The sequence below is a fragment of the Mesorhizobium sp. M0016 genome (genome assembly GCF_040324035.1).
Lineage (GTDB): Bacteria > Pseudomonadota > Alphaproteobacteria > Rhizobiales > Rhizobiaceae > Mesorhizobium.
On sequence record NZ_JAMYVM010000002.1, the window covers coordinates 113,732 to 168,408 of the forward strand.

Here is a 54,677-nt window from a genome sequence, read left to right on the forward strand (position 1 = left end):
GTGGTGTCGCAGATCGCCGTGCGCGAGCTGACCTATGAGGCCGACATGCTGCAAGCCCGCACCTTCCGGTCCTTCGAAACCTATTTCGTCGTGACCCTGGTCTACCTCGTCCTGTCCATGGCCTTGCGCCGGCTGCTGGTCACAGGCGGGCGCCGCGTGTTGGGGGCAGGTGTCACATGATCGAATTCACCTTCTGGGACATCGTTCGCAATCTGCTGCTCGCCGCCCGCTGGACGGTGCTGTTGTCACTGGCCGCCTTCGTCGGCGGGGCGCTGGTCGGGCTGATCGTGCTGTTCTTCAGGATCGCAGAGAATAAATGGAGCCAGCGGGTCGCTTCCGGCTACATCGCCCTGTTCCAGGGAACGCCGCTGTTGATGCAGCTGTTCCTGATGTTCTTCGGCCTGCCGATGCTCGGCCTGCGCATCGAGCCATGGACGGCAGCGGTGCTCGGCCTGACCTTCTTCGCCAGCGCCTATCTGGCCGAGATCTGGCGCAGCGGCGTCGATGCGCTGCCGCGCGGGCAGTGGGACGCCGGCGCCAGCCTTGGCCTGCACCGTCTGCAGGAGCTCAGGCTGATCATCCTGCCGCAGGCGTTCTCGATCACAAGGGCGCCGATCGTCGGCTTCCTGGTGCAGTTGATCAAATCGACGGCGCTGACCTCGATCATCGGCTTCGAGGAGCTGGTCAGAACCTCCAACGCCATCAACAACGCCACCTTCGAACCGTTCAAGGTCTACGGGCTGGTGGCGCTGATCTTCTTCGTCATGTGCTTTCCACTGACGCAATACGCCCGTACGCTCGAACAACGAGCGGCGGCCCACTGACGCCAGGCGGCGACAGTGCGGCAAGGGAACCTGCCGGAATAGAACGGCATCAACTGAGGAGAAACCAGATGAACAGACTGATTGGAAAATCCCTGACACGGCGCGGCGTGCTTGGTGCGGGCCTCGCTACAGCCGGCGTGCTCGCCATGCCGTCGATCCTGCGCGCGCAGGACAAGTCGCTGAAGGTCGGCGTCTATGGCGGCTATTTCAAGAAATCCTTTGACGAGCACGTCTTCCCAGATTTCACCAAGGCCACCGGCATTGCAGTGGAATCGGTCGCCGAGCCGACCGGCGAAGCCTGGCTGGTGCAGCTCGAACAGGCGTCCAAGGCAGGCCAGGCGCCGGCCGACCTTTCGATGATGTCGCAGACCTCGACGCTGAAGGGCCAGTCGACCGAATTGTGGACGCCGCTCGATACGTCGAAGTTCAAGCACTACAATGACCTCTTGCCGCGCTTCGTCAACAAATATCCGGATGGCCGTGTTGCTGGCATCGGCGCCGTCGCCTGGTGGATCACGCTGGTCTCCAACACCGACGTCTACAAGGATGCGCCGACCTCATGGGAGACGCTGTGGGACAAGGCCAATGAGGACAAGCTCGGCCTGCTGGCGCTTGCCTCGAACTCGTTCCTGCTCGAAGTGACGGCCAAGACCTTCATGGGCGGCACCAATGCGCTCGACACCGAGGACGGACTGAACAAGGCGTTCGAAAAGCTCGCCGAGCTCAAGCCGAATGTCCGGCTGTGGTATCGCGACGAGGCGCAGTTCGAGCAGGCGCTGAAGTCGGGCGAGATCCCGATGGGCCAGTATTATCACGACGTCACCGGCCTCGCGGTCGCCGACGGCTTCCATGTCCGCTCGACCTTCCCGAAGGAAGGCGGCATCCAGGACTCCGGCAATTGGGTGCTGTCGCGCGCCTCGACCAAGGTCGACGAGGCACATGCATTCATCGACTATATGAGCCAGCCGTCAATGCAGGGCCTGATGTCGCGCAAGGTCGGCACCACGCCGACGCTGAAGAAGGAGGTGCTTGATCTCAAGCCGGAAGAGTTCGCCGCGGTGTCGTCGGATATCGATCCGATCATCCCGCGCTATGACCTCTATACGTCGAAGGCCGACTGGATCAACCAGAAGTGGACCGAGCTCATCGTCGGCTGAGCCGTTCGATCCGCTTAAAAACTGATCGGCCGCCGGACCTCTTCCGGCGGCCATTTCCTGGAATTGCTCCAGCGCACAGCCTGAGAGGGATGAGCATGTCCGGACTAGATATCAACGCCGTCACCAAAAAATTCGGCAACTTCGCCGCCGTCGACAATGTCCAGCTCAACGTGCCGCATGGCATGTTCGTGTGTCTGCTCGGCCCATCGGGCTGCGGCAAGACCACGCTGCTGCGCATGATTGCCGGACTGGAGGAGCCGACCAGCGGCGCCATCGTCCTCGACGGCGAGGACATCACGCCTTTGCCGACGCACAAGCGCAATCTCGGCATGGTGTTCCAGTCGCTGGCCCTGTTTCCGCATCTCTCTGTTGGCGACAACATTGCCTATGCGCTGCGCATTCGCGGCGCCTCGAAGGAGGAGCAGAAGAAGCGCGTCGACGAGTTGCTGGGCCTCACCCATCTGACCGGCTTTGCCGACCGCCCGGTGGCCAAACTGTCGGGCGGTCAGCGCCAGCGCGTGGCAATTGCACGGGCCTTGGCGCTGTCGCCGAAACTGTTCCTGCTCGACGAGCCGCTGTCGGCGCTCGACGCCAAACTGCGCGAGGCCATGCAGGTGGAACTGCGCCAGTTGCAGCAGCGGTTGGGCATCACCACCATCGTCGTCACCCACGACCAGCGCGAAGCCATGACCATGGCCGACCTCGTCGTCGTCATGGGCCACGGCAGGATCCTGCAGGCGGCGCCGCCGATCGAGATCTACCGCAAGCCGGCCGACGCCTTCGTCGCCGACTTCATCGGCATCACCAATCTGCTGCCGGCCGAGATCGACAGCACCGGGCGCACCACCATTCTGGGCACAGCCATTCCAGGTCTTGCCATGCCGGCGGGTCAGACTAAAGCGTCTGTATCGGTCCGCCCCGAGGATGTGCATCTCGGCAGCCCCGGCGGCTCGGCCATCACCGGCGAGGTGAGTTTCGTGCGCGATCTCGGCGGCACCATCGAGACCTTCGTCGACGTCGGCGGCACCAGCATCATTGCGGTGACGACGCCGCGCGAGCGGCATGACGTGCCGGTCGGCGCCAAGGTCGGCGTCACACTGCCGCCGGCAAGCTGCGTGGTGCTCGGCGCATGAGACGCGAAGCGCCGAAGTCGATAGCCGACTACACGCCGCTGTTCTTTCCGGCGCTGATGCTGATCGTCTTCTTCGTCGTGCCGTTCTCGACGATGATCGCGGTGAGCTTCTTCAAGCGCAACCCGTCCGGTTTCTACACGCCGGATTTCGTGTTCGACAATTACGCCCGCTTCCTGTCGGTGTTCTTCGGCGGCGTGCTCGGCTTTTCGCTGCTGCTGGCGGTGCTGGTCGCCGTCTGCTGCGTGGCCATCGCCTTTCCCTTCACCTACCTTTTGACCCGTCGGCCGCGCCGTGTGCAGACGCTGTGGCTGGTCGGCCTGCTGTCGGTGCTGTCGCTGTCGGAAGTCATCATCGGCTTTGCCTGGTCGACGCTGTTTTCGCGCACCGCCGGCATCACCAATCTGTTCGTGGCGATCGGGCTGATGGACAAGCCGGTGGCGCTGCTGCCGACCTTTGGCGCGGTGCTGACCGGCATGGTCTACCAGGCGCTGCCCTATACGATCCTGGTGCTGTACCCCGCCCTCGTGCGCCTCGACCCGACATTGCTCGAGGCAGCGCGCACGCTCGGCGCCTCGCCGATCCGCGCCTTCTTCAACGTCGTCGCGCCGGCATTGCGCAACACCATTGTGGCGACACTGATCATGGTCTTCGTGTTCGCCCTCGGCTCGTATCTTTTGCCGCAGATTCTGGGACGGCCGCAACACTGGACGCTGTCGGTGCTGATCACCGACCAGGCGATCTACCAGTCCAACATGCCGTTCGCGGCCGCAATGGCGGTGTTCCTGGTGCTGATCTCGCTGGCGCTGGTCGGATTGACACTGCTCGTCGGAAGAAGGGAGAACGCCCTATGACCGCGACCTTGCTGCGCCGTGTCTATTTCACCATCGTCGCTTTGTTCCTGGCGGCGCCGCTGATCGTCGTCGCCGGCGTGTCGGTGAATTCGCGGCAGGAGCTCAGCTTCCCGCCGGTCGGCTTCTCGCTCGCCTGGTACGCCCAGATCTTCACCGATCCGGAATGGCGGCTGGCGCTGATCCATTCTGTGACGCTCGCCGTCTGTTCGGCGGCGATTGCCGTTGCGGTGGCGCTGCCGCTGGCCTGGTTCCTGTGGCGGCGCATCGCGCCCTGGGCAAATATCTTTCAGCTGCTGGGGCTTGCCCCCTTCATCCTGCCGCCGGTCATCACAGCGCTCGGCTTCCTCTCCTTCTGGGCGACGGTCGGGCTGTTCGGCCAGTTCTTCACCGCCATCATCAGCCACGCCATCTTCTTCGTGACGCTGCCGCTGGTGACGCTGTCGCTGGGCTTTGCCTCGATCGACCGCTCGCTGGTAGAGGCCGCCGCCACCATGGGCGCCGACGACCGCACAGTGCTGAAAACCGTGGTGCTGCCGTTGATCCTGCCCTACCTCGTCTCGGGCTACGCCTTCGCCTTCGTCTTGTCGCTCAACGAATACATCGTCGCCTACATGACGATCGGCTTCACCACCGAGACGCTGCCGATCAAGATCTTCAACGCGCTGCGCTATGGCTACACGCCGACCATGGCTTCGGTGTCGGTGTTCTTCGTCGCGGTGGCGGCACTGGTGTTCGGCTCGATCGCCAGGTTCGGCGATATTCGCAGATTGCTCGGCGCGATGTCGTCCGACGGGAGCTGAGCGCAATCATTCTAAGTAACAGCACCAGTACAGCACCCCTCGATCGCTGCTCAGACCACCAATGCCATGAAGGTGTTGAGTGCACCCTATGCACTCGCGCAGGCGGCAGCTTCGCGCCTCATCTCGGACTCAGGGGTGAACCTAAGTGCTCCTCGAAAGCGGACAACTGACTTCTTCGCCCGACTATTCGCCAGGGTCGAACTCACCTTTGAACAAGACCGTCTCCACCGGCCCGAGGGGATTGACGATCCGGCTCTCCAGGACTTCGACAAGTTTGCGTCCGACACCCGCTATGTCCACGAAATGAACGCCGATCTTCGCAGGCAAGAAACGTGACAGCCGCGTGCTGTCCCGAGTGACAATGTGGATGTCACTCCCTGGCGCGAGACCTCTTCTGCCAAGAGCGTGTAGTGCCCCCAAAAGGCCCAGTTCGTTGGCGCAAGCCAAGCCCGTCGGCGGATCTGACCAGGCCAGCATGCGATCGAACCAGGCTGCGCTCGATTCCATGGTGAACATTCCATGACCGATCAGCGACTGGTCGATCGGAATACCAGCCTCGGCCATTGCCCTTCCATACCCGGAAAGACGCATGGCACTCGCCTGGTCGCCCGGAACGAGAAGTTGCAGCGCAATGCGTCGGCAGCCCTTGTCCACGAGCCGCCGGGTCGCCTCGTAGGCAATCTGTTCATTGTCGATGTCGACATAAGGATATGCTGTATCCAGGTCAGTTCTTCCAAACGCGACGAATGGCATGCCTCTATCCAGCAATAGCTTAACGCGTGGATCACCCGAGACCATGCGCGTGATAATCAGTCCGTCTGTGCTGCCCGCCTGAAGCTGTCGCTGCACACTCTCGATGGGGTCATCATCGGGCGTGGTGGAGTAGATGGATAGACTATAACCCGCTTGCCGCGCCGCCAGCGTCATGCCTTCGATTAACGGAAGCTTCAACAGATCGGACAGATGATCTTGTGTTTCCATCGGGTAGATTGCTGTCATCGTCAGCGTGCGGCCAGTTTTGAGCGCGAAGCCATGATGATTTGGCACATAGCCGACCCGCTGCGCCACTTCCTTGACGCGAGCGATGGTGGCGGGATGAACCTCCGGCCCATCCTTCAGCGCGCGGGATACCGTGGTCACCGAAAGGGAAAGTTCCGCCGCGATCTGTTTCAGGTTGGTCATGTCGCCCGACCTCATTTGCGAAAGCGCCGGCTGATTTGCTGACTTCCACTACGTGACCGAATTCCACCTCACGGTCAATCCAAGCTCTCGCTAAAGCAGCTTGACTCTCCTGCAATTGAATGCAATCGTAACGTTACGATTGGCAAAAATTGGCCATTTTTAGCGCGTCTCAACAAATTCTAGGGAGGAGAACCTATGTCTTGGTTACGCATTTCCTTGGCGGCATTCGCATTCTCGGCCGCCGTGCCGGTCTATGCCCAATCAGTCACCATCACGACCGCGGGCGGCGATTATGGCAACGCCATGAAGGAAGCCATGTGGGGCCCCGCTGCAAAAGAGCTTGGCTATGATGTCGGCGAGGAGACCCTCAGCGACGGCTTGGCCGCCCTGAAGATGCAGGTTACCTCGGGCGCGGTCACAACCGACGTCATTCACCTGGGCTCACCGGAGGGCGCGCAGGCCGCCGCACAGTCGCTGCTGGAGCCGCTCGACTACACGATCATCGACCCAAAGGCCGTGCCGGACGGCGCAAAGTCCGACTACTGCTATCCATTCGACTCCTATGGCACCGTCTTGTCGTGGAACACCAAGACCTATGGCGAAAACCCGCCGAAGACATGGGCGGAGTTCTGGGACGTTGCCAAATTCCCCGGCCGTCGTGCGCTGCGTGCCAATGCCCAGGACTCGATCGAGATCGCGCTGCTCTCCGATGGCGTAGCACCGGCGGACGTCTATCCCGTTCTCAGCACGCCAGAGGGTCTGGATCGCGCTATCAAGCGGCTCGAAGCACTCAAGCCGAATGTCGCCGTTTGGTGGACCTCGGGAGCGCAGTCGGCGCAGTTGCTGAAAGATGGTGAGGCGGATTTGGTCGTTACCTGGAACGGGCGGGCCCAAACCGTAAAAGCAGATGGCGGCGCGGCCGACTACACGTTCAAGGGTTCCGTCATTGGCACCGACTGTCTTGCGGTGCCGAAAGGGGCGCCGAACAAGGAAGCAGCTATGAAGCTCATCGCAGCGATGACACAGCCCGCGCGCGTGGCGAAGCTGACCGACTTCATAGCCTATGGCCCAGTCAATCCTGCTGGCTATGAGGGTGGCCTTATCCCCGAGGACCGTCTCAAGACGCTGGCGACCGCGCCTGAAAATGCCGGCACTTCGGTGTTTTCGAATTCAGAATGGTGGGTCAGGAATGGCGAGGCTGCCCAAAAAGCCTTCGATGAGATGATGGCCCGCTGAGTCTCAGCTCTAAGGCTTGAGCACATGATGAAGTCGCTCCCGATCACCATCGACAGCGTGCGCAAGACCTATGGATCTTACGTCGCGCTGGACGATGTCTCGCTCGACATTCGGGCTGGCGAATTCCTCACGCTGCTGGGGCCATCGGGATCGGGCAAGACCACGCTGCTCATGGCTCTGGCCGGCTTTGTCCGGCCCGATCGAGGTAAACTCTTGTTGGGCGATCGCGACATTACCCGCCTGGCCCCGAACAGGCGCAACATCGGCATAGTCTTCCAGAACTACGCCCTGTTTCCCCACATGAACGTTCTGGCAAATGTTGAGTATCCGCTGGTGCTGCGCAAGGTACCGAAAGCCGAGGCCCGCCAGCGGGCGCTCGACACTTTGGACCGCGTGAAGCTCGAAGGTTTGGCGGAGCGCAACATTGCCGCATTGTCCGGCGGCCAGCGCCAGCGGGTTGCGTTGGCGCGGGCGATCGTCTTCGAGCCGCGCGTGATGCTGATGGACGAGCCGTTGTCGGCGCTCGACAAGAATTTGCGCGAAACCATGCAGTACGAGATCCGGCGTCTGCACGATGATCTGGGGATCACCACGATTTATGTGACGCATGACCAGCGCGAAGCACTGATCATGTCAGACCGGGTCGCGGTGATGAATTCCGGCCGTATTCAGCAGATCGACACGCCACAGCGGATTTATGATCATCCATCGACCCGCTTTGTCGCGGGGTTCATGGGTGAGGCCAACATTGTGGCCCCGGGCACGGTGCGCAGAATAGACGGCGCCGATGCATCAAGCGAAGCTCTGATGATCCGCGCCGAAAGCTTCCATCTTGATGCGAAGCTCGTCGGGCGAGACGGGGTGGCGCTCGAGGGAACGCTGCGCGCCAAGGCGTTTCGCGGCGAGAACTGGCTTTTGACGCTGGCGCTTGACGGCGGGCAAGAGATTCTTGTCTGCGTTCCGGCGGCGATGGCCAGCGGCTGCGGCGAGCTTGCGACCGGTCAGCGAGTGACCGCATATGCACCGGCAGCGAAAGTTCACGCGATACCGGGAGCAGGAGCGTGACCGTCATCGCCGATCCTGCGCTCGCGGCAGACGCACGACGCGAGCGGCGGTTCTTCCTGTCGCTTTCAGTGCCCGCGCTTTTGATCGTTGGGCTGGCGGCGATCCTGCCCATCGTCTGGATTATCCGGCAATCCTTCCTCACCACAGCGGGTGAATACACCGTCGGCAACTACGAGAAAGTGCTTTCGAGCGGACTGACATGGTCGGCACTCGTCACCACCCTTGAGCTGTCCGTGGGCACGCTGGCGATCTGCATTCTACTCGGTACCCCCTTGGCGCTCGCCCTGGCCAGCACCAGACCAAGGGTGGCCAATTTGCTGATGGCCTTCGTTATGCTGCCGTTGTGGACCTCCATTCTGGTGCGCACCTATGGCTGGCTCGTTCTGTTGCGACGCGATGGCCTGATCAACGCGGCTTTGACCGGTTCAGGCCTGACAGCTGAGCCCTTGCCGCTGGTCTACAACTTAACGGGAACGCTCATCGGCATGGTTCACTACATGCTGCCGCTCTTCCTGCTGCCCGTTTATGCGGCGATGCGCGATATCGATGCAAACCTCGTTCGCGCGTCGGCGAGCATGGGCGCCACGCTCGGACAAACGATCCGCACGGTCATTCTGCCGCTTTCGGCCGGCGGCATCTTCTCGGGTTCGATCATCGTCTTCATTTACACCATAGGGTTCTTCATCACGCCCGCGGTGCTTGGCGGCGGCAAGGTAAACCCTCTTTCCACCCGGATCGAGCGCACGCTATCGACCTTCCAGGATTGGGGCTCGGCGAGCGTCCTGGGCATCCTGCTCCTCGTACTAATGGCGTTGGTGGGGGTGATGTTCCTGGCTGCGCGGCGGCTGATTGCCGGACGCAGCATCGGCACAGCCCATGCTTGAAGCCTATCCAGATAGCAGGCTGGCCCGCATCCTCCTGTGGAGCTTTTGCGCGGTCGTTATGGCGTTCCTGATGCTGCCGACGCTCGTCGTCGTGCCGCTCTCTTTTTCGGCGTCCAATCTTTTGGAGTTCCCGCCGCGCGCATACTCGTTGCGCTGGTACGAGGCTTTCTTCGGTTCGGCGGCATGGATGGCCGCACTCAGGACGAGCCTGATCCTTGGCACATTGACGGCGATGATCGCAGTGCCCCTGGGGCTGCTGGCCTGCATTTCGATAAATCGGCTCGGCGGAAAGGCCGCCATTGCCATTCAGGGTATTCTGCTAACCCCTTCTATCGTGCCGGGAATCCTGCTCGCGATTGGTCTCTTCTTTGTTCTGGCGGCCCAACGTCTGGTCGGAACGCTGTTCGGTGTCCTGGTCGGACATGTGGTGCTGGCCATTCCGGTCGCCTGCATTGTGTTGGTGCCCGCCTTGGCCCGCTTTGACTGGAACCAGGTTCAGGCGGCGCGCAGCCTGGGCGCAAACTGGGCAAGAGCCATTGGCGGAATAATTGTCCCCCAACTTCGGATAAGTCTGTTGTCGGCCACGCTGATGGCCTTCCTGACCTCGCTCGATGAATCCGTCATTTCGATCTTCGTCGCGAGTGGTCAAAACAGCACGCTGCCGAAGCTCATGTTCCTGTCGCTGCGCGATCAGATCGACCCGACCATTGCGGCGATTTCGACCTTGTGGACCGTCATCGTCGTGGTCGTTGTCCTCGTCGTGACCCTTCGCCAAAAATCCTGACCGAGATTGGAAACATGCCCAACAATCATCATGCAGCCGACGATCTGGCGGATCATTCAACGGACATACCCCAGGTGGGGTTGGCGATCATCACCGGCTCGGCGAATTGGGGTCTCGCCTTTCCGGAAGATGTCGAAGTCGATGGCGTCCGCACCTTGCAACGAGACATGAGTTTCGAAACCCCTTTCGGTCCCAGCGACAATTGGAAACTGCTCGAATTCGATGCATCTATTACCGTCGAGGGCAAAACGAAACGTGCCCTGTGCATGTATTCGCACGGCAATCCCCGAGACCATATCGACCATTCCTGTCATCGCCGCGCGTTCTGGGTCTTGATGAAAGCGGGTGTAAGGCAAGTGCTGGCCTGCTCGACCGTTGGCGCCGTCAACAAGGCGATCCAGCCCGGCGACATAGTCGTAAACGCCGATATCATCGAACTGTCGCAGACCCCGTTTTCACTTCTGCCTGGCCGCCAGAGCTTCGACTGCTCGGGCAAGCAGATCGTATGTCCAAGATGTGCGGCGTTGTTGGCCGAGACCGCCCGGCGCCATTGGCCAGCCGAATGCCGCGTCCATGGCATCGAGCAGCAGTTGGTGGCTGCCCACTGCTACGGGCCGCGACTGACAACTCCCGCCGAAGCTCTGGCGTATCGAAACATGGGAGCGGACGTGCTCAACCATTCGATCGCCCCTGAGGCCACCTTATCGCGCGAGATCGGCGCCTGTTTCGTGCCCCTGGCGTTCGTCACGGCCGGCTTCAACGACTATATGGACCGCGAGCGCCAGAAATTGCTGCAGGAGCACGTGCTGCCGAGCCTCTCTATGACAGCCTCGCGGGTTGCGCTGGAGACCGCGGCGCGACTTCCGGCCAATCCGGAATGCTCTTGCCACGGCTTGAAGTCGCCCCAACCGGCAGAGCGTTCTACCCGGTTCTGAAAAGCAGCGAGAGTCTGGGATCGTTCACTCGCAACGATGCTCGCGTCGAACTGAGAGTCCGCTTTTGAAGATCCCACGCCCGAAGCGTTCGGCCGCTTCCGGTCCAAAAGGCGACACCAGACATCTGCTCTGCAGTGACTGCTTCGGGCAGCTGGCGGACCGCTTGGTGCGCCATTAATGGCTGAAGACAAGCGGTGGCGCTATCCGATCCCGCCGCAGCCAGCGCGCCAGGAGCAGCACCGCCACCACGGCCAGACCTGACGCCAGGCCGATCCAGATGCCCACGCCGTGCAGGCCGAAATGGAAGGCGAGCAGCACGCCGAGCGGCAGGCCGATGCCCCAATAGCCGATGGCGGCATAGATCATCGGCACCTTGGTGTCGTGCAGGCCGCGCAGCATGCCGGCGGCAACGGCCTGCGCGCCGTCAAAGATCTGGAACAGCGCGGCAAAGGCCAGGAACGACACGGCCAGCGCGATCATCCTGGCATTGGCCGGAGCGGCCATGTCGATGAAGGCGCTGATCAACAGATGCGGCCACAGCACCATCACCAGCGCCATCAGCGCCATGGACGAGACGCCGATGACGAAGGCGGTCCAGCCGGCGCGCGAAACGCCTGCCGGATTGCCTGCGCCATGGGCCAGCCCGACGCGCACGGTGACGGCCTGGTTGAGGCCGAGCGGCACCATGAAGGAGATCGAGGCGATCTGGATGGCGATGGCGTGCGCGGCCAGCGAATCCGCATCGATCAGGCCCATCAGCAGGGCTGCCGCGTTGAAGATCGTCACCTCGAAGGCGAGGATGCCGGCGATCGGCATGCCGAGCCGCAGCAGACCCTTGAAACGCGGCCAGTCGGAGCGCCAAAAGCGGCCGAACAGGCGGTAGCGGCGGAACTTCTTCTCCAGCATCACCACGGCTGCCAGGCCGCAGAACATCAGCGTGCTCGACAGCGTCGTCGCCAGCCCCGAACCGGCAATGCCCATCGAGGTGACGCCGAGATTGCCGAACATGAACACCCAGTTGAAGAAGGCGTTGCAGGCGACGGCGACGAAGACGATGATCAGCGCCCAGCCCGGCCGCTCCAGCGCCGAGATGAAGGAACGCAGCACGATATAGCCGTAGAAAGGCAGCACCGCCCATTCCAGCCAGCGCAGATAGATGCCGGCCTGGTGGGCGAGCGCCGGCTCCTGGCCCATGGCCAGCAGAATGGCCTCGCCATGCCACAGCACGATCCAGATCGGGATCGAGATCAGGATCGCCAGCCACAGGCCCTGGCGCACGGTACGGCGCAAATCGCGCACCGAATAGCGGCGGCGGCCAAGCTCGGTGGCGATCATCGGCGAGGTCGCCAGCATCAGGCCGAGGCCGAAGATCAGCGGCATGAAATAGAGGTTGGCGCCGAGCGCGCCGCTGGCCAGCGTGTCCGCGCCCAGACGCCCCATCATCATGACGTCGGTGGCGGTCATCGCGGTCTGGCCGAGATTGGTGAGCACCATCGGCCAGGCCAGCGCCAGCGTCGCCCTGATTTCCTGACGCCAAAGATTTTCCGGCGCACGAGCGCCGGCTTCGATCGCAGACATTGTCCTGCTCTTTCCGATTGCGGCGCGTCGGCAACGAGGCCGGAAGCCGCACTTCCAAACGGCAAAACCTTCGGTTTCGCAGCGTTTGCGTCGTTCTATTGGACGAAATGCGGCATGAAGGCAAGGGAGGACGGGCAGCCGGCGATTGAGCCAGAGGCGGGAACCCTCCTATCCGGCTGCCTTTGGATCAACCGATGCTTTCGCCGCCGTCGATCACCAGCGCCTGGCCGGTCATGAAGGATGAGCGGTCCGAGACGAGGAACAGGATCGCTTCGGCGATCTCTTCGGCGCTCGCCCAGCGCCCCATCGGGATCTTGGTGCGGACATAGGTCTCGATCGCCTCGCGGCCGCCCATCTGGGCGATGAACGGTTCGTTGAAGGGGGTGTCGACCCAGCCGGGGCAGAGCGCGTTGACGCGCACATTGTGCCGGGCATAGTCGAGCGACATCTGCCTGGTCATCGCCACCACGGCATGTTTGGACGTGGCATAGGCGATCATCTCGCGGTCGTAGAAGACGCCCGAATTCGAAGCCGTGTTGAGGATGACGCCGCCGCCTTGCGCGACCATTGCCGGCATGACCAGCCGCGCGGCCAGAAACTGCGCCCGTACATTGATGCGCCATGACGCATCCATACCATCGACCTCGACCTCGGTCAGCGTGCCGCCGACCTGGATGCCGGCGTGATTGTGCAGAATGTCGATGCGGCCATACTTGCCGAGAGTGCCTGTGATGAGCTTCTCGACCGCGGCGTCGTCAGAGACGTCGGTGACAATCGCCTCGGCCTGCCCGCCCACTGCCCGGATGTCCGCCGCTGTCGTCTCGCCGCTGGTCTTATCCCGGTCGGCGATGACCACCACAGCGCCTTCGCTGGCCATGATCATGGCGCCGGCGCGGCCGATGCCGGAACCGGCGCCCGTCACCACGGCGATGCGGTCTCTAAGGATCATGAATTTGTCTTTCAGCTGGATGGCTTGTTCAGTTTGACGGCTGGCGCTGGCGCAGCTGCCATTGGGCAAGCACCACCAGAAGAACCGAGGCGACGAGCACGATGGTGGCGATGGCGTTGATTTCCGGCGTCACGCCGCGCCGGATCGAGGCGAAGACATAGATCGGCAGCGTCGTCTGCGCGCCGGCGACGAAGAAGGCGACGATGAAATCGTCGAAGGAGAAGGTGAAGGCGAGCAGGAAACCGGCGACCACAGCCGGCATGATCTGCGGCAGCACGATCGAGCGAAACGTCGTCAGCGGCGTGGCGTAGAGATCGCTCGAGGCCTCGACCAGGTTGCGGTCGAGGCTGGCGAGACGCGTGCCGACGATTATCGTCACCAACGCCATCGAAAACAGGCCGTGGGCGGCGATGATCGATCCATAGCCGAGCGACAGGCGCGGCGGCTGGTCGTTTGGCCAGATCGAGGCGAGGAACGGGTTGAGCACGCCAAACAGCTGGACCAGCGCGACAAGCGTCGAGATGCCGATGACGACGCCGGGAACGACGATCGCGGCACCCATCAGCGCGTCGAAGACGGCGCGGGTTCTGAGCCCGACCCGCGCCAGGCCGAGTGCCGCCGCCGTGCCGCACACCGCCGCCAGAAGGGCGCTGGTGGTGGCGATGAACAGGCTGTTCTTCAACGCCTCGACCAGGAACGGGTTCGACAGCGCCGTGCCGTACCACTGCACCGAAAAGCCGGTGAACTCGCTGGCATGGCGGCCGGCGTTGAAGGAAAACAGCACGACCAGCGCGATCGGCAGATAGAGGAAGGCGAAGACGGCTGTGACGAAGGCGCGCATCAGATCAGATCCACCCTGCGGGCGCCCGACACCCGTGTCGAAATGCGGTTTGCCGCGATCAGCACCACCACCGAAACCGCCACCAGCGTGATGGCGATGGCCGATCCGAACGGCCAGTTGCGCGACTGCAGGAACAGGTCGACCAGCGCATTGCCGATGAAGAACACCTTGCCGCCGCCAAGCAGCGTCGGGATCAGGTATTCTCCGAGCAGCAGGATCATGACCAGCGAGAAGCCGGTCATCACGCCCGGCAGCGACAGCTTCAGCGTCACTCCCAGAAAGGTTGAGAGCGGGGTCGCGCCGAGATCGGCGGAGGCTTCCAGCAGCCTTCGGTCGAGCCGCTCGAGACTGACATAGATCGGCAGGATCATGAGGGGCAAATAGCCATAGACGATACCGAGCAGCACGGCGCCCGGCGTGTTGATCAACCTGACATCCTCGATGCCGACAAAGGCCAGCAGTGCGGGAATGCCGCGTCCGCCCAGAATGTACATCCAGGCATAGGTGCGCATCAAAAGGCTGGTCCAAAAGGGAATGACGACGAGCGCAAGCAGGATCAGTCGCCAGCGTTGCGGCGCCTTCAGGGCGAGGTAGTAGGCAACCGGGTAGGCGACGAGCAGACAGGCAAGCGCGCCCACCGGCGCCAGCATCATCGTGTTCCAGAAAGCAGTCGCCCGCGCCGGAAGATTGGCATACTGCGCCAGCGTGAAGGCGGCCTGATAGCCGCCCTCCGGCGCCCGCTCGCCGACGCTGAACACGGCAATGGCGATGAACGGCAGCACAAGGAACACCACCAGCCACGCCGTGGCCGGTGCGAGCAGCAGCGCCGTCAGAAAATTGTGCCGAAATCTGTTGCCGTGCATTGAACCGCCCCGAGGCCGGCGGACCTAGGCCCGCCGGTTTTCCGTTTGCGTCAGGTCGGCATCAGGCCGACTTGAAGCGCGCCATCAGCTCGGCGCGGCCGGGATCGGTCAGCGTCGCCGCTGCACCGAATTCCAGCGGTGTCAACAGGTCGGCCGCCGGGTAAAGGATCGGATTGTCGAGCACTTCCTTGGGCAGCAGTTTGTTGACCCGCGCGTCGGTCGAGGGCGCGCCATTGGCGAGATGCTCCTTCACAGCAACCTCCGGGGTCATCAGATAATTGAGCAAGGCATAGCCGGCCGGCTTGTTCGGCGCGTCCTTCGGGATGGCGTAGAAATCGGTCCAGATTTCGCCGCCCTCCTTGCCCAGCACATAGGCGATCTCTGGAATATCGCGATGCAGCTGTGCGCCATCATTCGTCCAGCACATGGTCATCCAGGCGTCGCCCGCCCGCATGCCCGGCTGGTAGTCCGAAGAGACCGCGAACAGATGCGGCTTGACCTTGAGCAGCAGTTCCTCGGCCTTGGCGAGTTCGTCCTGCTTCAGCGAGTTGAAGGAATAGCCGTAATATTTCAGCGCGTTGCCGATGGTGGTCAGCTGGTAGTCATGCACCATGGTGCGGCCATCGCCCTCAGCCATGGCGACGTCCCAGAATTCCTTCCAGCTCGTCATCGGCTTGGCCAGCTTCTTGGTGTTGACGGCAAAGCCCGTGGTGCCCCAGTTCTTCGGCACCGCGTAGGTCGTGCCGTCGATCGTGCCTTCCGAGGTGAAGCGCGGGTCCTCCTGGGAGCCGTCGAAATTCGGCAGCTTGGCCATATCGAGCGGATCGATGATGCCGAGCTTCTTGTAGGTCGAGATCGTGTAGTTGGTCGGCACGAACAGGCTCCAGCCCGAGGCGCCGGCCTGCAGCTTGGCCAGCATCTCCTCATTGGAGCCGAACACGTTGACCTCGACGGCGACGCCGGTGTCCTTCTTGAAATTCTCGAAGGTCTGCGGGTCGTGATAGTTCGGCCAGGTGGCGATCGACATGCGGTCGCCGAGGTTTTCGGCGGCGAAGGCCGGCGTCGGCATGATGCCGAGCTCGCGCGCCATCACCGCGGTTGCGATGCCAAGGCCGGTGAGGCCGAGGAAGTCGCGGCGGCCGATCGAGCCGCGCTTCAGGCGCATCAGCTGGTCGACGAAGTTCTCAGGGCTAATCGGCAGTCCGTCACGATATGATTTCGACATTTTTTGCTACCCTCTGGTTGGTCCCGTTGTTCTTGGTCTCCGGAAACGCCAGCGGCGTCCCGGAGGCAAAGCCGATGGCGACGGGTTCACCCGGCTTGAAGAGGTTGCCATGGCCGATCACATGGTCGGCCTTGGCCAGCAGCGTTCCGATGCCCTGCACCTCGATGGCGTATTCCGCCGTTGAGCCCAAGAAGATCCGGTTGCGTACGATGCCCTTGAAAGGGCTGCCTTTGGTGGCGCCGAGGCTTAGCGATTCAGGACGCAGGCTGACAGAAACGGTCTCGCCCTGCTGCAAGGCGGTTCGTTTGCGCGCGGCAATGACGGTTCCGTCCGCCAGCGCCACATTGACAAGATCGCCTGTATGCCCGGCAACCTTGCCGCTCAACAGATTGGTCTTGCCGACGAAGTCGGCGACGAACAGGTCGGCCGGCTCGTCATAGATCTCGCTTGGTTGCCCGAGCTGTACGATGCGGCCGCCGTTCATGACGCAGACGAAGTCGCTCATCGACAGCGCCTCCTCCTGGTCGTGGGTGACCAGCACGAAGGTGATGCCGATCTCGCGCTGCAGGTTCTGCAACTCGATCTGCATGTCGGTGCGCAGTTTCTTGTCGAGGGCCGCCAGCGGCTCGTCGAGCAACAGCACGGCCGGCTTGTTGACCAGTGCGCGCGCCAGCGCGACGCGCTGCTGCTGGCCGCCGGACAGTTCGTGGATCTTGCGGCCGCCATAGCCGGCGAGCCGCACCATTTCGAGCGCCTCGCCGGCGCGACGGCCGATTTCCTGCGACGACAGGCGTGGCCGTGCCTGGCGCAGCCCGTAGGATACATTGGCTTCGACATCGAGGTGCGGAAACAGCGCATATTGCTGGAACACCATGTTGACCGGGCGGCGATAGGGCGGTGTGCCGGCCATGTCTTGGCCGCGGATGAACACCTGGCCTTCGCTCGGCTGCTCGAAGCCGCCGATCATGCGCAGGCATGTGGTCTTGCCGCAGCCGGACGGTCCGAGAAGGGCGACAAAGGCGGAGGGCGGCACAGCCAGATCGATGCCGCTGACAGCGGTCACGGCGCCATAGCGCTTGGTGACGCCGCGAAACTCGATGTCGGGCACTGCGGTCAAAGTGCTGGCTCCAGCAACAGGGCTATTTCAGGACGCTACCAGAGCCGATGGCGGCTAGTATATACCTCGCAGGTGGTATATCTGATCTATTTTCTCGTTTGAGGGGGTATAGGTTGAGTGCGTCCCGCAGCGACGAATACAGCCGGCTCGCAGCCCTTGTCGCGGCAACGCGAGAGACCAGCGGCGAAATGTTCGGCCAGGCAATGGTCGATTGGCTGAGCCAGCATGTCAGCTTCGACCACTGCGTTATCTTCGGCTATCGCGGCGCATCGCGACCGCCGCTGCTGTTCGAAACCTTCTCGCCGGCCGAGAGCCATGTCTTCGTCACGCTCTATCAGGAAGGACCTTATCTGCTCGACCCATTTCATCACGCGGCGGTGGAGCGCAAGGAGGGGTTCTGGCGCATGCGCGAGCTGGCGCCCGACCGCTTCTATGCCAGCGAGTATTTTCGCACCTACTATAGCCAGACAAGGCTGGCCGAGGAGGTCGGCTTCTTCGTGCCGCTGCCCGGCAAGGATGCGCTGGTGCTGTCGCTGATGCGATTGCACGCCTCGGGTCCCTTCGGCACCGCCGATGCCAGGCTGCTGCGCGACATGGCGCCGGCGGTCATCAACTTCGCCCGGTTGCGCTGGCCCGCACTTTCGGCCGAGGAGCAGGACGAAGCGGAGCAGGGCGAGACGATCGCCGCCGTCAACGAGTTCGACCGCGCCCACATTTGGGAAAGCCTGTCGCTGACCCCGCGCGAAAAGCATGTCGTCGATCTGGTGCTGCAGGGGCATTCCACCGAGTCGATCGCGAGAGCCATGCGCATCGTACCGGGAACGGTGAAGGTTCACCGCCGCAACATCCATCGCAAACTCGGCGTCAAATCCCAGGCCGGGCTGTTCGCCCGCTTCATTGAGATCATCGAGAGCCGGCGTTGAAATCGCTGAGGCAGACATCGTTCACTTGCGGGCGACAGACTGCTACGGATTACCCGAAACCAGTCGCTTCCTCATACGCCCCGGAGAGCAGACGATGGCATTCAGGCGCAGAAAGAACACGGCCGCGATCCCTCGCACGGTGCCGGCTTTCGAGCACATCGTCACCGAGGCGAGCGACAGTTTCCTGTGGCGGCTCGACGACTATCCCTGGGAGCGCAATGTCTGGAATTTTCATCCGGAATACGAGATCCATCTCCTGCGGAAGTCTTCCGGGGTCGCGCTGGTCGGCGATCACATCGGCGAATTCGGGCCGGGCTACCTGAGCATCGTCGGCGGCGGGCTGCCGCATGACTGGGTGACATCGGTGCAACCCGGCGAGCTGATCGAAGGACGCGACATCGTGCTGCAATTCGATCCGCAGCGGCTGCGCGGCTCGGCGGGACTGCTGCCGGAGCTGCGCGAACTGGAACCGTTCCTGGAGCGATCGCTGCGCGGCATCGTCTTCCATGGCCGCGCCGCGCTCGACGGCGCTGCGCTGATGGAACGGATGGGCACCGTGCACGGGCTCGCCCGGTTTTGCCTCTTCCTCGAACTGGTCGATCTGCTGGCCAGGACAGACGAATACGAGCTTTTGTCCTCGCCGGATTTCTCACCCGCGCTCGACGCAACCTCGCTGGACATCATCCAGCGCACGCTGACCTATCTCTTCCAGCATTTCGCCGAGGATCTGAAGCTGCCGGAGGCGGCGGAGCTGGCCGGGATGAGCGAAAGCACGTTTTCGCGCTTCTTCCAGAAGAACACCGGCAACAGTTTCAGCGACCACATCGCCAAGCTCCGGCTCTGGCAAGCCTGCAAGCTGCTGGCGGACACCGATATTCCGATCACCGACATCTGCTTCCAGGTCGGCTACATGAACATCTCCAACTTCAACCGCGCCTTCCTGCGCAAGCACCGGATGACGCCGTCATCCTACCGCAAGCTGTCGAAGCAGCGGATGACGATGCGCGCCTGAAAACCGGCCTTCCTCACTCCATCGGTACTCATGTGACAGAGGCCGTGCAGGCGGGCCGGATTTTGCAGCGCACAATGCATAAAAGTACAGGTCTGCTGCAACGGGGCTTCTAGCGCGGCCTTTAGCAACTCCTCATTTTGGCGATGGGTGGCTTGTCGCTCGGGCGATGGCGAGGATCGCGCAACCGAAGACTTCCGCTTCCTGCGACTGTTCCTGGAGGAGAAAATCAATGAAACCAATTCGGCTCGCTGCGAGCATAAGCGCAGCTTTCATGCTTACCACGACCCTCTCGACCATGGCGCTGGCGGCGCCGGTCTGCTCGGCGCCGGTCAAGGTGCTGGCGCAACCGCGTGACGGGCTGACGCTGCTGGAGGCGTCCAAGGACGAGTTCCAGAAACTGGCCGGCGCCAGCTTCCAGATCGACTATCTCAACGAGAACGACCGCCGGGCGAAATCGCGCGCCGATGCGTCCACGGTGGGCAACTACAACGTCTACTATGTCGACGAAGCCAATGTCGCGCTGTTCGCCTCGTCGAAATGGATCGTGCCGCTCACCGACTATTACCCGGCTGACTACGACTACGCCGATTTCGACCCGGGCCGGCAGAAGGTCGCCACCTATGACGGCAAGGTGTGGTTCGCGCCGCTGACCGGCGGCGGCGACCTGATGGTCTACCGCAAGGACATTCTGGAAGCCGCCGGCATCCAGCCGCCGAAGACGCTGGACGAGTTGATCGCCGACGTGCCGAAGCTGACTGATCCCGACAAGGGCATGTACGGCATCGCGCTGCGCGGCGCGCGTGGCTCGGGCGCCAATGTCTGGCGCTGGATGCCGTTCTTCAAGGCCTATGGCGGAAAATGGTTCGACGGTGACAAGCCGGCTTTCAACTCCGAGGCCGCGGTCAAAGCGACCGAGACCTATCTTAAACTGTTCAAGGATTCAGCGCCCGGCACGCAGACCGGCAGCTGGGATGAATCGACCGGCGCCTTCCTGTCGGGCCAGGTTGCCATCTTGGTCGAATCGACGCCGCTGTCGGGCATGGCGGTCGACCCGAAGACCTCGCAAGTGGTCGGCAAGATCGGCTTCCTGCCGCCGCCCTCGCCACTGACCGGCGGCGGCTACGGCCACGGCCTCGCCATCGCCGCCAAGGCCAATGCCGATGACGCCGCGAAGCAATGCGCCGGCCTGTTCATCGCCTGGGCGACGTCGAAGGAGAACGAGAAGCGCCGGCTCGACGCGCACCAGTTCGGCGAGCTCAACCGCACCAGCGTGCTGTCCAGCAAGGAGTTCGCCGACATCTATGGCGCCGATCTCGGCCAGGCGCTTGCCGATACCGGCAAGGTGACGGCGGTGAACTTCTGGCAGGATCCGCGCTGGCCGGATCTCGGCGACCGCTGGGGCATCATCCTGGAAGAGCTGGTCACCGGCACGCGCACCGACGTCAAGGGCGGCCTCGACGAACTCGAGGCCTACGCCAACGAGCTGGTGAAGAAGAAGTAATCCTCCCGCCCGCGGCGCGCGGTCCACGGCATTCGACCGGATGCCGGGACCTGTGCGCCGCGGGTTCTCCCCAAAAAGGCACAGCCCGAGGATAGGCAATGCGCCGACGCTCTTCCCTGCCCGTGACGTTTCTGGTTCCGACGCTCGCCATTCTTCTGGTGCTGTCGATGGTGCCGACGCTGTACGCCATCGTCATTGCGCTGCAGAACCGCGAGCTGAGCTCGTCGGACTATTCCTGGGTCTGGCTGTCGAACTTCATCGACCTGTTCGCCGACCGGCGTTTCCTCAACGCGGTCTGGGTTTCGGTGAAGTGGGAAATCGTCACCGTGGTGGCGACGATGATGGTGGCGATCGGGCTCGGCGTGCTGATGTTCGAAGTAGCGTCGCCGCGGCTGCGCAACATCTACTGCCTGCTGTTCATCATCCCGGTGCTGTTGCCGCGTGTCTCGGCGGCCTTCGTGTGGAAGTTTGCCTATCATCCGCTCTACGGCATCGCCACCTATCCCTACAGACTGATCACCGGCGGGCTGATCTTCGACCCGCTGTCGAAGCCGTCGACGGCCCTGTTTGCCGTCGCCTCGGTCGATGTCTGGCAGTGGGGACTGTTCTTCGCGGTCATCGTGCTGAAGCTTCTGGAGACCTTGCCGCCGCAGCCGATCGAAGCGGCGCGGCTCGACCACGCCAAACGCTGGCAGATCCATGCCTATGTGACCTTGCCTATGCTGAAGGCGCCGCTGATCAGCCTGATGTTCGTCAAGATGATCGAATCGCTGCGCTCCTTCGACCTGATTTATGTGATGACGCGCGGCGGGCCGGGCGTGGCGACCGAGACGCTCGACATGTACGCCTTCTCGCAAGGCTTCATCGAATCCGGCAAGGTGTCCTATGCCTCGGCCATGGCGGTGCTGATGATGATCGCGACTGTCATCACCTTCACCATGCTGTGGAAGCGGGTGCAGGCATGAGGCCGTATCGCATGAGACCGGGCCGCCTCATCGGCAAGATCATCCTAGCCTTCGCCGGCTTCATGGCGGTGTTTCCGCTCGCCTGGACGGCGGTCAATTCGCTGAAGAACAATGTCGACATCATCACCCGCGTGCCGCGCCTGGTGTTTACCCCGACCTTCGACAATATCAGCTACATCATCGGCCGCGACAGCGTCATGACCGGTCTCTATAACTCGGTCATTTCCTGCGGCGTCGCCGTGCTGATCGGCGTCATGCTCGGCCTTCCGGCAGCCTATGCGGTGGCGCGCTATCCCAATCGCTTCGCTGGCGACATCCAGTTCTTCGTGTTGTCGCTGCGCTTCCTGCCCCCGGTGGCGGTCGCCATTCCGCTGATGGTGATCTGGCTGCAGATCGGGCTCTACGACACCTTGCCGGCGCTGATCGTCACCTATTCGCTGCTCACCATCTCGGTGATCATGTGGCTCGCCATTCCCGCCTTCCAGGCCGTGCCGAAGGAAATCGAGGAAGCCGCTTTCGTCGACGGCTACGGCGCTTACTCGGTGTTCTGGCGCATTGCGCTGCCGGTAGCGGCGCGCTCGCTGATCGGCGCCGTCGCCTTCAGCTTCGTGCTGGTGTGGAACGAATTCCTGATCGCGCTGATGCTGTCCAGTTCCTACGCCAAGACATTGCCGATCGTCGCTTCCGAACTTTCACAGCAAGGCATGAACGTGCCGTGGGGAATCCTCAACGCCTCGGTCGTGCTGTTGTCGCTACCGCCGCTGCTGTTCCTCGGCGTGCTCAGCGGCTTCCTGAATTCCGTTTTCCGGCAAAAAAAGACTTGATGCGAGGACTTACCTATGCGGGCACTGGTGCTTGAGAAAAAAGGCGAACTGTCGCTGCGCGAGATCGCGCTGCCGCTCGACGTCGGACCGGGCGATGTCAAGATCGCCATCCACACGGTCGGCGTCTGCGGCAGCGACGTGCACTATTACACCCATGGCGCCATCGGCAGCTATGTCGTGCGGGCCCCGATGGTGCTCGGCCACGAAGCCGCGGGAACGATCGTCGAGATCGGCGCCAATGTCGGCACGCTGAAGGTCGGCGACCGCGTCTGCATGGAGCCGGGCGTGCCGAACCTGTCGTCGCGCGCGACCAGGCTCGGCATCTACAATGTCGACCCTGACGTCTCCTTCTGGGCGACGCCGCCTGTGCATGGCGTGCTGGCGCCCTATGCCGTGCACCCGGCCGCCTTCACCTACAGACTGCCGGACAATGTCACCTTCGCCGAAGGCGCGATGGTCGAACCCTTTGCCATCGGCATGCAGGCGGCGCGCCGCGCCCGCATCGTGCCTGGCGACGTCGCCGTCGTCGTCGGCTGCGGCCCGATCGGCATCATGATCGCGCTGGCGGCGCTGGCCGGCGGCTGCTCGAAGGTGCTGATCTCCGATTTTTCCGCACCCAAGCTCAAGATTGCCGCGCAATATCCCGGCATCGTGCCGGTCAATATAGGTGAGCAATCGCTGGTCGACGCAGTCTCCGCCGCGACCGACAATTGGGGCGCGGATATCGTGTTCGAGGCGAGCGGCAGCCCGAAGGCATTCTCCGACCTGTTCGATGTCGTGCGGCCGGGCGGCGCGGTGGTGCTGGTCGGACTGCCGGTCGAACCGGTCAGCCTCAACGTTCCGGCGGCGATCTCCAAGGAAGTGCGCATCGAGACGGTGTTCCGTTACGCCAACATCTTCGACCGCGCGCTGCAGCTGATCGCCTCGGGGAAGGTCGACCTCAAGCCGCTGATCACCGGCACTTATGATTTCTCGGACAGCATCGAGGCCTTCGAGCGGGCGGCGCAAGGCAAGCCGCAAGACGTCAAGCTGCAAATCCTTCTTACCGGCGAGAAGGGCTGACCATGTCCGCGATCGTTTGCTCCCATGTCGACAAGGCTTACGGCGCCACTACCGTCATCCGAGACCTCAATCTCTCGATCGAGGAGCACGAATTCGTCGTATTCCTCGGCCCGTCCGGCTGCGGCAAGTCGACCTTGCTCAGGATGCTGGCCGGACTGGAGGATATCAGCGGCGGGGAAGTGTCGATCGGCGGCAAAGTGGTCAACGATCTCGAGCCCGGCGAGCGCGGCATTGCCATGGTTTTCCAGAACTATGCGCTCTACCCGCATATGACGATCTTCGACAATATCGCCTTTGGGCTCAAGCGACAGAAAGTGCCCCCGGCCGAGATCCGGAAGCGGGTCGAGGCGGTGGCAACGACGCTCGGCCTCGAACCTTACCTCGCCCGCAAGCCGACCGAACTTTCCGGCGGCCAGCAGCAGCGCGTGGCGATTGCGCGCGCCATGATCAAGACGCCGAAAGTGTTCCTGTTCGACGAGCCGCTGTCGAATCTCGACGCCAAACTTCGCAACCATATGCGGGTCGAAATCGCCCGCCTGCACCAGTCGCTGAAGACCACTACCGTCTATGTCACCCACGACCAGCTCGAAGCGATGACGCTGGCCGACCGGATAGTGCTGCTCAGGGATGGCGTCATCGAACAGATCGGCTCGCCGGCCGAGATCTATCGCCAGCCGGGCAATCTGTTCGTCGCCGGCTTCATCGGTACGCCGAACATGAATTTCATCGACGTGGCCGTCGGGCGGAAGGACGAACGCTGGACGCTGACAGGCGGCGGCTCGACCTTCTTCATAGAAGGCCTGGGCTTCGATCTGCGCGGCGTCCATCGCGCCGTGCTTGGAATCCGACCGCCGGACCTGAAGACCGCCGGTGCTCAGAGCATCAATCTTCTGCAAGGCACCGCCGACCTCATCGAGTTCCACGGCAATGACGCGCTGGTGACGTTCGCCTGCGGCGGCAAGGAGGTCGGCGCGTTGGTATCGGCCCGCGAATGCCCGGCGTTGCGCGCGCCTGTGCGCTACACATTCGAGGAGGAGAGCGTGCATCTGTTCGACGCGGCGACCGGCGCATCCTTGCGCCGGCGAGAGGAGGCCTAGATTTGGTACGCAATTCCGGACGGAAAACCGTTTCACGCTTTTCCTGGAATTGCTCTAGTTGATGGCGTCGAGCGCCTGCCGCTGGCGGTGCATTTCGAGGAAGATCCTGTAGTCGCGGTCGAAGCGGCCTGACGCGGTCGGGTTCGAGGTGCGCGCCCTGCCGCCTTGCTGCATGGCGACGCAGGCGGCATTCAGGTCCGGGAACAGGCCAGCGGCAGTGGCGGCGACCATGCCGGTGCCGAGCAGAACGGCTTCGTCGGCCAGCGGCTCGATCACCGCGCAGCCGGTGGCGTCGGCATAGAGCTCCATCAGCAACGGGTTCTTGGTGTGGCCGCCGGTGACATGCAGCGTGTCTATGAGATAGCCGTTCTCGTTCAGCGCCTCCAGCACATGGCGCACGCCGAGCGCGATGCCGACGGCGGTGCGCCAATACAGCTTGCACAGACTGTCGAAGGAGGAATCCAGCGTCAGCCCGCTGACCACACCGACCGCATGCGGATCGGCAAGCGGCGAGCGGTTGCCATGGAAATCCGGCAGCACATGCAGCCTTGCCGCCAGCTTGTCACCTTCGGTGCTGCGCAGTTCGGCGACGCGCCTGGCGATTTTTGCATGCATGGCCGCGTCCGGCTCGCCGCCGGCGCCGTGCCAGCGGATGATATGGTCGAGCAGCGCACCGGTCGCCGACTGGCCGCCTTCCGACAGCCAGAGTTTTGGCAGTGCGGCGCCATAGTATGGACCCCAGACGCCGGCGAAAGGCTGCGGGTCGGGCGACATCGCCATGACGCAGGACGAGGTGCCGGCGATCAATGCCAGATGGCGGCCGATATTCTGCTCGTCGCCAGCAAAGCCGCCGAGCACGCCAAGCGCGCCGGCATAGGCATCGATGACGCCGGCGCCGACCCGACAGTTTTCGCTCAAGCCCAACTCCGCCGCCGCTTCAGGGGTGAGCGTGCCGATGTCTGCGCCGACAGCACTTGCCTTCTCCGGCAGGCTGCCGTGTTCGAACAGATCGCCAAGCCCGACCCTGTCGAAGAAGTCACGGCGCCAGCCGGTTTCCTCATGCGCCAGATAGGTCCATTTGGCGGTCAGCGTGCATTGCGAGCGCGCCAGCGACCCGGTCGCCTTCCAGGTCAGGAAATCGGTGAGGTCGAATAGGTAGCCGGCTTCATGCCAAGTTCCCGGCAGATTGCGCTTCAGCCACATCAGCTTCGGCGTCGCCATTTCCGGCGACATGACGCCACCGATATAGTCGAGTACGGCGTGGCCGCTATCGGTGCATTCATCTGCCTCGGCGATGGCGCGATGGTCGAGCCAGACGATGGTGTCCCAGCGCCGTTCGCCCGTCACCGAGACGCTGAGCTGGCCGGCATTCCTGTCCAGCACCACCAGCGAGCAGGTGGCGTCGAACGACATGCCGACAATATCGTCGGCTGACACACCGGCCTTTTCGCGCGCGGCACGCACCGCGATGCAGACCGCCGACCAGATATCCTGCGAATTGTGCTCGGCGTGATCGGCCTTCGGCTGGTTCATGACGATCGGATGCTCGGCGCGGCCGAGCAAGGTGCCTGACGTATCGAGAATGCCCGCGCGGGCGCTCCCGGTGCCGACATCGACCGCGCAAACGAAGCTCTTCGTCAAGATGCTTTTACTCTCGCTCCCTAGAGCCGTATGATTTCAGGTCTGTTCGACCTGAAATCTGAATCCGTCTCTAAATCAAAGAAGTAGAGCATGATGTCGTCCGAAAACCGCTTCACACTTTTCGGCATCATGCTCTAGCCTGCAATCAGATCGGGCAATTGCAGCATGTCCGCGAATATAAAGTCCGGTTCACTCGACGCAAGCCGCGCTTTCAAGGCCGGGTTGCCGGCGTGCGAACCGCCGGTGAAAGCAAAGACGCGCATGCCGGCCGCACGCGCCGCCGCGATGCCGGCAGGGCTGTCCTCGATTACGATGCAATTACCGGGATGCGCGCCCATGGCGGCGGCGGCATGGAGAAAAAGATCCGGCGCCGGCTTGCCGCGCGCGACCATGGCGGCACTGAACAGATGCGGCTCGAGCAGGCCGAGCAGACCGGTGACGTCGAGCGCGTAGCGTATCCGGTCGAGCGTGCCGGAGGAAGCGACGCAGCAGGGTACGCCCAGCCTCGGCAGGATGTCGCTGATGCCGGGAATCGGCTTCAGCTCCTCGCGGAATTTGCGCATCAGTTCGACGCGCATGTCGGTAAGATGCACGTCGGTGATGTCGATGGTGAAATCGCGAAGAAGTATCTCGCGCACGCTCTTCATGCTCTTGCCGAGGAAATGCTCGTAGGCGGCATCCTCGCTGACCGAGCCCCCGGCGGCAGAGATCATGCCGAGCAGAGCCGAAACCGACAGCGCCTCGCTGTCGACCAGCACGCCGTCACAGTCGAAGATGACCAGTTCGGGCGTCATTGCGGCTGGCGTCAGAGCTTGCCGGAGATATAGCGCGTCAGCGTCGCGCGCGTGCCATTCGCCCACAAGACCTTGAGCGCATGGGCAAAGGCCTCGGCGAACGGCGCCGAGCGGCCGACACCGCCATAGATATCCTCCATCGCAAGCCAGGCACCGGGCTTATCCTTCGCCGCCTTCGCGCTTGCCTGCAGCCGGTCCCAACTCGGGTCGTTGGCCTCGATGACCGCGCCGCTGTCTGTGGTGCCGAAACAGTAGCGGCACCACAGCGCGGACTCGAGCGCCAGACCCGCGACGCCTTTGCCGGCCTTCAGCCGGTCGGCAATGGTCGGGATGATGAATTTCGGCTGCCGGTTGGAACCGTCGAGGCAAAGCCGGCGGATGGTGTCGCCGATCTTCGGGTTGGAAAAGCGGTGCTCGATGAGCTGGTAATAGTCCTCCAGCACGGTGTCCGGCACCGGCGGCACCGTCGGGATGATCTCGTCATGCTCGAGCTTGGCGAGGAAGCCGCGCACCAGCGGCTCCTGCATCGCCTCATGGACGAAATGGATGTCCATCAACCCTGCGGGATAAGCGATCGTGGCATGACCGCCATTGAGGATGCGGATCTTCATCAGCTCATAGGGCGCGACATCCCTCACGAATTGCACACCGACCTTTTCCAGCGGCGGGCGGCCGTCGGTGAAACGGTCTTCCAGCACCCATTGCTTGAACGGCTCGCAGAACACCGGCCAGTTGTCCTCGAGGCCGAACTCCGAGGCGAGAATACCGCGCTCGCGGTCGGAGGTGGCGGGGGTGATGCGGTCGACCATGCCGTTGGGAAAGGCGACATTGTCGCTGACCCAGTTCGCCAGATCCTCATCGATCAGGCGGGCGAGGCCGATGACGCCATCCGAGGTGACATGGCCGTTGTGAGGGATGTTGTCGCAAGACATGACGGTGAACGGCACGATGCCGTCGGCACGGCGGCGCTTCAGCCCGGCCAGGATGAGGCCGAACACCGTCTTCGGCGTCGTGCCTGCCTGTGCGTCGGCGACGATGTCGGGGTGGGTCGGGTTGAACTTGCCGGAGGCCGGATCGATGAAATAACCGCCTTCCGTGATGGTCAGCGAGACGATCTTGATCGCCGGATCGGCGAGCTGGTCGATGATGGCATCGGCATCGCCGGGCGTCAGGAAGTCGATCATGACGCCGGTGACGCGGGCGCTCATATGGTCGGAATCCTGCTCGACCACGGTGGTCAGCCAGTCCTGCTCCTGCAGCTTGGAACGGCCGATTTTTTCGCCCTCGAAGACCCCGGCGCCGACCAGCGCCCAGTCATGGCCGATGCCTGAATTGAAGAGATCGTCGAGGTAGACCGCCTGATGCGAGCGATGGAAATTGCCGACGCCGAAATGGACGATACCGGGTTTGAGCCTGGAGCGATCATATCTGGGACCGGCGACCTTGGCGGGGAGTTCCGAGAGGATCGAGGAGGAGAGTTTCACGGTCATTTTTTTACCCTTTGGCCGGGCTGCGGCCTTCGTGATCCCGGCCCATCAACTCATCCATTGGCCGCCATCGACATTGTAGGTCTGGGCGACGATGTATTCGGCGTCGTCGCTGGCCAGGAATACCGCCATGCCGGTCAGGTCCTCCGGCTTGCCCATGCGGCCATAGGGCACGCCCTCACCGACCAGCCGCCTCTTCTCGCCTTTCGGCCGGTTCTCATATTTGGCGAACAGCGCATCGACCTCATCCCACATATCGCTGTCGACGACGCCGGGCGCGATGCCATTGACGTTGATGCGGTGCTTGATCAGATCGAGCCCGGCGGACTGGGTCAGCGAAATCACCGCGGCCTTGGTGGCGCAATAGACGGCGACCAGCGGCTCGCCGCGGCGTCCTGCCTGGCTGGCGATGTTGATGATCTTGCCGCCCTTGCCCCTTGCGATCATCGAACGCGCCGCTGCCTGCAGCATGAACAAGGTGCCGGCGACGTTGACGGAGAACAATTTGTCGTAGCTTGCTTTGGTGATCTCGACGATCGGCGCCAGGTCGAACAAAGCAGCGTTGTTGATCAGTATGTCGAGGCCGCCGGTCTTTGTTTCGACCGCATTGACCGCCGCCTGGATCGAAGCGAGGTCGCTGACGTCGAGCCTGACCGGATAGGCGTTGGCGCCAATCTCGGCGGCCGTCTTTTCGGCAGCCGCCAGATTGATATCGGCAATGGCCACCGTGGCGCCCTCGCGGGTGTAGGCTTCGGCAAAAGCCCTGCCGATGCCGCGCGCGGATCCGGTGATCAGCGCCGATTTGCCTTTCAGTCTCACTGCGTCAGCGCCTTTCCATCGGGGCCGAAGCGATGCATGCGGACCTTGTCCGGCGTCAAATAGATGGTGTCGCCGTGGCGTACGGCCAGTTCGCCATCGGCGCGTACCGTCAGCGGACCGACGCCGTCGGCCTGGACATGCAGGAAGGTGTCGGAGCCCAGATGCTCGGCGACGCCGACGAGGGCTTTCCAGTCACCCGCTGTGGTCGATATCCCCATATGCTCAGGACGAATGCCGATGGTCTTGGCGTTGTATTTGGCCGCCGGCGCACCTTCGATCAGGTTCATTTTCGGCGAACCGATGAAGCCCGCCACGAATAGGTTCTTCGGCGACTTGTAGAGTTCCATCGGCGAGCCGACCTGTTCGATGTTGCCGGCGTTGAGCACGACGATCTTGTCGGCCATGGTCATGGCTTCGATCTGGTCGTGGGTGACGTAGACCATCGTCGTCTTGAGCTGATGGTGGAGCTCGCTGATTTCGAGCCGCATGGTGCCGCGCAGTGCGGCATCGAGGTTGGACAGCGGCTCGTCGAACAGGAAGGCCGAGGGCTGGCGCACGATGGCGCGGCCGATGGCGACGCGTTGCCGCTGGCCGCCGGAGAGCTGGCCGGGCCGGCGTTCGAGATAGTTGGTGAGATTGAGGACCCGGGCTGCGTCCTTCACCTTCTTGTCGATCGTCGCCACATCTTCGCCCGCCATCTTCAGCGGGAAGCCGATGTTCTTGGCCACCGTCATATGCGGATAGAGCGCATAGGACTGGAATACCATGGCCAGCTTGCGCTTGGCCGGCGCCTCGCCGGTGACGTCACGGCCATCGATGTTGATGGTGCCCCCGCTGGTGTCCTCGAGCCCGGCGATGAGGCGCAGCAACGTGGACTTGCCGCAACCCGACGGCCCGACGAAGACGACGAACTCGCCATTCTCGATGACCAGGTCGAGGCCTGGAATGATGACCGTCGATCCGAAATGCTTGGAGACGTTCTTGAGCGTGATGTTTCCCATGGTTTCCTCCCCGAGGGGTTATTTGGCCGGATTGCTTCAGGCAACGTCCGTTATTTTACCGCGCCGAATGTCAGGCCGCGCACCAGCTGCTTCTGGCTGAACCAGCCCATGATCAGGATGGGGGCGATGGCCAGCGTCGAGGCCGCCGAAAGCTTGGCCCAGAACAGGCCTTGCGGGCTCGAGAACGAACTGATGAAGGCCGTCAGCGGCGCTGCCTCGGTGGTGGTCAGGCGGATGGTCCAGAAGGCTTCGTTCCACGCCAGGATGATGTTGAGCAGCATGGTCGATGCGATGCCGGGCACGGCCATGGGGGTCAGCACATAGACGATCTCGCCCCACAAGGTGGCGCCGTCCATGCGTGCCGCTTCCAGGATCTCGCCGGGGATTTCGCGGAAGTAGGTGTAGAGCATCCAGATCACGATGGGCAGGTTGATCAGCATCAGCATGATCATCAGGCCGATGCGGCTGTCGAGCAGTCCGGCATCGCGGAAGATGAGGTAGATCGGGAACAGCACGGCAACCGCCGGCATCATCTTGGTCGAGAGCATCCACATCAGGATGTCCTTGGTCCACTTGCCCGGCGAGAAGGCCATCGACCAGGCGGCCGGAACCGCGACTATCAGGGCCAGGATGGTCGAGCCGACCGAGAGCAGCACCGAGTTGAAGAAGAACTTGAAGTAGCCGCTCTGCGCCTGGACCTCGGTATAGCTCTCGAACGTCCCCGACGGGATCAGCGCGAAGCCCTGGATGGCCTCCTGCTCCGACTTGAACGAGGTGATGATCGTGTAGAGGATCGGGAAGAAGATCAGCAGCGCGACGATCCAGGCGGCGCCTGTCGCAATGACCTTGTGTTGGGTGGTGACTGCACGTGCCATCGTATCCTCCCTTACTTGTCCAGGTTCTTGCCGACCGCGCGCATGGCGAAGAAGGCGACGATGTTGGCGAGAATGACGGCGATGACACCGCCGGCCGATGCCTGGCCGATTTTGAACTCCAGCAATGCCTTCTGGTAGACGAGGAAGGGCAGGTTGGTGGAGGCATAGCCGGGTCCGCCATTGGTGGTGACCAGGATTTCGGCATAGACCGACAGCAGGAAGATGGTCTGGATCAGGATGACGACGGTGATGGCGCGCGACATGTGCGGCAGCGTCAGATAGATGAAGCGGCTGACGAAGCCGGCGCCGTCCATCTCGGCGGCTTCCTTCTGCTCGCCGTCGAGCGACTGCAATGCGGTCAGCAGGATCAGCGTTGCGAAGGGCAGCCATTGCCAGGCGACGATGATGATGATGGCAAGCATCGGATGCTGCCCGAACCAGTCGATCGGTTGAGCCCCGAAGAAGCGCGCAATGTCGGCAAAGACGCCGTATTGCGGGTGCATGATCATGTTCTTCCAGACAAGTGCAGCCACCGGCGGCATGACGAAGAACGGAGAGATGACGAGGATGCGGACGATCCCCTGTCCCCACATCGGCTGATCGATCAACAGCGCCAGCATGATGCCGCCGATGACGGTGATCAGCAGCACGCTGCCCACCAGGACCAGCGTGTTGAGGATCGACTGCAGGAATGCCGGGTTGGAATAGAACAGCGAGTAATTCGAGAACCAGACAAACCCGTCGCGGATCGGATTGAGCGGATTGTACTGCTGGAAGGAGAACCAGATCGTGAGTGCCAGCGGCACGATCATCCAGACGAACAGCAGCACCACGGATGGCGCCAACATAAAGCGGGCAAGCGAACGGGTCTGCTGAGTAGCCATGACGGTCACCCTTCAAGGTCAGCCAAATTTTCAGGTGTGTGAAAGGGGCCGCCCGAACTGGGATTCGGGCGGCCGTTGCCGGCCAAGGAGGCGGCCGGCATTCGGCACCGGGAGGAGCCTTACTTGATATAACCGCCTTCGGTCATGGTCGCGGTGGCGGCGTCCTGCGCCTGCTTGAGCGCGTCGTCTACGCTGGTCTGGCCGGCGAGCGCCGCCGAGAACAGCTGGCCAACGGTTGTGCCGAGGCCCTGGAACTCAGGAATGGCGACGAACTGCACACCGACATAGGGCACCGGCTTGACGGTCGGATGCGTCGGGTCGGCGGCATTGATCGAGTCCAGCGTCATCTTGGCGAACGGAGCCGCCTTCTGATACTCGGCATTGGCGTAGAGCGAGGAGCGCGTGCCCGGAGGAACGTTGGCCCAGCCTTCCTTCGAAGCAACCAGTTCTGCGTAGTGCTTGCTGGTCGCCCAGGAGACGAACTTCTGTGCGGCGTCTCCCTTCTGCGTGCCGGCCGGGATGGCCAGCGACCAGGCCCACAGCCAGTTGCCGCGCTTGCCCAGACCATTGTCGGGGGCCAGTGCGTAGCCGACCTTGTCCGCGACGGTCGAGTTCTTCGGGTCGGAGACGAAGGAGGCGGCGACGGTGGCGTCGATCCACATGCCGCACTTGCCCTGCTGGAACAGCGCCAGGTTTTCGTTGAAGCCGTTGGACGAGGCGCCCTCGGGACCGTCGGCCTTCATCAGGTCGACATAGAACTGCAGTGTGTTCTTCCATTCCGGCTGGTCGAATTGCGGCTTCCAGTTCTCGTCGAACCAGCGGGCGCCGAAGGAGTTCGACATGGCGGTGAGGAAGGCCATGTTCTCGCCCCAGCCGGCCTTGCCGCGCAGGCAAACGCCGTTCACGCCATTGGCGCGGTCGGTCATCTTGTCGGCGGCCTGCTTGATGAAGTCCCAGGTCGGGGCGTCGGGCATCTTCAGCCCGGCCTTCTCGATCAAGTCCTTGCGGTACATGACGAAGGAGCTTTCGCCGTAGAAAGGCGCGGCATAGAGCTTGCCGTCGACCGACAGGCCGCCGGCGATGGCCGGGATGATGTCCTTTGCGTCATAGTCGTCGCCGAGCTTGTCGAGCGGCAACAGCCAGTTCTGCTTGGCCCAGATCGGAACCTCGTAGGTGCCGATGGTCATAACGTCATACTGGCCACCCTTGGTGGCAATGTCGGTGGTGACGCGCTCGCGCAGCACGTTCTCTTCGAGCGTGACCCAGTTGAGCGTGACGTCGGGGTTAGCCTTGGTGAAGTCGTCGGTCAGCTTCTGCATGCGGACCATGTCGCCATTGTTGACGGTGGCGATGGTGATGGATTCGGCATGCGCGGCGAAAGCGAAGGCGCTGGCCGACAACAGGCCCAAAGTGAGCGTGCGCAGTTTCATCAAATTCCTCCCATGAACCAAGATGAGCATTTGCCTTGGTAATGGGCAATTACTCACTTGGCGTTAATTATGTCAAGCCGGATTCGATGCTGCAGCGCAGCACACGGGGCAGGTGCGCGACGTTGCGCGCGTAGAGGATATTGAATGGATTTGGGAAGCTGTTTGCACGGGATGTGAGAGCGGGTTGATGCCGACCCATCGCAACCCAATCGTGGCGCCAAGGGAGCGATAGGGCCCAGCCCGTCAGCCGTGGGACGGGTAGCTTCCGACGGAATATTCGAAAACCCTGCCGTCGCGTGTTTGCTTGGCTCTGGTCAGCACTTCCGTCACCTGGATCCAGCTGGGCTCGTCCTTGCGCAGCCTAACTTCCCGGCCGATTGCCTTCACGGCAGCTTGAAACGGCGTAAATGCTTCGATCACCTGCGTCGTGCGCACGGTGTTGTTTTCGATTTCTTCGACGCGATAGACTTTCATCAGCCGGCTGATCGACCCTGTTTCAATCTGCAGACGATTGATCCTGCTCAATTGGGTCGTCACAAGCACAAGCCTATGCCGGGCGAGTGATATCGACAGCGTTTTTGTCAAGCTTGGTTAACCGGGTGGCCCGATCGCAGCTGTTTGTCCGCGAAAGCGAGCATTCGTCGCGGATCCATGGCTCGCTTTGCATCTCGGAAATCAATCCGCGAATCGCTCGCCCTCAGGCGCAGGCGATCTCGGCCAGGATCCAGTCCCGGAAGGCTTTTATCTTCGGCACGTTGCGACGCGCCGTCGGGTAGACCAGCCAATAGGCGTGGCCGTCGTCGCCGACCAGGTCGAAGGGCTGGATCAGGCGGCCGGCGGCGAGCTCGGTCTTGAACAATGCGGTGGTCAGGATCGCCACACCATGGCCGGCGATGGCCGCGTTCGCCTCATAGGCCTGCGCGCCCATGCTGGTGCCGGTGCGCCTGGCAAGTTCGTCCGCCGGGACGCCGGCAAGGGCGAACCATTCCCGCCACCAGATGTCGCCGGGATCGAGAATGGGCAGCTTGAACAGGTCGGCGGGTTCGTGGACGCCACCTATGGTGGCAGCGAGTGCCGGGCTCAGCACCGGGGTGAAATCGGCCTTGAACAAAAGATGGGTCTCCACTCCAGGCCACTTGCCGCTGCCGGAGCGGATAGCGATGTCCATGTCCTCGCGGGCAAAATCGATCACCCTGTTCGAGGTATCGACGCGCACCGCCAGCGACGGATGCGCGACCTGGAAGGAGCCGAGGTGCTGCGCCAGCCAGTTCGAGGCAAAGGTCAGCAGCGTCGAGACGCACAGCACACCATCGGCGCCCCCACGCGCGGCGGAATAGGCGCTTGAGAGCAGGCTGAACGCCTCGCTGACGGCGGGCGCCAGGCGCTGGCCGGGTTCGGTCAGCACGATCTGGCGCGGCTGGCGCAGGAACAGCGGCGAACCGATGCGCTCTTCCAGAAGCTTGATCTGATAGCTGGCGGCGGCCTGCGTCATGCCGAGTTCCTGCGCGGCCTTGGTGAAGGAGAGATGCCGCGCGACGGCTTCGAACACCCTGATGGCCTGCAGCGGCGGCAACTGGGCGAGCTGTGGTGCCTTGAGATCGGGCATAAGCCCTCCTTATGGGTCGTGATCGACGTTTGATTGGCGGCAAGAGCCAATCAGGCCGATATCTGGTGTCAACGATCAATCAAGTTCAAGCATAGCGGAGGCTGAAGATCATGACCACGGCACAGCAAAAACTCCATTCCACCCCGGCGCAGAGCTGGTTTTCCCTGCTGGTGCATGAATTTTCCGTGCTTGTGCACCGCCGGCGCGGCTACGTCGACGTCCGGGAGTTGTCGCCGCATCTGCAGCGCGACATGGGTTTTCTCGACGGCAACGACCCGTCCGGGCGCTGCAAATAAACGTGTTGGATTTTATCGATGGGCCGCTTAATCTATCAGGAACCGTCGAGCAAGGCCGTGGCGGTCCGCTCGTCGGTGATGAGGCCATTGACCAGCCGGCGGTTCACAGCGGCCAGGATGCCCGGCAATTTGCGCTCGCCCATGGCGAGCGCAATGACCAGCGACTTTTCGCGTGACGGCAAGGCTGCCGACGATACCCGGTCGTTGGTGATGCCCTCGATCATGCGGCCTTCCCGATCGAACACCCAGCCGACGATCTCGGCGACGCCGCCAGCCTTTTGCAACGCCTTCAGCTCGCTTTCCGAGATAAAACCGTCCTCGTAGAGCGGCGCCTTCGGGCCGAGATCGCCGATGCCGACAAAGGTCACGTCGGCTTCCGCGGCCAGCGCCAGCGTCGGTTGGATCATCGGCTGGGCAAGCAGCATCTCGCGCTCTTCCGGCGACGAGGCGATGACCGGCAGCGGCATCGGGAACGAGCGGGCCTTGACCCGGTCGGCCATGGTGAAGATGACGTTGTAGAAGGCGGCCGAACCGTCGGGCGAGATGTTGCCGGTCAAGGACACAACCTTGTGCTGCGAGCATTCCATCGGCGGCAATTGCTCGATCGCCGCCTTCAGCGTGCGGCCGGTGCCGATGGCCAAGACGATGGGCGTCGGTGACCGCAGCCGCCGCTCGATCTCGGCCGCGGCCGCCTCGGCAATGCCGATCGTGGTCGAGGATGAGGTTGGATCGCTCGGCACCACTTCGACGAGGTCGAGCGCGAAGCGTGACTTCAGTCTAGCTGCGAGATCAAGGCAATTGGCGATCGGGTGATCGACGCGAACCTTGATCAGCCCCTCCGACACCGCCAGCGACACCAGCCGCTGCGCCGTCTGCCGGGAAATGCCGAGCGTGGCGGCGATCTGGTCCTGGGTGTTGCCGGCAACATAATAAAGCCAGCCGGCGCGCGCTGCCTCGTCCAGCCTGCTGCTGCCGCCATCTTGCCGCGAATTCAAAATGTGCCTCCAGCCCTGCCCCTTTGCGCGCCCTTGGGCGAAGCGTCGTAGTCTTGCAGGGAATGTGTCGGCGCGCAATTGTTCAATCGGGAAGACAATTGCTTGCTGCTTCGATCCGGCCGCCGCGCGGCAACCAACCCAGCGAAAATCGCCAGCGGACGGGCTCGGCGGTTTATCTCCTGATACAAACGCTTTAAGGGGATCGGCAAAGGAGCCTCGCATGACGCCGAAAGCGGTTTTCTGGGATATGGACGGCACGCTGGTCGACAGCGAGCCGCTGCACGAGGCGGCCTTGGTGGCGGCGCTGCGCAGCGTCGGTATCACGCCGCCGGCCGACCTGCATGAGCGGGTGCTGGGCGTCGCCGCCGCACCGGTCTACGAGATGCTGCGCAGCGAGTTCGGCCTCGACCTGCCCTTCGACGACTGGATCGTGCGCAAATACGATCACTACATGCCGATGGCCGAGACGCTGAAGCCGCGCCCCGGCGCGATCGAAGTGTTCAACGAGTTGCGCGCGCTCGGCGTGCAGCAGGCGGTGGTGTCCAATTCCGACCGGGTGATCGTCGATGCAAATCTGAGCGCCGTCGGCCTGATCTATCCCGGCATGCGCACGATCAGCCGAAACGACGTGCGCGAAGGCAAGCCGCATCCCGAACCATTCCTGCGCGCCGCGTGGCTGGCCGGCGTCGATCCTTCAGACGCGGTGGCCGTCGACGACAGCGTTACCGGCGCCACATCAGGCCTGGCCGCGGGGATGCGGACGATCTTCTGGCCGGAAGCGCCGATGGCAGGACCGAAGGGCGCTGTCGTGATCAACAGTGCGGAAGAGTTGCGGGCTCAGTTGGGACTCTGAGTGAGCCTATGAACGTCGGCGCTGCCCCTCATCCCCCTGCCGGGACCTTCTCCCCGTGAACGGGGAGAAGGGTGAACTCATTCAGCTGCGGTACACCGGCTCCTCCTCGTCGAGGATCGCCTTCAGCTCGGCCAGGTGACGCTCCGCCTGGCCGGGATAGTCGTCCATTTCGCTGGCGGCCTTTTCGGCAATGGCGTCGGAGAGCGTGCGCAGCGGCCGGCTGGTCCACAGCGCCTTGATGTAGGTCTCGGCGGCGCGTTCGAAATAGAACATGCGGTTGAAGGCGTCGGCAACGGTGTCGCCGATGACCATGACGCCGTGATTGCCCATCACCATCACCTTGACCTTAGGGTCGGTGAGCAGTTGCGAGCAGCGCTCGCCCTCTTCCTCGAAGGCCAGCCCGCCATAATGGGCGTCGACGACGTGGCGGTTGAAGAACATGGCCGAGTTCTGGTCGATCGGCGGCAGAGTCGAGTCGGCCAGCGATGCAAGCACAGTGGCATGAATGGAATGCACATGCATGGCGCAGCGCGCATGCGGCACGTTGCGGTGAATGGCGCCGTGCAGACCCCAGGCAGTCGGGTCGGGCGCGTCGGGGCCGGTCAGCGTCTCGGGATCGTTGGCGTCGATCAGCAAAAGGTCGCTCGCCTTGATGCGCGAGAAATGCACCTGGTTGGGGTTCATCAGGAATTTGCTGCCGTCCTCGTTGACCGACAGCGAGAAGTGGTTGGCCACGGCTTCATGCATGTTGAGCCGCGCCGTCCAGCGGAAGGCGGCGGCGAGGTCGACGCGCTCCTCATAATAGGGCAGGTTGGTCAGCGGCTCTTTCTGCAAACGGGCGATGCTCATCAAAAAATCCTCCATTTCCCCAAGAATGCCGCGCCCAATGCCGACCAGCAACCGGTAAGTACTGGGTCAGGCCGCCGAGCGGGCCGACTGCAGCCCGCCATGTTCGACGATGAAGTCGATGACTTCCTGCAGTCCCTTGCCGCGCGACAGGTCGGTGAAGCCGAACGGGCGCTTGCCCCGCATTCGGGCGGCGTCGCTCTCCATGACATCGAGGTTGACGTTCACATAGGGCGCCAGATCGCTCTTGTTGATGACCAGGAAATCGGAACGGGTGATCGCCGGCCCGCCCTTCCTGGGGATTTCCTCGCCCTGGCAAACCGAGATGACATAGAGGGTCAGGTCGGCAAGGTCCGGCGAGAAGGTGGCGGCAAGATTGTCGCCGCCGGATTCGATGAAGACGATGTCGAGATCGGGGAATTTCCTGTTCAGCTCGGCGATCGCCTGCAAATTGATCGAGGCGTCCTCACGGATGGCGGTGTGCGGGCAGCCGCCGGTCTCCACGCCGACGATGCGGTCCTCAGGCAGCGCCTGCAGGCGAGCCAGCATCATGGCGTCTTCCTTGGTGTAGATGTCGTTGGTGACGACGGCGATGGAGAAATCGTCGCGCAGCGCCTTGCAGAGCTTTTCGGTTAGCGTCGTCTTGCCGGAGCCGACGGGACCGCCGATGCCGATGCGCAGGGGACCGTTGGCCTGAGTCATAGCGAAAAATCCGTCATGCCGAAAAACTCCGTGATGGCGAGGATGGCGAAGCTGAGCCCGATCAACAGGCAGAGCGGCGAATAGAAGCTGACATCGAGCCGCGCAAAAGGCTGTTCCGGCGCCAGACGGCGCCACCACGGCGTGAAGCCGGCAATGCCGCGGCCGAGGAAGACCAGCCCTATGAGCAGCGCTGTGGCGGCAAGGCCTTCCCTTGGAAAGGGGGTGGCGAAGACCCCGGTCAGCGCCAGCGGCCACAGGGTTGCGAGGCACAGGCACGCGGCAACGGCGAAACAGGCAAACGGCGTCGGCATCTCGTCGATGCCGCGAAAGCCGACGACGGCGTGGGCGCAGGAGACGCCGTCCCTGCCCGGCCAGATGCCGCCAAGGCCCCAATAGACATGCAGCGCGGTGATCAGCAGCAGGACGGCCGAGAGGGCGAAGGCGAGAACGATCATGAGCGGAACAGCCTGGAATACTGCGTCTCGTGCTTCATCGCCATGATGTCGGAGATGAAGGCGCAGCCGCCGAGATCGTCCAATGTCGAGCCGGCGGCGCACGCGGCCGTCGACAGCGCCAACGGCTCGAAGCCGGCGAGCAAGGCCATAGCGTCCGTCTGGCCGACGATTCCGAGTCGGATCGCCGCCTGGACGAGGTTGGAGAAGAAGGCCTGCAGGAAGGCCGACATCGCGTCCTGAAGCGCGATGCCGTTGCCGCCGGCAACGGCGCCGACGGCGACACAGTAGGCGCATTCGGCCGGCAGGCGGCCCAACACCGGATTCGCCCAAGCCGCTGCCGCTTTCAGGAAGGCGGCGCCTTGCAGCATGGTTTCGGTGTGACGCTCACGCGAGCCGGCCAGCGCTTCGGCGAGATCGGCAATTTCATGGAGATCGCCGCCGTCGCGGGCGCGGCGCCAGGCTTCCGTGAAGAGCACGGCGTCGTTCCAGCCCGAGCCCATCTCGACCAGCGTCTCCAGCCAGAAGGCGAGGCTGGCGGTATCGGCAACCAGCCCGTCTTGCCCGGCGCGTTCGAGACCATGGCTGTAGGCAAAGCCGCCGACCGGAAAGGCCGGCGACAGCCACGCCATGAGCCGCAGCAAAGCGATGCCGGATGGCTGGTCAGTCATGATCGTGATGATGCCCGTCATGGGAATGGCTGTGCGAATGCGACTCGCTGTGTGCGTGGGAACGTCCATCATGGGAATGCGCTTCGGCGTGCGCATGCGCATGGCCATGATCGTGACCATGCGCACCTTGGGCGGAATAGGCGCCGCGCACCGGCTTGAACGGTTCGGAGACTTCGCGCACAGTGGCGCCCAGCCCTTCCAGCATAGCCTTGATGACATGGTCGCGCAAAATCAGGATGCGGCCGGGCTCGATCGCTGCCGCCAGATGGCGGTTGCCGATATGCCAGGCGAGTTCGGTCAGATGCACGGCGTGGCGGGCGCGGATGTCGTAGACCTCTTCGGGAGCCGCGGTGATCTCGACCTGGCCGCCATCCTCCAACTCCAGCCGGTCGCCATCGTTCAAGGTCACAGGTTTCGGCAGGTCGACCAGCACCTTGCTGCCGTCGGCAAGCTCGATGGCACGGCGGCGCAGATGGCGCTCGTCATGGGGCAGGACGGCACGGCCGGATGGCGGCGTAGTTCCGGCAGTGCCGGCAGGCACCACCGAGACGGCCCGGGGGAACTTGGTGAAGTCGGTGTTCAGGTTGAGTTTCATCGCATGGCTCCACCGTTAGCCTGGGCTCTCGCACGGGCAGGCCGCGCCAGGACGCGGTCAAAATACGCGTTGACGCGCTCGGACTCGATCGGGAATTTTCCGGCGCGGGCCCAGCCGCCCATGTCGCCCAACAGCACGTCGACGGCGGAAAACCGGTCGCCCAGCGCAAACTCCCGATCCCCCAGCCGGCCGTCGAGCGCCTTGGCCTCCGAGGCGAAATCGTAGGCGGTGGCGGGGCCGACATCGACCCGCACGCCCTTCGGCAACAGGAAGCGGTGGCGCAGCTTGTTCCACAGCGGCGCTTCGAATTCGCTCTGGGCAAAATGCATCCAGGAATCCATCTCGGCGCGTCCGGCCACACCTGGATTGGCGCCCATGCCTTTGTCGGCGTGCTTGTCGGCGAGATAGACGCAGATTGCCGCCGAATCGGTCACCGTCAGTTCGCCATCGATCAGGATCGGCACCTTGCCCGACGGGTTGAGCGCATAGGCTTCGGGCGAACGCAATTTGACCTCGACGAATTCATAGGGCTGCCCGAGTTCCTCGAGCATCCACAGAACGCGGCTGACGCGGGATCCACGCGATCCGATAGCCTTGTACATGGTCGAACCCTCTTTCCTGCGACCCTAAACCATAGCCACTGTTCAGACGATGGTGTCGAAGAGCCGCAGGATGAACGACCCCTGGTAGATCAGTGTGCCGACGACGAAGGCAATGTGAAAACGGCGGTCGCGCACCAGTATGGCGGCTATGCACAGCGCCACGAAAACCGGCGTTCGGAACAGATATTCATTGCCGTAGCGGGCGAAATGCTCGGGACCTTTCAGCAGCGTGTCGACGACATCGAGCAGATAGGTGGCCGCCAGCAGGCCGAAGAACCAGCCACGGCGCGAATAGAAGAAATCCTCGTAGCTGGTGTAGTCGAGCATCGAATCCGGAAACAGCAGCGCGCACAGCAGGAACAGCGTGATGGCGTAGAAGATCAGGAACAGGTACTTGCCGAAAGTCCAGACCTCTATGGTGTAGAGGCCGAACTCCCACCACCAGAAATGCACTAGCAGCAACAGCATGGAGGCGACCCAGCCGAGGTGCACGGGATAGAGCCTGTACTGGCCGGGATGCTGGACGATTCGCGCCACCCCCGACAGCAGGCGAGCGACGCCAAGTCCGATCACCATGCCCATGACGATGCGGATATGCGGGAAGATGTCGTGGGCGGAGGCTATTTCGGTGACCATGACCTGCTACGCGGTTCTTTGAGCCGCATATTGCGGTGGGACCGACCGGGTCGCAACGGAATTTGCCGGGTCGATCAAATCGCCCCTCGCCTCAAAACAGGAAATACCGCTGCGCCATCGGTAGCACGCTTGCCGGCTCGCAGGTCAGTAGCTCGCCATCGGCGCGCACCTCGTAAGTCTCCGGGTCGACTTCGACATGCGGCGTAGCGTCGTTGAGCACCATCGAATGCTTGCCGATGCCGCCACGGGTGTTTTCCACGGCCACGAACTGCTTGTCGACGCCGAGCCGGCCATGCAGGCCTGAGTCCAGAGCCGCCTTGGAAACGAACGTCACCGACGAGTTGGTCCTGGCCTTGCCATAGGCGCCGAACATCGGGCGGTAGTGCATCGGCTGCGGTGTCGGGATAGAGGCGTTTGGGTCGCCCATCGGGGCTGCGGCTATCATGCCGCCGATCAGCACCATGTCCGGTTTGGCGCCGAAGAAGGCTGGGTTCCACAGCACCAGATCGGCGCGCTTGCCGACCGCGATCGAACCGATGTCCCTGGACAGGCCATGCGCGATGGCCGGGTTGATGGTGTATTTGGCGATGTAGCGGCGGACGCGGAAATTGTCGTTGTTGCCGGTCTCCTGCGGCAATGACCCGCGCTGGCGCTTCATCTTGTCGGCGGTCTGCCAGGTGCGGATCGCCACCTCGCCGACACGGCCCATGGCCTGCGAGTCCGACGAGATGATCGAGAAGGCGCCGATATCGTGCAGAATGTCTTCCGCCGCGATGGTCTCCTTGCGGATACGGCTTTCGGCAAAGGCGATGTCTTCAGGGATCGACGGCGACAGATGGTGGCAGACCATCAGCATGTCGAGATGCTCGGCCAGCGTGTTGACGGTGTAGGGCCGGGTCGGGTTGGTCGAAGACGGAATGACGTTGGGCAAGCCGCAGACCTTGATGATATCGGGCGCATGGCCGCCGCCGGCACCCTCGGTGTGGAAGGCGTGGATGGTGCGGCCCTTGATGGCGGCGACGGTGTTCTCGACAAAGCCGGATTCGTTCAGCGTATCGGTGTGGATCATCACCTGCACGTCGTAATCGTCGGCAACCGACAGGCAGCAGTCGATGGCCGCCGGCGTCGTGCCCCAGTCCTCGTGCAGCTTCAGCGAGCAGGCGCCGCCCAGCACCATTTCCTCCAGCGCTGCCGGCAGCGAGGCGTTGCCCTTGCCGGACAGGCCGATGTTCATCGGGAAAGCGTCGAAGGACTGGATCATGCGCGCCATGTGCCAGGGTCCAGGCGTGCAGGTGGTGGCCAGCGTGCCATGCGCCGGGCCGGTGCCGCCGCCGAGCATGGTGGTGATGCCCGACATCAGCGCTTCGTCGATCTGCTGCGGGCAGATGAAGTGGATGTGCGCGTCGAAGCCGCCGGCGGTCAGGATCTTGCCCTCGCCCGCGATGATCTCTGTACCGGGGCCGATGACGATGGTGACGCCGTCCTGCGTGTCGGGATTGCCGGCCTTGCCGATCGCCGCGATGCGGCCGTCCCTGAGACCGATGTCGGCCTTGAAGATGCCGGCCGTGGCATCGACCACCAGCGCGTTGGTGATGACCGTGTCGACCGCGCCGCCGGCGCGCGACGCCTGGCTCTGGCCCATGCCGTCGCGGATGACCTTGCCGCCGCCGAATTTCACCTCCTCGCCATGGACGGTGAGGTCCTTTTCGACCTCGATAAACAGCTCGGTGTCGGCCAGGCGCACTCTGTCGCCGACCGTCGGGCCATACATCTGCGCGTAGGCGGCGCGGGTAATTCTAGCCATCAGTCAATGCTCCCCAAACGAGAGGCCGGCCGCAGCCGAACTCCACATCGTCGCCATCCAATGGTCATGCAATGACCCGCCCGGCGACACCTTCTGATCCCATTTGGCCGTTGAGGTGGTCGTGCCACCCCAAACCGCCCGTTTGCCAAACCCTTGGCCAAATCGATGAAGGAAAATACATGCGCAAAATCATCGTTCTTGCAGCCGCCGCCACGCTGGCCTCCGCAACTGTAGCCGGCGCCCAGCAGCAGCCCACGCCGCAACCGAAGCCGGCGGCGCCCAGCGCTCAGCCGGCGGCGCCGGCGATCCAGAAGGTCAACATCGTCGATATCAGCGAATTGCCCAAGGCCACCCAGACGCAGGTCAATCAGGTGATCGCCCAGCGTGGCGATGCCGGGCTGCAGAAACTGCGCTCTTCGATCGACGCGACTCCGCAGATCAAGTCGGCGCTCGAAGCCAAGGGGCTCACCTCGGCACAGGTGGTCGCCGCCAGCATGACCACCGATGGCGCGCTGACCCTTGTCACCAAGAAGGCAAGCTGAAAGAAGCGCTTGGCGGGCCGGCACCCGGCCCGCCAGCCCACAGGGAACCTTCGCCCGACAGGAGGCGTTTCGTCCCTTTGGCGCCGAACGGCGTTGCACAGAAAAGTCCACCAGGAGCGAGCGATGCCTGTCTTTGCCGACACCAGATGGCTCCAGAGCCTTGCTGCCTGCGCATTTCTCGCAGCTTTCGGCCCGCAACCCGCGCAAGGTCTTGAAAGCGCTGGCGCCGTCAACCGGGCCGACACCGTCAACAGGATCGTCGGCTCCGATGTCCGGCAGGAGGAGGCGCGGACGGAACCACAGACCAACAAGATCATCACCGCGATCGAGCGGACGCGTGAGAACATCGGCGCCGTGCGCAAGACGTCCAAGCTCGATACAGTAGATATCGTCTTCCTCACCGACGCGGCACGCAGCGAAGGCGGCCCGCCGCCGGCCGTCGAGAGCAAGGTCGAACAGCATCAGGACGACATTGCGGAACTGCGCAAGGAGATCGACGCCAACGCCTTGCTGTTCAACGCCATCGATTCGCGGCGCGTGCTTACTGAAGACGTCCTTGCGGTGGAATTCGACGGCTCGGCAAGAATCGTCATCTACGCGGCGGCCAGGCCGTCGAACTGACCTCAGGGCGCTCGACCCCGTCGATCTCACAGCCTGCCCATGATCTTCTGCTGAAAACCGTAGACCTCGCGTTTTCCTCCGAACGGCACCAGCGTGACGTCCCGCTCTTGTCCCGGTTCGAAGCGCATCGCGGTGCCGGCGGCAATGTCCAGACGCATGCCGCGCGCTTTGTCGCGGTCGAATTTCAACCCCTCATTGGTCTCGAAGAAATGGTAGTGGCTGCCGACCTGGATCGGCCGGTCGCCGCTGTTGGCGACCTTCAGCGTCACCGTCGGCAGCCCCTTGTTGAGCTCGATGTCGCCGCTTGCGGTGATGATTTCGCCGGGAATCATCGTTAGCCTCACAAAACGCCGAAGACCAGGCCGCCGCCGACTGCAGCACAAGCGGCGCCAGCGGCGCGGGCAAGCCCGCGAAAGCGCATGCCGAGGCCAAGGCCGGCAGCGATGCCCATGGCATGGAGAAGTGCGGTGGCAACGGCAAAGCCGGCCATATAGTCAAGCCCACCTGCATTTTCCGGCACTTCGGTGCCGTGGGCATGGCCATGGAACAGCGCGAACAGGCCGATGATGGCGACTCCGGCCGAGACCGGCAGATCGACCGCCAACGCCACCAGCAAGCCAAGCGCGACGACGGAGGCAAGGATGCCCGGTTCGACGAAAGGCACCGGCACGTGGAGCATGCCGAGCGCGCCGCCGACCAGCATGACGCCGACAAAGGCCAGCGGCCAGGCCCAGATCGCCTTGCCGCCCTTGAGCGCCGCCCACAGGCCGACGGCTACCATGACGGTCATATGGTCGAGGCCGGACAGCGGATGCGCGAAGCCCGCCGCGAAGGACGAGGTCGTGCCGATGCCGACATGGGCATAGGCGGGCATCGCCGCCGCCAGCAGCAGGATCGCTGCAAGCGTGGTGCGTTTGGTTGAAGCAGAGATCATCGGTCTTCCCTTCGAAGTCACGAAAACAATCACGCAGCCTTGCGCGGGCCGCAGCCCTCGGCCTTGAGCACGCGTTGGGTCGAGGCCGGATATTTCACCAGTTTCTCCACTGGGCGGATCGGGCGTGCGGAAAAATTGCCGCCGCAGTTCGGGCAGACGCCGCCCAGCACATGTTCAGCGCAGTCAGCGCAGAAGGTGCATTCAAAGGTGCAGATCAGCGCGTCCGCCGCTTCCGGCGGCAGGTCCTTGTCGCAGCATTCGCAATTCGGTCGCAGCTCCAGCATCGTTTTCTCCTCACCTGATCGGTTCGTGAACGGTCACCAGCTTGGTGCCGTCGGGAAAGGTCGCCTCGACCTGCACGTCGTGGATCATCTCGGCGATGCCTTCCATCACCTGCGCGCGGGTGATGACATGGGCGCCGGCCTCCATCAGTTCGGCGACCGGGCGGCCGTCGCGGGCGCCCTCGACGACGAAATCGGTGATCAGCGCGATCGCTTCGGGGTGATTGAGCTTGACGCCGCGTTCCAGCCGCTTGCGCGCCACGATCGCCGCCATGGCGATGAGCAGCTTGTCCTTTTCACGCGGCGTCAGGTTCATGCGCTTTCCTGGATTTGGCCTGTATTTGGCTCAGAGTGACCATAATTTGGGCAGACCCGCCCGCCCGTTGAGCAGTTCGACGAGCGGAACCAGCCGCTTGCGCAGCTGATAGCCGTCCTCGGCAAACAGCCTCGCAAGAAGCTTGCCAGATTTTTTGACGCTCCAGGCGCTGGCATCGCCGTCGGCGCCGACGATGTCGCGGGCCGGATCGAGCAAGGCTTCGGCCTGCGGCGAGACCATCAGCAGCGTCGCAGCGGCAATGGCGCCGCCGGCGACCGCCGGGCGGCCAAGTGCCGCCGCGATAGCCGGCCCGATGCGGAAATCCTCGGCATGAACGAGCGCACCATCCTGGCGGACACGCCAACGGTCGTGGAAATGGCCGTGCGCGGCCTCTTCGCCCATGGCGAGGCGGCCGAATATGGTGGCTTCAAGCAGCAATGCCTCGGCGCCTGCGGCAAGCTCGACCTCGAGCGTGCGGACAAAGGCCGAGCGGTCGAAGACGATGGTTTCCTGGGGCAGCCAGGCGATACGCCCGCCCGCGCCGACGCTGAGCTTCACCCGAACTTCGGCGCGGTCGCTAGCGGCACGATAGATCTTTTCGCAGGCCTGGGTGGTTATCGAGGCGGAGGCACCTGGCCCGACATCGATTTCCCAGCCGAGCCGATCGCCGCCGGTCAGACCGCCGGCGGTGTTGATGAGCACGGCTTCGAGCGGATCGGCCGCAACGGCCGGCATGCGGATTTTGGCCGAGCCGTCCTGATAGAGGCGCAAAAGCCGGGTGCGTCCATCCCTGACGCCGCACGCAAGCCGGGCCGCCCCGGCCGCGCGCTGGGCCGGAAGAGCTGGGATCAAGACATGCTGCAACGTATCCACGGCGCTAACGTTAAGCACTCCCGGCGCTTTGTCGATATGGTGCTTGTTGATATAGCTTGTTGCTTGACAGCGTTTCCGTTTCTATAGAGGGAGCCTCTTTGGAACGGTCATGCTGCGCCTGGCGGGTTTTTGAAGGCGACGGCGATTTCAGTCCAGGCAACAGGGGCGCCAACCAATCGGCACCGCGACGTTATAAAATTGGGGAAGGAATCGAATGGCTGACGAGCTGGCAACGGAAATCATCGCCAAGATCAGGGCACATGCGGAGCCCGGTGGCGAAGAGATCACCACCAATACGGAATTGACCGCGCTTGGCATCCATTCCCTGGAACTGACCGAGATCATCTTCGATCTCGAGGAGCAGTACGGCATCGAGATCGAGATGAACACGGTCGATGCCTGGAGCAATCTCAAGAATGTCGGCGATATGGTTGAGGCTGTTCGCGCGCTGATTGCGAAAAAAGCCTGAGCTGAATGCAAAAGCGCGTCGTCATTACCGGCATCGGCGGCATATGCGGGCTCGGCGCCAATGCGCCTGCAATCTGGAACGAAATGCGGGCCGGCCGATCGGCCATCGGTCAAATCAGCAATCCCGGTTTGCATGATTTGAAGGTCAAGGTCGGCTGCGAAATCAAGACGCTGCCCGACCATGGCATCAGCCACAAGCAGACCGTGTCGATGGACCGCTTCAGCCTTTTGGCGACGATTGCCGCGCGCGAAGCCATGCAGCATGCCGGCCTGACATCGACTGAAGCAACCACCTACCGGATGGGCGCGGTTGTCGGCGTCGGCGTCTGCGGCTGGGAGGCGATCGAGGAGAACTATCGCGCCATCCTGGTAGACGGCAAGAACCGGGCCGGCATCTTCACCGTGCCGAAAGTGATGCCGAGTGCGGCATCCGGCCATGTCAGCATGAATCTCGGCCTGCGCGGGCCGGTGTTCGGCGTCACTTCGGCCTGCTCCTCGTCCAATCACGCCTTTGCCTCGGCGGTCGACCAGATCCGGCTCGGCCGCGCCGATGTCATGGTCGCCGGCGGCACCGACGCGCCGCTGCTTTGGGGCATCCTGAAGGGCTGGGAGGCCCTGCGGGTGCTGGCGCCCGATACCTGCCGGCCGTTCTCGGCCGATCGCCAAGGCCTGTCGCTCGGCGAAGGTGCTGGAATGGCGGTGCTGGAAACGTATGAACACGCCATGGCGCGCGGCGCGACCATTCTGGCCGAATTTGCCGGAGCCGGCCTTTCCGCCGACGCTTCCGATATCGTCGCGCCGACTGTCGAGGGACCGACGGCGGCGATGCGCGCCTGCCTGGCGGACGCCGGGCTCAATCCCGAGGACGTCGACTATCTCAACGCCCACGGCACCGGCACCAAGGCCAACGACCAGATCGAGACGGCGGCAATCAAGCGCGTCTTCGGCGACCATGCCTATAAGCTGTCGGTGTCGTCGACCAAGTCGATGCATGCCCATTGCCTCGGCGCCTCGGGCGGCCTGGAAATGATCGCCTGCGTGATGGCGATCCGCGAAGGCATCGTGCCGCCGACGGCCAATTTCCGGCAGGCCGACCCCGACTGCGATCTCGACATCACGCCGAATGTGGCGCGCGAGCGCAAGGTGCGCGCGGCGATCAGCAACGGTTTTGCCTTCGGCGGCACCAATGCCGTGGTGGCGTTCAAGGCGGTCTGACGGCAAGCGACTGGCCTGAGCGACTGGCCCTGAATGACTGCGAAGACGGTGTGTGCACCTTCGACCGGTTGATCGGCAAAGAAGCCGAGGATAATCCTTCGCAACTCGCCAGACGGCGCGATACCGCGCCAAATTCCCGACCGGAGCTTTCGATGACCGACCTGTCCGCCTTTCCGATCACCAAGCGCTGGCCGGCCAGCCACCCCGACCGCCTGCAGCTCTATTCCGCGACGACGCCGAATGGGGTGAAAGTCTCGATCGCGCTGGAAGAACTCGGCCTCCCCTACGAGGCGCATCTGGTGGATATCGGCAAGGACCAGAGCTGGACGCCGGAATTCCTGTCGCTGAACCCGAACGGCAAGATACCTGCGATCATCGACCCCGACGGGCCGGGCGGCAGGCCATTCGGCCTGTTCGAATCCGGCGCCATCCTGCTCTACCTCACCGACAAGACCGGCAAGCTGATCCCTGCCGATCCGGCGCGGCGCTACGAGACCATCCAATGGGTGTTCTTCCAGATGGCGGCGATCGGGCCGATTTTCGGACAGGTCGGGTTTTTCAACAAATTCGCCGGACGCGAGATCGCCGACAAGCGGCCGCTGGATCGCTACCGCAATGAATCGCGGCGGCTGATCGGGGTGCTGGAGACGCGGCTGAAGGGTCGAACCTGGATCATGGACGACGACTATACCATCGCCGACATTTCGATGCTGGGCTGGGTGCGCAATCTGATCGGCTTCTACGAGGCGCGCGAACTCGTCGGCTTCGACGACTTCCCCACCGTCGCGGCATGGCTGGAGCGCGGGCTGGCGCGGCCCGCGGTGCAGCGCGGCCTGACCATTCCCGCCAGGAATTGACCTCGGCCAGCCGAAGCAGCCGGGTCTATTTCGCCTTGGCCTTGCTTTTCGAGCCGCCCTTGCCGATGACGGACGCAGCGAGCGACGCAGCGCCCCTGGCTGTCGCCGCCACCGCACCAGCGGCGACATTGGCGGTCGCCTTGACGGTGCGCATCGCGCCGCCGGCCACCGAGCCGCTGCTTGCCGGCTTCTTGGGTTTGGCGGTTTTCGCCGTCACCTTTGCCGTCGCCACCGGTTCTACCTTCTTTGGCGCCGCTTTGCCGAAAGCCGGCTTTGCGTCCTTGGACCGCTCGGCGATCGCCGGGCCGGCGCCTGCCTTCGCCTGCGTGGCCTTTGCCTGCCTGGCTTTGGGTTGAGCGGTCTTGCTCTTGGCGGGTGTTTTTGCCTTGGTTGCCATCTGACGGTTCCCTCACGGCGGCACGATTGCCGATGAGAGATAACGACCTGAAAGTCTTAAGGTTCCCGTTCCGAAGTCCAGCGAACTATGCGGGATCGCCAACAACCAGGTCGGCGGACCTGCGACGGCCGAGCACGCGATCGATGTTGGGCATGTCGTTGGAAGCGATCCAAGCGCGGGCGTCTTCGTCGGAGCGGCCATGCTCGTGCCAGCGCACCAGAAGGCGGCGCTCGAGTTCGGCACGCGGCACATCGACAAAGATGGTGAAGTCGAACAGCGGCGCCAGCCGCGACCACGGCTCCTCGTCCAGCAGGAGGTAATTGCCTTCGACCAGGATGAACTTGGTCTCGGCGGCAACGATGGAGGCGGCGGCGCGCGACAATTCCATGCTGCGGTCGAACACCGGAATGGCGATGTCTGGCTCGCCCGAACGGATGCGCTTCAACAGCGTCTCGAAGCCGGCGAAGTCGAAAGTCTCCGGCGCGCCCTTTCTTGACCGCAGGCCGCGCTGGTCGAGCACGATGTCATCATAGTGGAAGCCGTCCATCGGCACGACTTCAGCCGCGCCCTCCGGCAACAGATCATGCAGGCCGGCCGAGAGCGTCGACTTGCCGGCGCCGGGCGGGCCGGCAATGGCGACGATGAAGCGTTTCGCCTTGCCGGCGCGCTTGAAGATGGTGGCGGCGAGATGGGCGATTTCGGACATTGGGCGCTTCCAGCTATGCTTTGCATCTTGTCGGCAGTTTGAGGAAATTTCAAACCGCGATTTGGGCAATCTCACGACATCCGCCACGTCAGCGCCGCCCCTCGTCGCCCTGCCGGTGTCCAGCCGATAGATGGGTAACACTTCTCCCCCTATGCGTCCGCCGCAGCGCCAAGCAGATTGGTTGGCGCGGCGGTGCGGCGGACAAGCTCCATGTGCCGTGTGTCGAGGATGCCGGCAGGCAGGTGAGGGGCAGGGCCAGCGTTCGAAAATCAGCCGGGCTGGCCGATCCGCAGGAAATCGCTGTCGAACCTGACATCGCGGGTCGAACCATCGGCTCCGGTGAGATGCATGTGACCTGAGGCTGTCCCGATAGCGCGCGGCGGCTCGCCGTTTGCCTGCGGCAGCGCGCCGATGACATGGCGGAAGGAGACTTCGCCGCCGAGGGTAAAAGCGGTCGCGATCCCTTCGCGCTTCAGCCAATTGTCGTCGATCGATGCGGCATGGCCGATGGCGGCGCGGCCGTCCTCGATGCCGAGCACGCCGCGATGGCGGCTGCTCCACGGCGCGTAGTCGCGGCCGCCATTGCTGAACCACAGCATGGTGACCGGAAGCTCCGCCGGGTTCTTCAGCACCAGCACCAGATCCTGTTCGGCCCGGCGCGCCAGCGCCGTCCAGCCCGGACCGTCATGATCGGCTTCGACCAGGGTGATGAAATCCTCGCGCTCATCCTCCATGCGGTAGTCGGTGAGATCGAGCGTGCCGCCGCCAGTGGCTGGAAAGCGCGTCAGATCGGTCGAGCGGGCGGGATAGGAAAGCTTGAAGCGACCGCGGGCCGGATCGGGCTCCAGCGGTGCGTCCAGTGTCCCGGCAAAGCGCTTCGGCGAAAAGGCCAGCCGGCCGCCATCGCGCATCGCCGCCATCGGATGGTGGGCGGCGGAGACAGCGCCGGAACCGCCGGAAAAGACATGCTCCTGATAGAGGAAGGGATGACTGTTGCGGAGCGTGAAGATCTTGTCGACCGTCGCGCCCATCACCGTGCGGCGCAACCGGAAGACGGCCCGCCAGCCGTCGGATATCGCTTCGCTGGCGGTGACATCCCAGGCGCTGTTGGCCGGCCAGCCATGCAGCGGTGCGGCCTCGATGTCGCTGGCCGAAAACGGTGCGCATAGGAAATCGCCAGACAGCCGCACCGTGCCTTGAGGCAGATCCGGCGGCAGCGTCTCGCCGGCATCGATCCAGGGCGCGCGGTGCAGCGGCTTCAGCTGGCGGCCATCGCTGTCGACCGTCATTTCGGCGATATGGCCGACAGTGAGATCGAGCGTGACCGAAATGCCCTTTGCCTTGATCGTGACCGTATCCATCCGCGCACCTGCTGATTCTGATGGCAGCGAACAAACCCGCTCCGCGACGGATGCGCAAGCACAGCGACCGGCATTTTGCATCAGGGCGATTTTTACCCTCCCCCTTGTGGGGAGGGTCGGCGAGCGATCGGAGCGAAGCGGAGATCGATCGACGGGGTGGGGGTAGCGCCCTACAAGGACCCCCACCCCGATCCGCTACGCGGATCGACCCTCCCCACAAGGGGGAGGGTGGACGCCTACTGCCGCTTATACTCGCGCACCGGCGACTTGGTGCCGTCGGTGTAGGTGACCTGCACCGCCATCGAAGTCACGTTGTCGGCGACCTTGAAGTAAGGCTGGTAGTCATAAGGAATGGCGTACGGGTCCTTCTTGTCGCAAGGCGGCAGCTTGATCTCCTTGTCGAGCGCCGTGCCGTTCAAGCTGTAGCGCACCTCCTTGATGCCGCAGCGGAATGACAGCATCTGGGAGAAATAGACCAGGCCGTGATTGCCGCTGGCGTCGAAGGCGATCCACGACGTCCAGAACTGGTCGAGGATCTGTTTGTTGCCCTGTTGCAGCGCCGCGTCCGGATCGAAACTTATGTCGAACGGCCCGGTCTCGCGGCCCCTGAGATCGAGATATTTGACCCCGATGGTGGTGGCCGTGGTGCTGTCGGGCAATTCGAAGCTCGGATTGGGCATCGGCTTGCCGGTGCGCTGGTCGTTCATCGCCATCAGCCCGGTGTCGGTGAACGGACCTGACACACCCATGCGCCAGGAAATGCCGGTCGCGGCCTCGGGCAGCGAGATGGAGATCGTCCAGCCGGCATTGGAGCGCATCGGCGTCAGCGTCGGGGCAAAGCGTGCTGGGTCGAGCACGTCGCCAAGCGCCGTCAGGCGGGTACGGCTGCGGTCGAGCCAGTCGGCGAGCTGCGTCTGGTCGACGAAATATTTGAGCAGCCCGCCTTCCTTTTCATAGGAGACGAACTTGGTCAGCGCCTCGGCCTCGCTGCGCTTGTCGGACAGCGACTGGACGCCGAGGCGATCCTCGGAAAACTCCTGCGCGAGCAGGTAATAGGCCGGTGCGAAATCCGGATTGGCCGCGATGAAGGCGTTGAGCTTGTCGAGACGTTGGGCATCGTCGAACTGCAGGATATGGACCAGCTTGATCGACAGCGCCTTGGCCTTGTCGGCCAGGGCGCCGAACACTTCGCGGGCGCCGGCCTTGCCGTCCTGCACGCGCAGCAGGGTGGCGAAGCGTGTGTAGGGATCGACGGCGTCGACGTCGAAACCGGCGACAGCGAGATAGGAGCGCCGCGCATTCAGCATGTCGCCGGAAAGCTCGTAGACGCGGGCATTGTGGTAGAATTCGTCCGGCCGCTTCGGCTCGGCGATCGTCCCGCCCTGCGCGGCCAATGCGGCAAAGCCCTTGGCGATGGTGTCGATCGAGGCGGCGATCTGCTCGGTGGTCGCCTGAAGCTTGTCCGCCTGCTCGGCCTGTTTCTGCTGGCCGGCAGCGAGCGTTTCGGTCGTCTGCTTGACCGCCTCTACCGACTTTTGCGTCTGCGCGCCCTGCTCAGCCTGCTGCTGCTGGGTCGACGCAATTTCCTCGGTCTTCTTCGCCACCGCGTCGGTCGATTGCTTGACCTGGTCGACCGCCAGCTTCGTCTCGGTTACCGTTTGCTCGATCCTGGCCACCCTGGCCGAGACGATGCCCATCTGCTGCTGCAACTGGGCGATGGCCGGCACCAGGCCGGCGATCACACCGTTCTGCGAATTGGTCTGCTGCTGCAGGCCATAGACGCCGCCGGCGACGGCGGCAGCGCTGGTGGCAAAGATCAGCGCCGGCAGCGCCTTGGCGGCCAGCACCAGCCGCAGAACGATGGCAATGGCGATGATGGCTGCGGCAACCGAAGCGACCAGCGCGATATAGGCGGCGAACGGCGCCAGCGGATTGAGGATGTCGGAAGCAGCGCCGCCGATGAAAGCGACGCTGCCGGCCCATTTGCCGGTGCGGCTGAGCGAAGCCCTGATAAGAGATGGCGCAGCCGCGCCGATGTCACCGGTCATTGTCAAATCCCCCAAGCAATTGCCGCCTCTATAGCAGCACCGCGACCCCGCAGGCAAAACAGGACAGGAAGCAGGCGATTTCGGGCGGGTGGGCGGATGTCGAGGTTGCCGTTTCAGCGCCGATGATTGGCGAAGCCGAAGCGACATCTGATCTCCCCCCTTGCGGGGGAGATTGGCAGCGTCATCGGCAGCTCCGCCGTTAACCAAATGGACGAACACAATGGGTTAGGCTAGGTTCCGGCCCTCTCAGCAACGCCGGAC

The 54,677-nt window shown here is 63.3% G+C and carries 60 protein-coding genes (1 of these 60 cut by a window edge); 25 read left to right on the forward strand and 35 right to left on the reverse strand.

Annotated features, from left to right (window positions below):
- From NKJ88_RS03290 to NKJ88_RS03315, 6 genes are all read left to right on the forward strand, one after another.
- Positions 1–180, forward strand: the final stretch of a protein-coding gene (locus NKJ88_RS03290) for an amino acid ABC transporter permease (RefSeq protein WP_023683571.1). The gene continues 477 nt to the left of window position 1, outside the view; only the last 180 of its 657 coding nucleotides appear in the window; its start codon lies beyond the left edge, outside the window; the stop codon is at positions 178–180.
- Entirely contained in the window at positions 177–824 is a 648-nt protein-coding gene (locus tag NKJ88_RS03295; protein ID WP_023695893.1) for an amino acid ABC transporter permease, read from the forward strand. The genes NKJ88_RS03290 and NKJ88_RS03295 overlap by 4 nt, the downstream gene beginning before the upstream one ends.
- 68 nt (positions 825–892) lie before the next feature.
- Complete coding sequence (locus tag NKJ88_RS03300) at positions 893–1,981, forward strand: ABC transporter substrate-binding protein (RefSeq protein WP_023671275.1); 1,089 nt, start codon at positions 893–895, stop codon at positions 1,979–1,981.
- A 95-nt stretch (positions 1,982–2,076) separates the two neighbouring features.
- Complete coding sequence (locus tag NKJ88_RS03305) at positions 2,077–3,114, forward strand: ABC transporter ATP-binding protein (protein ID WP_023829338.1); 1,038 nt, start codon at positions 2,077–2,079, stop codon at positions 3,112–3,114.
- Positions 3,111–3,965 carry an ABC transporter permease gene (locus tag NKJ88_RS03310; RefSeq protein WP_023703699.1) on the forward strand — a complete coding sequence of 285 codons (855 nt, stop codon included), beginning with the start codon at positions 3,111–3,113 and terminating at the stop codon, positions 3,963–3,965. The genes NKJ88_RS03305 and NKJ88_RS03310 overlap by 4 nt, the downstream gene beginning before the upstream one ends.
- Entirely contained in the window at positions 3,962–4,765 is an 804-nt protein-coding gene (locus tag NKJ88_RS03315) for an ABC transporter permease (protein ID WP_352443567.1), read from the forward strand. The genes NKJ88_RS03310 and NKJ88_RS03315 overlap by 4 nt, the downstream gene beginning before the upstream one ends.
- Before the next feature lie 183 nt (positions 4,766–4,948).
- Here the strand turns inward: NKJ88_RS03315 and NKJ88_RS03320 are convergent, their stop codons facing one another.
- On the reverse strand, positions 4,949–5,947 hold the full coding sequence (locus tag NKJ88_RS03320) for a LacI family DNA-binding transcriptional regulator (RefSeq protein WP_023739701.1): 999 nt from the start codon (positions 5,945–5,947) through the stop codon (positions 4,949–4,951).
- A 195-nt stretch (positions 5,948–6,142) separates the two neighbouring features.
- Between NKJ88_RS03320 and NKJ88_RS03325 the strand changes: the two genes are divergently transcribed.
- The 5 genes from NKJ88_RS03325 to NKJ88_RS03345 are packed head-to-tail and all read left to right on the forward strand — an operon-like array spanning position 6,143 to position 10,851.
- Complete coding sequence (locus tag NKJ88_RS03325; RefSeq protein WP_023815996.1) at positions 6,143–7,183, forward strand: ABC transporter substrate-binding protein; 1,041 nt, start codon at positions 6,143–6,145, stop codon at positions 7,181–7,183.
- Between the two features lie 27 nt (positions 7,184–7,210).
- The gene (locus tag NKJ88_RS03330) at positions 7,211–8,248 is read left to right on the forward strand and encodes an ABC transporter ATP-binding protein (RefSeq protein WP_352443646.1); all 1,038 of its coding nucleotides are present in this window, start codon (positions 7,211–7,213) and stop codon (positions 8,246–8,248) included.
- Complete coding sequence (locus NKJ88_RS03335) at positions 8,245–9,132, forward strand: ABC transporter permease (protein WP_023703702.1); 888 nt, start codon at positions 8,245–8,247, stop codon at positions 9,130–9,132. Before NKJ88_RS03330 ends, NKJ88_RS03335 begins: the two co-directional genes overlap by 4 nt.
- Complete coding sequence (locus NKJ88_RS03340) at positions 9,125–9,916, forward strand: ABC transporter permease (protein ID WP_023700446.1); 792 nt, start codon at positions 9,125–9,127, stop codon at positions 9,914–9,916. Before NKJ88_RS03335 ends, NKJ88_RS03340 begins: the two co-directional genes overlap by 8 nt.
- A complete protein-coding gene (locus NKJ88_RS03345) occupies positions 9,859–10,851 on the forward strand; it encodes a phosphorylase family protein (RefSeq protein ID WP_352443568.1) in 993 nt (330 codons plus the stop codon). The genes NKJ88_RS03340 and NKJ88_RS03345 overlap by 58 nt, the downstream gene beginning before the upstream one ends.
- A gap of 174 nt (positions 10,852–11,025) precedes the next feature.
- Here the strand turns inward: NKJ88_RS03345 and NKJ88_RS03350 are convergent, their stop codons facing one another.
- The 6 genes from NKJ88_RS03350 to NKJ88_RS03375 form a co-directional block, all read right to left on the reverse strand.
- On the reverse strand, positions 11,026–12,429 hold the full coding sequence (locus tag NKJ88_RS03350; protein WP_023823948.1) for an MATE family efflux transporter: 1,404 nt from the start codon (positions 12,427–12,429) through the stop codon (positions 11,026–11,028).
- 187 nt (positions 12,430–12,616) lie between these two features.
- On the reverse strand, positions 12,617–13,378 hold the full coding sequence (locus tag NKJ88_RS03355; RefSeq protein WP_023823949.1) for an SDR family NAD(P)-dependent oxidoreductase: 762 nt from the start codon (positions 13,376–13,378) through the stop codon (positions 12,617–12,619).
- A gap of 28 nt (positions 13,379–13,406) precedes the next feature.
- Complete coding sequence (locus NKJ88_RS03360) at positions 13,407–14,219, reverse strand: ABC transporter permease (protein WP_023725981.1); 813 nt, start codon at positions 14,217–14,219, stop codon at positions 13,407–13,409.
- Complete coding sequence (locus NKJ88_RS03365) at positions 14,219–15,082, reverse strand: ABC transporter permease (RefSeq protein ID WP_023729767.1); 864 nt, start codon at positions 15,080–15,082, stop codon at positions 14,219–14,221. The genes NKJ88_RS03360 and NKJ88_RS03365 overlap by 1 nt, the downstream gene beginning before the upstream one ends.
- A gap of 61 nt (positions 15,083–15,143) precedes the next feature.
- Entirely contained in the window at positions 15,144–16,307 is a 1,164-nt protein-coding gene (locus NKJ88_RS03370) for an ABC transporter substrate-binding protein (protein ID WP_023683578.1), read from the reverse strand.
- Positions 16,288–17,424: an ABC transporter ATP-binding protein gene (locus NKJ88_RS03375; protein ID WP_023823950.1), complete on the reverse strand. Its 1,137-nt coding sequence runs from the start codon at positions 17,422–17,424 to the stop codon at positions 16,288–16,290. Before NKJ88_RS03375 ends, NKJ88_RS03370 begins: the two co-directional genes overlap by 20 nt.
- 113 nt (positions 17,425–17,537) lie before the next feature.
- On the opposite strand from NKJ88_RS03375, the gene NKJ88_RS03380 reads away from it, so the two are divergent.
- The 7 genes from NKJ88_RS03380 to NKJ88_RS03410 all read left to right on the forward strand — a co-directional run bounded on the left by NKJ88_RS03380 (position 17,538) and on the right by NKJ88_RS03410 (position 24,808).
- Positions 17,538–18,347, forward strand: coding sequence for a helix-turn-helix transcriptional regulator (locus tag NKJ88_RS03380; protein WP_023725984.1), 810 nt, complete (start codon positions 17,538–17,540; stop codon positions 18,345–18,347).
- 94 nt (positions 18,348–18,441) lie between these two features.
- Positions 18,442–19,359: an AraC family transcriptional regulator gene (locus tag NKJ88_RS03385; RefSeq protein WP_023671262.1), complete on the forward strand. Its 918-nt coding sequence runs from the start codon at positions 18,442–18,444 to the stop codon at positions 19,357–19,359.
- 229 nt (positions 19,360–19,588) lie between these two features.
- Complete coding sequence (locus NKJ88_RS03390) at positions 19,589–20,860, forward strand: ABC transporter substrate-binding protein (protein WP_023693095.1); 1,272 nt, start codon at positions 19,589–19,591, stop codon at positions 20,858–20,860.
- Between the two features lie 98 nt (positions 20,861–20,958).
- Positions 20,959–21,825: a carbohydrate ABC transporter permease gene (locus tag NKJ88_RS03395; RefSeq protein ID WP_023683583.1), complete on the forward strand. Its 867-nt coding sequence runs from the start codon at positions 20,959–20,961 to the stop codon at positions 21,823–21,825.
- Positions 21,826–21,836: 11 nt separating this feature from the next.
- On the forward strand, positions 21,837–22,649 hold the full coding sequence (locus tag NKJ88_RS03400; protein ID WP_352443569.1) for a carbohydrate ABC transporter permease: 813 nt from the start codon (positions 21,837–21,839) through the stop codon (positions 22,647–22,649).
- A gap of 15 nt (positions 22,650–22,664) precedes the next feature.
- The gene (locus NKJ88_RS03405; protein ID WP_023700456.1) at positions 22,665–23,711 is read left to right on the forward strand and encodes an NAD(P)-dependent alcohol dehydrogenase; all 1,047 of its coding nucleotides are present in this window, start codon (positions 22,665–22,667) and stop codon (positions 23,709–23,711) included.
- Between the two features lie 2 nt (positions 23,712–23,713).
- On the forward strand, positions 23,714–24,808 hold the full coding sequence (locus NKJ88_RS03410) for an ABC transporter ATP-binding protein (RefSeq protein ID WP_023700457.1): 1,095 nt from the start codon (positions 23,714–23,716) through the stop codon (positions 24,806–24,808).
- A 54-nt stretch (positions 24,809–24,862) separates the two neighbouring features.
- Here NKJ88_RS03410 and NKJ88_RS03415 read toward each other — a convergent pair whose 3' ends face one another.
- The 10 genes from NKJ88_RS03415 to NKJ88_RS03460 all read right to left on the reverse strand — a co-directional run bounded on the left by NKJ88_RS03415 (position 24,863) and on the right by NKJ88_RS03460 (position 35,345).
- Positions 24,863–26,449: an FGGY-family carbohydrate kinase gene (locus NKJ88_RS03415; RefSeq protein WP_023823952.1), complete on the reverse strand. Its 1,587-nt coding sequence runs from the start codon at positions 26,447–26,449 to the stop codon at positions 24,863–24,865.
- A gap of 134 nt (positions 26,450–26,583) precedes the next feature.
- Entirely contained in the window at positions 26,584–27,243 is a 660-nt protein-coding gene (locus NKJ88_RS03420) for an HAD family hydrolase (RefSeq protein WP_023689170.1), read from the reverse strand.
- A gap of 11 nt (positions 27,244–27,254) precedes the next feature.
- Positions 27,255–28,733 (reverse strand): mannitol dehydrogenase family protein, encoded by a 1,479-nt coding sequence (locus tag NKJ88_RS03425; protein ID WP_352443570.1) that lies wholly within the window; start codon positions 28,731–28,733, stop codon positions 27,255–27,257.
- Between the two features lie 45 nt (positions 28,734–28,778).
- On the reverse strand, positions 28,779–29,549 hold the full coding sequence (locus NKJ88_RS03430) for an L-iditol 2-dehydrogenase (protein WP_023742270.1): 771 nt from the start codon (positions 29,547–29,549) through the stop codon (positions 28,779–28,781).
- Positions 29,546–30,550, reverse strand: a complete 1,005-nt coding sequence (locus NKJ88_RS03435) for an ABC transporter ATP-binding protein (RefSeq protein WP_023689168.1) — start codon at positions 30,548–30,550, stop codon at positions 29,546–29,548. The genes NKJ88_RS03430 and NKJ88_RS03435 overlap by 4 nt, the downstream gene beginning before the upstream one ends.
- Positions 30,551–30,600: 50 nt before the next feature.
- Positions 30,601–31,425 carry a carbohydrate ABC transporter permease gene (locus tag NKJ88_RS03440; protein WP_023671250.1) on the reverse strand — a complete coding sequence of 275 codons (825 nt, stop codon included), beginning with the start codon at positions 31,423–31,425 and terminating at the stop codon, positions 30,601–30,603.
- 11 nt (positions 31,426–31,436) lie between these two features.
- Positions 31,437–32,309: a carbohydrate ABC transporter permease gene (locus NKJ88_RS03445; RefSeq protein ID WP_023671249.1), complete on the reverse strand. Its 873-nt coding sequence runs from the start codon at positions 32,307–32,309 to the stop codon at positions 31,437–31,439.
- A gap of 119 nt (positions 32,310–32,428) precedes the next feature.
- A complete protein-coding gene (locus tag NKJ88_RS03450) occupies positions 32,429–33,739 on the reverse strand; it encodes an ABC transporter substrate-binding protein (RefSeq protein ID WP_023671248.1) in 1,311 nt (436 codons plus the stop codon).
- A gap of 243 nt (positions 33,740–33,982) precedes the next feature.
- Entirely contained in the window at positions 33,983–34,324 is a 342-nt protein-coding gene (locus NKJ88_RS03455; RefSeq protein WP_155923262.1) for a hypothetical protein, read from the reverse strand.
- 112 nt (positions 34,325–34,436) lie between these two features.
- Positions 34,437–35,345: a LysR substrate-binding domain-containing protein gene (locus NKJ88_RS03460; protein ID WP_023671245.1), complete on the reverse strand. Its 909-nt coding sequence runs from the start codon at positions 35,343–35,345 to the stop codon at positions 34,437–34,439.
- 110 nt (positions 35,346–35,455) lie between these two features.
- Here NKJ88_RS03460 and NKJ88_RS03465 point away from each other — a divergent pair, with 110 nt between their 5' ends.
- On the forward strand, positions 35,456–35,641 hold the full coding sequence (locus tag NKJ88_RS03465; RefSeq protein ID WP_023834773.1) for a hypothetical protein: 186 nt from the start codon (positions 35,456–35,458) through the stop codon (positions 35,639–35,641).
- Positions 35,642–35,676: 35 nt separating this feature from the next.
- Here NKJ88_RS03465 and NKJ88_RS03470 read toward each other — a convergent pair whose 3' ends face one another.
- A complete protein-coding gene (locus tag NKJ88_RS03470) occupies positions 35,677–36,636 on the reverse strand; it encodes a sugar-binding transcriptional regulator (protein WP_023671243.1) in 960 nt (319 codons plus the stop codon).
- A gap of 220 nt (positions 36,637–36,856) precedes the next feature.
- Here NKJ88_RS03470 and NKJ88_RS03475 point away from each other — a divergent pair, with 220 nt between their 5' ends.
- The gene (locus tag NKJ88_RS03475; protein WP_023671242.1) at positions 36,857–37,489 is read left to right on the forward strand and encodes an HAD family hydrolase; all 633 of its coding nucleotides are present in this window, start codon (positions 36,857–36,859) and stop codon (positions 37,487–37,489) included.
- Between the two features lie 81 nt (positions 37,490–37,570).
- Here NKJ88_RS03475 and NKJ88_RS03480 read toward each other — a convergent pair whose 3' ends face one another.
- From NKJ88_RS03480 to ureC, 8 genes are all read right to left on the reverse strand, one after another.
- The gene (locus NKJ88_RS03480; protein WP_352443571.1) at positions 37,571–38,338 is read right to left on the reverse strand and encodes a class II aldolase and adducin N-terminal domain-containing protein; all 768 of its coding nucleotides are present in this window, start codon (positions 38,336–38,338) and stop codon (positions 37,571–37,573) included.
- Positions 38,339–38,404: 66 nt separating this feature from the next.
- Entirely contained in the window at positions 38,405–39,037 is a 633-nt protein-coding gene (ureG, locus tag NKJ88_RS03485; RefSeq protein ID WP_023689161.1) for an urease accessory protein UreG, read from the reverse strand.
- On the reverse strand, positions 39,034–39,492 hold the full coding sequence (locus tag NKJ88_RS03490) for a DUF3995 domain-containing protein (protein ID WP_023689160.1): 459 nt from the start codon (positions 39,490–39,492) through the stop codon (positions 39,034–39,036). Before NKJ88_RS03490 ends, ureG begins: the two co-directional genes overlap by 4 nt.
- Positions 39,489–40,160: an urease accessory protein UreF gene (locus NKJ88_RS03495; RefSeq protein WP_023742265.1), complete on the reverse strand. Its 672-nt coding sequence runs from the start codon at positions 40,158–40,160 to the stop codon at positions 39,489–39,491. The genes NKJ88_RS03490 and NKJ88_RS03495 overlap by 4 nt, the downstream gene beginning before the upstream one ends.
- Positions 40,153–40,755 carry an urease accessory protein UreE gene (gene ureE, locus NKJ88_RS03500; RefSeq protein ID WP_352443572.1) on the reverse strand — a complete coding sequence of 201 codons (603 nt, stop codon included), beginning with the start codon at positions 40,753–40,755 and terminating at the stop codon, positions 40,153–40,155. The genes NKJ88_RS03495 and ureE overlap by 8 nt, the downstream gene beginning before the upstream one ends.
- On the reverse strand, positions 40,752–41,357 hold the full coding sequence (locus NKJ88_RS03505; RefSeq protein ID WP_352443573.1) for a glutathione S-transferase family protein: 606 nt from the start codon (positions 41,355–41,357) through the stop codon (positions 40,752–40,754). The genes ureE and NKJ88_RS03505 overlap by 4 nt, the downstream gene beginning before the upstream one ends.
- A gap of 42 nt (positions 41,358–41,399) precedes the next feature.
- The gene (locus NKJ88_RS03510; RefSeq protein WP_023703722.1) at positions 41,400–41,993 is read right to left on the reverse strand and encodes a hypothetical protein; all 594 of its coding nucleotides are present in this window, start codon (positions 41,991–41,993) and stop codon (positions 41,400–41,402) included.
- A gap of 91 nt (positions 41,994–42,084) precedes the next feature.
- The gene (ureC, locus tag NKJ88_RS03515; RefSeq protein WP_502904726.1) at positions 42,085–43,797 is read right to left on the reverse strand and encodes an urease subunit alpha; all 1,713 of its coding nucleotides are present in this window, start codon (positions 43,795–43,797) and stop codon (positions 42,085–42,087) included.
- Between the two features lie 179 nt (positions 43,798–43,976).
- Here ureC and NKJ88_RS03520 point away from each other — a divergent pair, with 179 nt between their 5' ends.
- Together NKJ88_RS03520 and NKJ88_RS03525 are read left to right on the forward strand one after the other, a co-directional pair.
- Positions 43,977–44,339, forward strand: coding sequence for a hypothetical protein (locus NKJ88_RS03520; RefSeq protein WP_023671233.1), 363 nt, complete (start codon positions 43,977–43,979; stop codon positions 44,337–44,339).
- Positions 44,340–44,462: 123 nt separating this feature from the next.
- Positions 44,463–44,960: a hypothetical protein gene (locus tag NKJ88_RS03525; RefSeq protein ID WP_023703724.1), complete on the forward strand. Its 498-nt coding sequence runs from the start codon at positions 44,463–44,465 to the stop codon at positions 44,958–44,960.
- Positions 44,961–44,986: 26 nt separating this feature from the next.
- On the opposite strand, the gene NKJ88_RS03530 is transcribed toward NKJ88_RS03525, so the two are convergent.
- From NKJ88_RS03530 to NKJ88_RS03550, 5 genes are read right to left on the reverse strand one after another with little or no spacing between them, the layout of a single operon-like run.
- The gene (locus NKJ88_RS03530) at positions 44,987–45,292 is read right to left on the reverse strand and encodes an urease subunit beta (RefSeq protein ID WP_023671231.1); all 306 of its coding nucleotides are present in this window, start codon (positions 45,290–45,292) and stop codon (positions 44,987–44,989) included.
- A gap of 8 nt (positions 45,293–45,300) precedes the next feature.
- Entirely contained in the window at positions 45,301–45,894 is a 594-nt protein-coding gene (locus tag NKJ88_RS03535; RefSeq protein WP_023671230.1) for a HupE/UreJ family protein, read from the reverse strand.
- 29 nt (positions 45,895–45,923) lie between these two features.
- Positions 45,924–46,178 (reverse strand): DUF1272 domain-containing protein, encoded by a 255-nt coding sequence (locus NKJ88_RS03540; RefSeq protein WP_023671229.1) that lies wholly within the window; start codon positions 46,176–46,178, stop codon positions 45,924–45,926.
- A gap of 10 nt (positions 46,179–46,188) precedes the next feature.
- Positions 46,189–46,491 (reverse strand): urease subunit gamma, encoded by a 303-nt coding sequence (locus NKJ88_RS03545; protein ID WP_023671228.1) that lies wholly within the window; start codon positions 46,489–46,491, stop codon positions 46,189–46,191.
- A 30-nt stretch (positions 46,492–46,521) separates the two neighbouring features.
- Positions 46,522–47,343 carry an urease accessory protein UreD gene (locus NKJ88_RS03550; RefSeq protein WP_352443574.1) on the reverse strand — a complete coding sequence of 274 codons (822 nt, stop codon included), beginning with the start codon at positions 47,341–47,343 and terminating at the stop codon, positions 46,522–46,524.
- A gap of 235 nt (positions 47,344–47,578) precedes the next feature.
- Between NKJ88_RS03550 and NKJ88_RS03555 the strand changes: the two genes are divergently transcribed.
- The 3 genes from NKJ88_RS03555 (at position 47,579) to NKJ88_RS03565 (ending at position 49,904) form a co-directional block, all read left to right on the forward strand.
- Positions 47,579–47,833, forward strand: a complete 255-nt coding sequence (locus NKJ88_RS03555; protein WP_023671226.1) for an acyl carrier protein — start codon at positions 47,579–47,581, stop codon at positions 47,831–47,833.
- A 5-nt stretch (positions 47,834–47,838) separates the two neighbouring features.
- Positions 47,839–49,047: a beta-ketoacyl-[acyl-carrier-protein] synthase family protein gene (locus tag NKJ88_RS03560; protein WP_023671225.1), complete on the forward strand. Its 1,209-nt coding sequence runs from the start codon at positions 47,839–47,841 to the stop codon at positions 49,045–49,047.
- A gap of 152 nt (positions 49,048–49,199) precedes the next feature.
- On the forward strand, positions 49,200–49,904 hold the full coding sequence (locus tag NKJ88_RS03565; protein ID WP_023671224.1) for a glutathione S-transferase family protein: 705 nt from the start codon (positions 49,200–49,202) through the stop codon (positions 49,902–49,904).
- A gap of 25 nt (positions 49,905–49,929) precedes the next feature.
- Here the strand turns inward: NKJ88_RS03565 and NKJ88_RS03570 are convergent, their stop codons facing one another.
- The 4 genes from NKJ88_RS03570 to NKJ88_RS03585 form a co-directional block, all read right to left on the reverse strand.
- The gene (locus NKJ88_RS03570; protein ID WP_023683605.1) at positions 49,930–50,301 is read right to left on the reverse strand and encodes a hypothetical protein; all 372 of its coding nucleotides are present in this window, start codon (positions 50,299–50,301) and stop codon (positions 49,930–49,932) included.
- A gap of 85 nt (positions 50,302–50,386) precedes the next feature.
- On the reverse strand, positions 50,387–51,007 hold the full coding sequence (locus NKJ88_RS03575) for a nucleoside triphosphate hydrolase (protein WP_023671222.1): 621 nt from the start codon (positions 51,005–51,007) through the stop codon (positions 50,387–50,389).
- Between the two features lie 269 nt (positions 51,008–51,276).
- Positions 51,277–52,368, reverse strand: coding sequence for a hypothetical protein (locus tag NKJ88_RS03580; RefSeq protein ID WP_023823957.1), 1,092 nt, complete (start codon positions 52,366–52,368; stop codon positions 51,277–51,279).
- A 236-nt stretch (positions 52,369–52,604) separates the two neighbouring features.
- On the reverse strand, positions 52,605–54,416 hold the full coding sequence (locus NKJ88_RS03585) for a methyl-accepting chemotaxis protein (RefSeq protein ID WP_023823958.1): 1,812 nt from the start codon (positions 54,414–54,416) through the stop codon (positions 52,605–52,607).
- Positions 54,417–54,677 lie beyond the last annotated feature (261 nt).

Bases quoted from the DNA above. Each gene is read 5' to 3' on its own strand.
- ureG (WP_023689161.1), bottom strand. From the start codon at position 39,037: ATGACTCAGGCCAACGGTCCCCTGCGCATCGGCATCGGCGGTCCCGTC.
- NKJ88_RS03555 (WP_023671226.1), top strand. From the start codon at position 47,579: ATGGCTGACGAGCTGGCAACGGAAATCATCGCCAAGATCAGGGCACAT.
- NKJ88_RS03525 (WP_023703724.1), top strand. From the start codon at position 44,463: ATGCCTGTCTTTGCCGACACCAGATGGCTCCAGAGCCTTGCTGCCTGC.
- NKJ88_RS03390 (WP_023693095.1), top strand. From the start codon at position 19,589: ATGAAACCAATTCGGCTCGCTGCGAGCATAAGCGCAGCTTTCATGCTT.
- NKJ88_RS03330 (WP_352443646.1), top strand. From the start codon at position 7,211: ATGAAGTCGCTCCCGATCACCATCGACAGCGTGCGCAAGACCTATGGA.
- NKJ88_RS03410 (WP_023700457.1), top strand. From the start codon at position 23,714: ATGTCCGCGATCGTTTGCTCCCATGTCGACAAGGCTTACGGCGCCACT.
- NKJ88_RS03365 (WP_023729767.1), bottom strand. From the start codon at position 15,082: ATGCACGGCAACAGATTTCGGCACAATTTTCTGACGGCGCTGCTGCTC.
- NKJ88_RS03570 (WP_023683605.1), bottom strand. From the start codon at position 50,301: ATGGCAACCAAGGCAAAAACACCCGCCAAGAGCAAGACCGCTCAACCC.
- NKJ88_RS03585 (WP_023823958.1), bottom strand. From the start codon at position 54,416: ATGACCGGTGACATCGGCGCGGCTGCGCCATCTCTTATCAGGGCTTCG.
- NKJ88_RS03340 (WP_023700446.1), top strand. From the start codon at position 9,125: ATGCTTGAAGCCTATCCAGATAGCAGGCTGGCCCGCATCCTCCTGTGG.
- NKJ88_RS03460 (WP_023671245.1), bottom strand. From the start codon at position 35,345: ATGCCCGATCTCAAGGCACCACAGCTCGCCCAGTTGCCGCCGCTGCAG.
- NKJ88_RS03560 (WP_023671225.1), top strand. From the start codon at position 47,839: ATGCAAAAGCGCGTCGTCATTACCGGCATCGGCGGCATATGCGGGCTC.
- NKJ88_RS03305 (WP_023829338.1), top strand. From the start codon at position 2,077: ATGTCCGGACTAGATATCAACGCCGTCACCAAAAAATTCGGCAACTTC.
- NKJ88_RS03300 (WP_023671275.1), top strand. From the start codon at position 893: ATGAACAGACTGATTGGAAAATCCCTGACACGGCGCGGCGTGCTTGGT.
- NKJ88_RS03450 (WP_023671248.1), bottom strand. From the start codon at position 33,739: ATGAAACTGCGCACGCTCACTTTGGGCCTGTTGTCGGCCAGCGCCTTC.
- NKJ88_RS03355 (WP_023823949.1), bottom strand. From the start codon at position 13,378: ATGATCCTTAGAGACCGCATCGCCGTGGTGACGGGCGCCGGTTCCGGC.
- NKJ88_RS03325 (WP_023815996.1), top strand. From the start codon at position 6,143: ATGTCTTGGTTACGCATTTCCTTGGCGGCATTCGCATTCTCGGCCGCC.
- NKJ88_RS03370 (WP_023683578.1), bottom strand. From the start codon at position 16,307: ATGTCGAAATCATATCGTGACGGACTGCCGATTAGCCCTGAGAACTTC.
- NKJ88_RS03320 (WP_023739701.1), bottom strand. From the start codon at position 5,947: ATGACCAACCTGAAACAGATCGCGGCGGAACTTTCCCTTTCGGTGACC.
- ureE (WP_352443572.1), bottom strand. From the start codon at position 40,755: ATGAAACTCAACCTGAACACCGACTTCACCAAGTTCCCCCGGGCCGTC.
- NKJ88_RS03510 (WP_023703722.1), bottom strand. From the start codon at position 41,993: ATGGTCACCGAAATAGCCTCCGCCCACGACATCTTCCCGCATATCCGC.
- NKJ88_RS03440 (WP_023671250.1), bottom strand. From the start codon at position 31,425: ATGGCACGTGCAGTCACCACCCAACACAAGGTCATTGCGACAGGCGCC.
- NKJ88_RS03565 (WP_023671224.1), top strand. From the start codon at position 49,200: ATGACCGACCTGTCCGCCTTTCCGATCACCAAGCGCTGGCCGGCCAGC.
- NKJ88_RS03490 (WP_023689160.1), bottom strand. From the start codon at position 39,492: ATGATCGTTCTCGCCTTCGCCCTCTCGGCCGTCCTGCTGCTGATCACC.
- NKJ88_RS03520 (WP_023671233.1), top strand. From the start codon at position 43,977: ATGCGCAAAATCATCGTTCTTGCAGCCGCCGCCACGCTGGCCTCCGCA.
- NKJ88_RS03530 (WP_023671231.1), bottom strand. From the start codon at position 45,292: ATGATTCCCGGCGAAATCATCACCGCAAGCGGCGACATCGAGCTCAAC.
- NKJ88_RS03475 (WP_023671242.1), top strand. From the start codon at position 36,857: ATGACGCCGAAAGCGGTTTTCTGGGATATGGACGGCACGCTGGTCGAC.
- NKJ88_RS03505 (WP_352443573.1), bottom strand. From the start codon at position 41,357: ATGTACAAGGCTATCGGATCGCGTGGATCCCGCGTCAGCCGCGTTCTG.
- NKJ88_RS03535 (WP_023671230.1), bottom strand. From the start codon at position 45,894: ATGATCTCTGCTTCAACCAAACGCACCACGCTTGCAGCGATCCTGCTG.
- NKJ88_RS03445 (WP_023671249.1), bottom strand. From the start codon at position 32,309: ATGGCTACTCAGCAGACCCGTTCGCTTGCCCGCTTTATGTTGGCGCCA.
- NKJ88_RS03310 (WP_023703699.1), top strand. From the start codon at position 3,111: ATGAGACGCGAAGCGCCGAAGTCGATAGCCGACTACACGCCGCTGTTC.
- NKJ88_RS03395 (WP_023683583.1), top strand. From the start codon at position 20,959: ATGCGCCGACGCTCTTCCCTGCCCGTGACGTTTCTGGTTCCGACGCTC.
- NKJ88_RS03385 (WP_023671262.1), top strand. From the start codon at position 18,442: ATGGCATTCAGGCGCAGAAAGAACACGGCCGCGATCCCTCGCACGGTG.
- NKJ88_RS03465 (WP_023834773.1), top strand. From the start codon at position 35,456: ATGACCACGGCACAGCAAAAACTCCATTCCACCCCGGCGCAGAGCTGG.
- NKJ88_RS03315 (WP_352443567.1), top strand. From the start codon at position 3,962: ATGACCGCGACCTTGCTGCGCCGTGTCTATTTCACCATCGTCGCTTTG.
- NKJ88_RS03420 (WP_023689170.1), bottom strand. From the start codon at position 27,243: ATGACGCCCGAACTGGTCATCTTCGACTGTGACGGCGTGCTGGTCGAC.
- NKJ88_RS03540 (WP_023671229.1), bottom strand. From the start codon at position 46,178: ATGCTGGAGCTGCGACCGAATTGCGAATGCTGCGACAAGGACCTGCCG.
- NKJ88_RS03435 (WP_023689168.1), bottom strand. From the start codon at position 30,550: ATGGGAAACATCACGCTCAAGAACGTCTCCAAGCATTTCGGATCGACG.
- NKJ88_RS03425 (WP_352443570.1), bottom strand. From the start codon at position 28,733: ATGACCGTGAAACTCTCCTCCTCGATCCTCTCGGAACTCCCCGCCAAG.
- NKJ88_RS03545 (WP_023671228.1), bottom strand. From the start codon at position 46,491: ATGAACCTGACGCCGCGTGAAAAGGACAAGCTGCTCATCGCCATGGCG.
- NKJ88_RS03350 (WP_023823948.1), bottom strand. From the start codon at position 12,429: ATGTCTGCGATCGAAGCCGGCGCTCGTGCGCCGGAAAATCTTTGGCGT.
- NKJ88_RS03400 (WP_352443569.1), top strand. From the start codon at position 21,837: ATGAGACCGGGCCGCCTCATCGGCAAGATCATCCTAGCCTTCGCCGGC.
- ureC (WP_502904726.1), bottom strand. From the start codon at position 43,797: ATGGCTAGAATTACCCGCGCCGCCTACGCGCAGATGTATGGCCCGACG.
- NKJ88_RS03580 (WP_023823957.1), bottom strand. From the start codon at position 52,368: ATGGATACGGTCACGATCAAGGCAAAGGGCATTTCGGTCACGCTCGAT.
- NKJ88_RS03295 (WP_023695893.1), top strand. From the start codon at position 177: ATGATCGAATTCACCTTCTGGGACATCGTTCGCAATCTGCTGCTCGCC.
- NKJ88_RS03575 (WP_023671222.1), bottom strand. From the start codon at position 51,007: ATGTCCGAAATCGCCCATCTCGCCGCCACCATCTTCAAGCGCGCCGGC.
- NKJ88_RS03480 (WP_352443571.1), bottom strand. From the start codon at position 38,338: ATGAGCATCGCCCGTTTGCAGAAAGAGCCGCTGACCAACCTGCCCTAT.
- NKJ88_RS03360 (WP_023725981.1), bottom strand. From the start codon at position 14,219: ATGCGCGCCTTCGTCACAGCCGTCTTCGCCTTCCTCTATCTGCCGATC.
- NKJ88_RS03495 (WP_023742265.1), bottom strand. From the start codon at position 40,160: ATGACTGACCAGCCATCCGGCATCGCTTTGCTGCGGCTCATGGCGTGG.
- NKJ88_RS03405 (WP_023700456.1), top strand. From the start codon at position 22,665: ATGCGGGCACTGGTGCTTGAGAAAAAAGGCGAACTGTCGCTGCGCGAG.